At 60.3% G+C, this 57,671-nt stretch carries 52 protein-coding genes (2 of these 52 running past the window's edge); 30 read left to right on the top strand and 22 right to left on the bottom strand.

The features are described 5' to 3' along the window. A protein-coding gene (locus tag NZ585_07405; GenBank protein ID MCS7079863.1) for a molybdopterin oxidoreductase family protein crosses the window boundary here: on the bottom strand, positions 1 to 2,019 show its 5' portion. 99 nt of this gene lie to the left of the window's left edge; only the first 2,019 of its 2,118 coding nucleotides appear in the window; its start codon is at positions 2,017 to 2,019; its stop codon lies beyond the left edge, outside the window. 125 nt (positions 2,020 to 2,144) lie between these two features. Here NZ585_07405 and NZ585_07400 point away from each other — a divergent pair, with 125 nt between their 5' ends. Beyond that, on the top strand, positions 2,145 to 2,828 hold the full coding sequence (locus NZ585_07400; protein ID MCS7079862.1) for a TRAP transporter TatT component family protein: 684 nt from the start codon (positions 2,145 to 2,147) through the stop codon (positions 2,826 to 2,828). 474 nt (positions 2,829 to 3,302) lie between these two features. Here NZ585_07400 and NZ585_07395 read toward each other — a convergent pair whose 3' ends face one another. The 5 genes from NZ585_07395 to NZ585_07375 all read right to left on the bottom strand — a co-directional run bounded on the left by NZ585_07395 (position 3,303) and on the right by NZ585_07375 (position 11,161). After that, on the bottom strand, positions 3,303 to 4,826 hold the full coding sequence (locus tag NZ585_07395) for a response regulator (protein MCS7079861.1): 1,524 nt from the start codon (positions 4,824 to 4,826) through the stop codon (positions 3,303 to 3,305). Between the two features lie 161 nt (positions 4,827 to 4,987). Further along, complete coding sequence (locus tag NZ585_07390) at positions 4,988 to 6,508, bottom strand: DUF4388 domain-containing protein (protein MCS7079860.1); 1,521 nt, start codon at positions 6,506 to 6,508, stop codon at positions 4,988 to 4,990. Between the two features lie 72 nt (positions 6,509 to 6,580). Then, entirely contained in the window at positions 6,581 to 8,254 is a 1,674-nt protein-coding gene (locus tag NZ585_07385) for an SUMF1/EgtB/PvdO family nonheme iron enzyme (protein MCS7079859.1), read from the bottom strand. A 201-nt stretch (positions 8,255 to 8,455) separates the two neighbouring features. Then, on the bottom strand, positions 8,456 to 9,550 hold the full coding sequence (locus tag NZ585_07380; GenBank protein ID MCS7079858.1) for a peptidyl-prolyl cis-trans isomerase: 1,095 nt from the start codon (positions 9,548 to 9,550) through the stop codon (positions 8,456 to 8,458). Positions 9,551 to 9,622: 72 nt separating this feature from the next. Beyond that, the gene (locus NZ585_07375; protein ID MCS7079857.1) at positions 9,623 to 11,161 is read right to left on the bottom strand and encodes an O-antigen ligase family protein; all 1,539 of its coding nucleotides are present in this window, start codon (positions 11,159 to 11,161) and stop codon (positions 9,623 to 9,625) included. A 171-nt stretch (positions 11,162 to 11,332) separates the two neighbouring features. Here NZ585_07375 and NZ585_07370 point away from each other — a divergent pair, with 171 nt between their 5' ends. Next, positions 11,333 to 12,643, top strand: a complete 1,311-nt coding sequence (locus NZ585_07370) for a DUF58 domain-containing protein (protein ID MCS7079856.1) — start codon at positions 11,333 to 11,335, stop codon at positions 12,641 to 12,643. A gap of 5 nt (positions 12,644 to 12,648) precedes the next feature. Here the strand turns inward: NZ585_07370 and NZ585_07365 are convergent, their stop codons facing one another. The 10 genes from NZ585_07365 to rseP all read right to left on the bottom strand — a co-directional run bounded on the left by NZ585_07365 (position 12,649) and on the right by rseP (position 20,433). Continuing rightward, positions 12,649 to 13,377 carry an outer-membrane lipoprotein carrier protein LolA gene (locus NZ585_07365; protein MCS7079855.1) on the bottom strand — a complete coding sequence of 243 codons (729 nt, stop codon included), beginning with the start codon at positions 13,375 to 13,377 and terminating at the stop codon, positions 12,649 to 12,651. Positions 13,378 to 13,427: 50 nt separating this feature from the next. Further along, a complete protein-coding gene (locus tag NZ585_07360) occupies positions 13,428 to 13,808 on the bottom strand; it encodes a hypothetical protein (protein MCS7079854.1) in 381 nt (126 codons plus the stop codon). Continuing rightward, the gene (locus tag NZ585_07355) at positions 13,805 to 14,464 is read right to left on the bottom strand and encodes an ABC transporter ATP-binding protein (protein MCS7079853.1); all 660 of its coding nucleotides are present in this window, start codon (positions 14,462 to 14,464) and stop codon (positions 13,805 to 13,807) included. The genes NZ585_07360 and NZ585_07355 overlap by 4 nt, the downstream gene beginning before the upstream one ends. A gap of 73 nt (positions 14,465 to 14,537) precedes the next feature. Next, the gene (locus tag NZ585_07350; protein MCS7079852.1) at positions 14,538 to 15,494 is read right to left on the bottom strand and encodes a hypothetical protein; all 957 of its coding nucleotides are present in this window, start codon (positions 15,492 to 15,494) and stop codon (positions 14,538 to 14,540) included. A 12-nt stretch (positions 15,495 to 15,506) separates the two neighbouring features. Beyond that, complete coding sequence (locus NZ585_07345) at positions 15,507 to 16,010, bottom strand: hypothetical protein (protein MCS7079851.1); 504 nt, start codon at positions 16,008 to 16,010, stop codon at positions 15,507 to 15,509. Positions 16,011 to 16,070: 60 nt separating this feature from the next. Beyond that, a complete protein-coding gene (gene yidC / locus NZ585_07340; protein MCS7079850.1) occupies positions 16,071 to 17,936 on the bottom strand; it encodes a membrane protein insertase YidC in 1,866 nt (621 codons plus the stop codon). A 12-nt stretch (positions 17,937 to 17,948) separates the two neighbouring features. Then, the gene (gene yidD, locus NZ585_07335; protein MCS7079849.1) at positions 17,949 to 18,209 is read right to left on the bottom strand and encodes a membrane protein insertion efficiency factor YidD; all 261 of its coding nucleotides are present in this window, start codon (positions 18,207 to 18,209) and stop codon (positions 17,949 to 17,951) included. A 33-nt stretch (positions 18,210 to 18,242) separates the two neighbouring features. After that, entirely contained in the window at positions 18,243 to 18,650 is a 408-nt protein-coding gene (gene rnpA, locus NZ585_07330; GenBank protein ID MCS7079848.1) for a ribonuclease P protein component, read from the bottom strand. Positions 18,651 to 18,668: 18 nt separating this feature from the next. Next, entirely contained in the window at positions 18,669 to 18,818 is a 150-nt protein-coding gene (rpmH, locus tag NZ585_07325) for a 50S ribosomal protein L34 (protein MCS7079847.1), read from the bottom strand. 145 nt (positions 18,819 to 18,963) lie between these two features. Further along, positions 18,964 to 20,433 (bottom strand): RIP metalloprotease RseP, encoded by a 1,470-nt coding sequence (gene rseP / locus NZ585_07320; GenBank protein MCS7079846.1) that lies wholly within the window; start codon positions 20,431 to 20,433, stop codon positions 18,964 to 18,966. Between the two features lie 208 nt (positions 20,434 to 20,641). On the opposite strand from rseP, the gene NZ585_07315 reads away from it, so the two are divergent. The 14 genes from NZ585_07315 to NZ585_07250 all read left to right on the top strand — a co-directional run bounded on the left by NZ585_07315 (position 20,642) and on the right by NZ585_07250 (position 37,103). Next, on the top strand, positions 20,642 to 21,229 hold the full coding sequence (locus tag NZ585_07315) for a redoxin domain-containing protein (protein ID MCS7079845.1): 588 nt from the start codon (positions 20,642 to 20,644) through the stop codon (positions 21,227 to 21,229). A gap of 84 nt (positions 21,230 to 21,313) precedes the next feature. After that, the gene (locus NZ585_07310; GenBank protein ID MCS7079844.1) at positions 21,314 to 22,915 is read left to right on the top strand and encodes an AarF/ABC1/UbiB kinase family protein; all 1,602 of its coding nucleotides are present in this window, start codon (positions 21,314 to 21,316) and stop codon (positions 22,913 to 22,915) included. Positions 22,916 to 23,235: 320 nt separating this feature from the next. After that, positions 23,236 to 25,323, top strand: a complete 2,088-nt coding sequence (locus NZ585_07305) for a thioredoxin domain-containing protein (GenBank protein MCS7079843.1) — start codon at positions 23,236 to 23,238, stop codon at positions 25,321 to 25,323. Between the two features lie 15 nt (positions 25,324 to 25,338). Next, the gene (locus tag NZ585_07300; protein MCS7079842.1) at positions 25,339 to 26,031 is read left to right on the top strand and encodes a class I SAM-dependent methyltransferase; all 693 of its coding nucleotides are present in this window, start codon (positions 25,339 to 25,341) and stop codon (positions 26,029 to 26,031) included. Between the two features lie 202 nt (positions 26,032 to 26,233). Continuing rightward, entirely contained in the window at positions 26,234 to 26,560 is a 327-nt protein-coding gene (locus NZ585_07295; protein MCS7079841.1) for a lycopene cyclase domain-containing protein, read from the top strand. Then, positions 26,557 to 26,868 (top strand): lycopene cyclase domain-containing protein, encoded by a 312-nt coding sequence (locus NZ585_07290; protein ID MCS7079840.1) that lies wholly within the window; start codon positions 26,557 to 26,559, stop codon positions 26,866 to 26,868. Before NZ585_07295 ends, NZ585_07290 begins: the two co-directional genes overlap by 4 nt. Continuing rightward, the gene (locus NZ585_07285; protein MCS7079839.1) at positions 26,865 to 27,887 is read left to right on the top strand and encodes a ketopantoate reductase family protein; all 1,023 of its coding nucleotides are present in this window, start codon (positions 26,865 to 26,867) and stop codon (positions 27,885 to 27,887) included. Before NZ585_07290 ends, NZ585_07285 begins: the two co-directional genes overlap by 4 nt. A gap of 202 nt (positions 27,888 to 28,089) precedes the next feature. After that, entirely contained in the window at positions 28,090 to 28,764 is a 675-nt protein-coding gene (locus NZ585_07280; GenBank protein ID MCS7079838.1) for a TetR family transcriptional regulator, read from the top strand. Positions 28,765 to 28,775: 11 nt separating this feature from the next. Next, positions 28,776 to 30,626 (top strand): long-chain fatty acid--CoA ligase, encoded by a 1,851-nt coding sequence (locus NZ585_07275; protein MCS7079837.1) that lies wholly within the window; start codon positions 28,776 to 28,778, stop codon positions 30,624 to 30,626. 54 nt (positions 30,627 to 30,680) lie between these two features. After that, positions 30,681 to 33,062 (top strand): 3-hydroxyacyl-CoA dehydrogenase/enoyl-CoA hydratase family protein, encoded by a 2,382-nt coding sequence (locus NZ585_07270; GenBank protein ID MCS7079836.1) that lies wholly within the window; start codon positions 30,681 to 30,683, stop codon positions 33,060 to 33,062. 38 nt (positions 33,063 to 33,100) lie between these two features. Next, positions 33,101 to 33,310 carry a hypothetical protein gene (locus NZ585_07265; GenBank protein MCS7079835.1) on the top strand — a complete coding sequence of 70 codons (210 nt, stop codon included), beginning with the start codon at positions 33,101 to 33,103 and terminating at the stop codon, positions 33,308 to 33,310. Positions 33,311 to 33,336: 26 nt separating this feature from the next. Further along, positions 33,337 to 34,527 carry an acetyl-CoA C-acyltransferase gene (locus NZ585_07260; GenBank protein ID MCS7079834.1) on the top strand — a complete coding sequence of 397 codons (1,191 nt, stop codon included), beginning with the start codon at positions 33,337 to 33,339 and terminating at the stop codon, positions 34,525 to 34,527. A gap of 48 nt (positions 34,528 to 34,575) precedes the next feature. Continuing rightward, entirely contained in the window at positions 34,576 to 35,196 is a 621-nt protein-coding gene (locus tag NZ585_07255) for a hypothetical protein (GenBank protein MCS7079833.1), read from the top strand. A gap of 86 nt (positions 35,197 to 35,282) precedes the next feature. Then, a complete protein-coding gene (locus NZ585_07250) occupies positions 35,283 to 37,103 on the top strand; it encodes an acyl-CoA dehydrogenase family protein (GenBank protein ID MCS7079832.1) in 1,821 nt (606 codons plus the stop codon). 413 nt (positions 37,104 to 37,516) lie between these two features. Here NZ585_07250 and NZ585_07245 read toward each other — a convergent pair whose 3' ends face one another. Together NZ585_07245 and NZ585_07240 are read right to left on the bottom strand one after the other, a co-directional pair. Then, the gene (locus tag NZ585_07245; protein ID MCS7079831.1) at positions 37,517 to 39,010 is read right to left on the bottom strand and encodes a TonB family protein; all 1,494 of its coding nucleotides are present in this window, start codon (positions 39,008 to 39,010) and stop codon (positions 37,517 to 37,519) included. A gap of 26 nt (positions 39,011 to 39,036) precedes the next feature. After that, positions 39,037 to 39,663, bottom strand: a complete 627-nt coding sequence (locus tag NZ585_07240; GenBank protein MCS7079830.1) for a sigma-70 family RNA polymerase sigma factor — start codon at positions 39,661 to 39,663, stop codon at positions 39,037 to 39,039. Between the two features lie 294 nt (positions 39,664 to 39,957). Between NZ585_07240 and rpsU the strand changes: the two genes are divergently transcribed. Further along, a complete protein-coding gene (gene rpsU, locus NZ585_07235) occupies positions 39,958 to 40,158 on the top strand; it encodes a 30S ribosomal protein S21 (protein ID MCS7079829.1) in 201 nt (66 codons plus the stop codon). Positions 40,159 to 40,379: 221 nt separating this feature from the next. Here the strand turns inward: rpsU and NZ585_07230 are convergent, their stop codons facing one another. Next, on the bottom strand, positions 40,380 to 40,646 hold the full coding sequence (locus tag NZ585_07230; protein MCS7079828.1) for a hypothetical protein: 267 nt from the start codon (positions 40,644 to 40,646) through the stop codon (positions 40,380 to 40,382). A 19-nt stretch (positions 40,647 to 40,665) separates the two neighbouring features. Between NZ585_07230 and NZ585_07225 the strand changes: the two genes are divergently transcribed. From NZ585_07225 to NZ585_07210, 4 genes are all read left to right on the top strand, one after another. Beyond that, positions 40,666 to 41,808 carry a penicillin-binding transpeptidase domain-containing protein gene (locus tag NZ585_07225; GenBank protein MCS7079827.1) on the top strand — a complete coding sequence of 381 codons (1,143 nt, stop codon included), beginning with the start codon at positions 40,666 to 40,668 and terminating at the stop codon, positions 41,806 to 41,808. A gap of 284 nt (positions 41,809 to 42,092) precedes the next feature. Further along, on the top strand, positions 42,093 to 42,254 hold the full coding sequence (locus tag NZ585_07220; protein MCS7079826.1) for a hypothetical protein: 162 nt from the start codon (positions 42,093 to 42,095) through the stop codon (positions 42,252 to 42,254). Positions 42,255 to 42,361: 107 nt separating this feature from the next. Beyond that, entirely contained in the window at positions 42,362 to 44,428 is a 2,067-nt protein-coding gene (locus NZ585_07215; GenBank protein MCS7079825.1) for a hypothetical protein, read from the top strand. 200 nt (positions 44,429 to 44,628) lie between these two features. Further along, on the top strand, positions 44,629 to 45,075 hold the full coding sequence (locus NZ585_07210) for a hypothetical protein (GenBank protein ID MCS7079824.1): 447 nt from the start codon (positions 44,629 to 44,631) through the stop codon (positions 45,073 to 45,075). Here NZ585_07210 and NZ585_07205 read toward each other — a convergent pair. Both NZ585_07205 and NZ585_07200 read right to left on the bottom strand, forming a co-directional pair. Beyond that, positions 44,999 to 46,033, bottom strand: a complete 1,035-nt coding sequence (locus tag NZ585_07205) for a M28 family peptidase (GenBank protein ID MCS7079823.1) — start codon at positions 46,031 to 46,033, stop codon at positions 44,999 to 45,001. The genes NZ585_07210 and NZ585_07205 overlap by 77 nt on opposite strands. A gap of 31 nt (positions 46,034 to 46,064) precedes the next feature. Next, positions 46,065 to 47,342, bottom strand: coding sequence for an insulinase family protein (locus tag NZ585_07200; GenBank protein ID MCS7079822.1), 1,278 nt, complete (start codon positions 47,340 to 47,342; stop codon positions 46,065 to 46,067). Between the two features lie 51 nt (positions 47,343 to 47,393). On the opposite strand from NZ585_07200, the gene NZ585_07195 reads away from it, so the two are divergent. Further along, entirely contained in the window at positions 47,394 to 48,491 is a 1,098-nt protein-coding gene (locus NZ585_07195; protein MCS7079821.1) for a GGDEF domain-containing protein, read from the top strand. Here NZ585_07195 and NZ585_07190 read toward each other — a convergent pair. Further along, positions 48,483 to 48,770: a hypothetical protein gene (locus NZ585_07190; GenBank protein ID MCS7079820.1), complete on the bottom strand. Its 288-nt coding sequence runs from the start codon at positions 48,768 to 48,770 to the stop codon at positions 48,483 to 48,485. The two genes, NZ585_07195 and NZ585_07190, sit on opposite strands and share 9 nt — an antisense overlap. Before the next feature lie 215 nt (positions 48,771 to 48,985). Here NZ585_07190 and NZ585_07185 point away from each other — a divergent pair, with 215 nt between their 5' ends. The 8 genes from NZ585_07185 to NZ585_07150 form a co-directional block, all read left to right on the top strand. Continuing rightward, complete coding sequence (locus NZ585_07185) at positions 48,986 to 49,708, top strand: hypothetical protein (protein MCS7079819.1); 723 nt, start codon at positions 48,986 to 48,988, stop codon at positions 49,706 to 49,708. Then, positions 49,705 to 50,463: a hypothetical protein gene (locus NZ585_07180; protein MCS7079818.1), complete on the top strand. Its 759-nt coding sequence runs from the start codon at positions 49,705 to 49,707 to the stop codon at positions 50,461 to 50,463. The genes NZ585_07185 and NZ585_07180 overlap by 4 nt, the downstream gene beginning before the upstream one ends. Continuing rightward, positions 50,460 to 51,599 carry a hypothetical protein gene (locus NZ585_07175; protein ID MCS7079817.1) on the top strand — a complete coding sequence of 380 codons (1,140 nt, stop codon included), beginning with the start codon at positions 50,460 to 50,462 and terminating at the stop codon, positions 51,597 to 51,599. Before NZ585_07180 ends, NZ585_07175 begins: the two co-directional genes overlap by 4 nt. A 77-nt stretch (positions 51,600 to 51,676) precedes the next feature. After that, on the top strand, positions 51,677 to 52,363 hold the full coding sequence (locus tag NZ585_07170) for a hypothetical protein (GenBank protein ID MCS7079816.1): 687 nt from the start codon (positions 51,677 to 51,679) through the stop codon (positions 52,361 to 52,363). A 123-nt stretch (positions 52,364 to 52,486) separates the two neighbouring features. Then, the gene (locus NZ585_07165; protein ID MCS7079815.1) at positions 52,487 to 54,361 is read left to right on the top strand and encodes a protein kinase; all 1,875 of its coding nucleotides are present in this window, start codon (positions 52,487 to 52,489) and stop codon (positions 54,359 to 54,361) included. Positions 54,362 to 54,624: 263 nt separating this feature from the next. Next, positions 54,625 to 55,392: a prepilin-type N-terminal cleavage/methylation domain-containing protein gene (locus NZ585_07160; protein MCS7079814.1), complete on the top strand. Its 768-nt coding sequence runs from the start codon at positions 54,625 to 54,627 to the stop codon at positions 55,390 to 55,392. A gap of 40 nt (positions 55,393 to 55,432) precedes the next feature. Beyond that, positions 55,433 to 57,052, top strand: a complete 1,620-nt coding sequence (locus tag NZ585_07155) for a type II secretion system GspH family protein (protein MCS7079813.1) — start codon at positions 55,433 to 55,435, stop codon at positions 57,050 to 57,052. A 76-nt stretch (positions 57,053 to 57,128) separates the two neighbouring features. Beyond that, on the top strand, positions 57,129 to 57,671 hold the start of the coding sequence (locus NZ585_07150; GenBank protein ID MCS7079812.1) for a hypothetical protein. 5,427 nt of this gene lie beyond the right edge of the window; only the first 543 of its 5,970 coding nucleotides appear in the window; it begins with the start codon at positions 57,129 to 57,131; its stop codon lies beyond the right edge, outside the window.

Here is a 57,671-nt window from a genome sequence, read left to right as displayed (position 1 = left end):
AGCGTTGACGTTCCGCCCGTCGGGACTGAATTTTGCCCACCAGATACCGGGCGCGTAGGCGACGCTTGGCCGAATCCGCTTGGAAACCCGCGCCCGGACGCAAAATGCCCCGCGGTCGTTGAATACCCGCACCATTTGTCCATCGGCGATCCCGCGTGGCGCGGCGTCTGAGGGATGCAGCTCCACAATCGGCTCTTTCTCGACGCGCCGCAGGGAGTCTTGATTGACAAATGTTGAGTTGAGGAAGTTGTGGGCGGGCGGTGAAATCAACGCTAGCGGATACCGTGCGGCCAACGCCCGGTTACTTAGTGCATTCTCACGCGGCGGAATGTAGGTCGGGAGCGGATCTATCCCCTGCCGCGCTAGGCTCTCCGAATAAAACTCGCACTTACCAGAGGGTGTGAAAAAACCGCCTTCAGCGAAGGGCGCAAATGGCGTCGGAACATTGAGCCGCACATAGCCTTCCGCGCGCAAGCGCTCAAAGGTGACGCCTTCCATCCACGGATGGCGCACATCCAGCACAGCACGAATCAACTGCTCATCGCTTTCTTGAAGTTCCGGCTCATCGTAGCCCATCGCTTGCGCCAGCCGGCGAAACACATCCGAGTTGGATTTCGCTTCGCCCAACGGGGCAATCGCCGGCTCGTTGAACATCAGCGAAAGATGGCCGTAGGGTTTGACGACATCCATGTGCTCAAGCTGCGTCGTCGCAGGCAACACAATGTCGGCGTAATCGGTCGTGTCGGTGAAAAACTGCTCGTGAACGACCGTAAACAGGTCTTCGCGCCGCAAACCGGCAAGCACCTGATTCTGGTCGGGCGCAATCGCCGCCGGGTTTGAGTTATAGACGTAAAGCGCCATCACCGGCGGATCAAAACCGGCCGGACGGCCTTGTTCATCTCGATTCGTCAGCGCCTCGCCAAGGCGTGTCATGTTGATGACGCGCGTACCGGGCGGAATCCAGTCCGGGCGCTCCAGCGCTGCGTAGTTGAGGGGAAACGTTCCTGAAGTCGAAAGCAGAATGCCGCCTGCCGGGCGCCGCCAAGCCCCCACCAAAGCAGGCAAACAGGCAATCGTGCGCACCGCCATGCCACCGCCGGCGTGCCGTTGCAGACCGTAGTTAATGCGAATCGCAGCCGGCTGCGTCCGGGCGTACTCACGCGCCAGCCGAATAATGGTTTCCGCTTCCAAGCCGACTATCGGCGCAACTTCAGCCGGAGCGTAGGCTTGCAGTCGTTCCCTAAGCGCGTCAAAACCGACCGTGTAGCGGGCGACGTAATCAGCGTCGTACAGGTTTTCGTCCACAATGACGCGCATCATGGCGAGCGCCAACGCCCCGTCCGTGCCCGGCAGCACCGCCAGGTGTTCGTCCGAAGCCGCCGCCGTACGGGTTCGGTACGGGTCAATTGTGACGACGCGCGCGCCGCGCTTTTTCGCCTCCAACACGTAACGCCACAGGTGCACATTCGAGGTAACGGGATTGCTGCCCCAGATGAGAATGAACTTCGCTTCGGCAAAGTGACAGGCCTCCATGCCGATGCTCGCGCCGATAGTCGCCTTGTAGCCGGCCGCGCCCGCCGTCGCACAGATGGTTCGCGCCAGCAGCGACGCCCCCATCCGGTGGAAAAAGCGCCGATCCATGCCTTGTCCCTGTACCAGCCCCATCGTCCCGGCGTAGCTGTAAGGCAGAATGCACTGGGGGCCATACTTGGCAATGAGTGATTTCCAGCGGTCGGCGATTTCGGCGATGGCTTCGTCCCACGTGATGCGTACGAACTTCGCTTCGCCCTTGCGTCCGGCGCGGCGCAGCGGGTGAAGAACACGACGTGGGTCGTACACTCGCTCAAGATACTTGGACACCTTCGCGCATAAAAAACCCGCCGTGTCAGCATGACCGGCGTCGCCTTCGACCTTGACGGCACGACGGTCAGGACCGTCGCCCTCAACCGTCACCGCAATGGCGCAGGTATCTGGGCAATCATGGGGACATGCGGCATGAATCACCTTCAGAGACCTCATAACAACCTCAGCCGGTGTTGTCGGCGCACTTGCAAGACAAACCCTACGCTCAAAATGACGCGCCTTTTGCTATAGTTTGACTATACTCTCGAAAACCTGTCATCTCGTACAGCGCCGGAGCCGCCATGAAGCACAAAGCCGTCTTTGCCAAAGTCCGCAAGCTCATCAATGAACGTGAACTGGCCGACGACCATCTGGACCAGGCGGAGGACGCCTTGACCGCCCTGCTGGAAAAGGATCGTCAGTGCGATTGGGCCTACGGGTTGCTAGCGGAGATTCAATACTGGCGGGGTGAGCTGGCCGCGCCAAAAGACAAGCTGGCGCTGTTTGAGCAGGGCGTCGAATACGGCGAAGCCGCTATCGCCATCAATGAAAACTCCCTCGAAGGCAACTTCTGGCTGGCGGTCAACTACGGGATGTATGGCAACGAAAAGGGCATTTTGAAAAGTCTGTCGCTCATTAAACCCATTCAGCGGTGCGCCGAGCGCGTTATCGAGATTGATGAGTCGTATTTTTATGGCGGCCCGTGGCGGGTGCTGGGGCGTGTTTATGACAAGGTGCCCGGTTGGCCGGTCTCCATTGGCGACAAGCGCAAGGCATTGGAATGCTTCGAAGCGGCGCTGGAGTTCGGTCCGAAGTTTTACCTCAACCACCTCTACATGGCGGAGTGCTGCCTGTCACTGGGTGATAAGAAAAGGGCAAAGCATCATCTCCAGTGGGTGTTAGACGCGCCGCTTTCAAAGAACCACGAACGGGAAGACGAAGGCTACAAGCGTGAAGCCCGTGCGCTGCTCAAGAAAATCAGCTAGAGCAGTTCGTAGGCGGCGGCGACGCCTCCCCAAGCCTGCAGAGCGGCCGACACAAAGCCCTTCCTTGCCCGTGGCGGGCGAGGGCAAACCGGCGCACATTCCTTCCAAGCAAGGCAGCGGCGCGCTTTGTGAAACGTAAGGAGCGAGCGGGGCGGCGCTCCGCCCTAGCCGCAAGCCGCTCCGCGCGCAGCTCAAAAAACCTTGTGCGCGTGAGCGGTTCGCATTTTACGGCGGAACACAGCAGCCCGCGCAGCAGTGGGAAAGGCAGGCTTCTATGCGCCCTATCCGGTGGGAATGGCGGCGCATCGCCTGCTGTCCATACATGCTGGAAGGCTGGTGGCCGCCAACACTTGTCAACTGCTACGCCTAGGTTATGGCGTCAGACCTTTTTCGGAAACTGCCTAAGCCCATGCGCTAGCCCACCCGCTGGGACGCGGCGGGGAAGTAGGCGCGTCGGTCAGCATCTGTCACAGGCTACAGTTCAACGACCTGACCCGGCACAAGCAGCTTCTGCGCGATGAGCTCCTGCACTAACAGCAGCGTTTCCAGATCATCGCGCAGTTCCTGACAACACTCGTCAAGTGTGCGCGTACCATCAAAAAGTTGGCGGACACGCTCAAGGTTGGCGACAAACTCGCCCTCTTGGGCAATTTGTTCGGCAATTTCCGGCGCACGCTCAAAGCCATCGCCACAGATGAACGTTTGGTCGCGGTTGGGAAGTTCGGCGATGAGGTGTTCGACTTCATCAAAGCGCCGGAATGCCTCCATGAGCAACTGCTGCGGGCTGAGCTTGACGACCGCCTCGCGGTTCACAGGAATCGAACGGAACGTAAAGGTTCCGCTCGTCCAGCCGACGAGGCGGAAAAACGCCCGTTCCGCGCGCGCCGCCCCATACTCCACATCCACAATCCAGCCGTCCCGAAAATACAGTTTCGCTTCTTCGCTCTGCTGCATCAGCAGCAGCAGCCCTGTCCGCCGACCAGTCTCCAGCATCTGGACGACTTCAGCCAAACTGACCTGCGCCAACTTGCCCTGCAAATCCACCGGCGGACGAATCCGCTTCAACAGGCGCTTGACGCGGTGGCGCACTTCCATCGGACGGAATGGTTTTGACCAGTAATCTTCAACGCCCATTTCAAAGGCGGCCATCCGTTCGGCTTCGCTGTCCGCCGAGGATAAACACACAAACGGCACATGCGCCTGATCGGGCTGCGAACGAAGCCATTCAAACAACTGGCTGCCGTCCATTTCGGGCATGTTGAGATCGCTAATAATGAGGGCTGGCTGGTGGGTTTTGATCAATTCGCAGGCTACGCGGCCGTTGGGGGCGGACAGCACCGGCGTCCCCAGCGTCCGCAGACTGGTTTCAAGCACGTTTAGAATCCCCGGCTCATCGTCTACGATGAGCACGGTCAATTCCGGGAAGTACTCTTCGGGATCACGCACCGTCACCTGCTTGCGTTGCCATGTTCCTTGAACGCTCCCGACCGTTGTCACATTATCGGCTTCTAGTCCGGCCAGAAGTTTCAACTCTCGCCGATAGAGGATGTCCTTCTGCCCTAGTTCGGGCATCAGGTTGACGAAATCGGCCGCGCGCGTTTGGTCGCCGATCTCCATCAAATACTCGACAATCTGCTTGGCGCGTCCGAAGGCTTCGTCAAACCGCCGCAACCGCAGGTTGGTTTCAAACAATCGGCGCCAGATGTCGAGCCGCATCTCACCGGAGGCGAGCCGTTCCGCCTTGCGGTAGTACAGCATGCCCTGCTCGAACTCCTGACGCTCAAGGTGGATGGCCGCCGCCCGAACCATGACCTCACAGGCTTTCTGTGGCTCGCCGCGTTCCTGATACAGTACGCTCAGTTCGTGCAACGCAGCCAAGTTGCGCGGCTCCTGCGCCAACTCACGTTCGTGTCGCTCAATAGCGCTGTTGAGCCGGGCATTGTCGAGCATGCCAGCAACCTGCGCGCGGGCGTTCAGAATGCGATCAAACAATCCCATGGCTACCTCTCTTCACTCTTGGTCGCAGTGAGGAAGCGGCGCAACCAGAAATAGCCTGTGTTTCCCACCGCGTCAGCCGTGACGCCTTGCAGCAGGTACAGGGCCTGTCATCGTGAACCAACACATATACATTGGTTGCTATCATGCCTGATTGAAGTTAGCTACGGCAACGTTGAGCGTGGAACAAGCAAACCCTGTTCAAGCAGTTCACGAACCAACAACAACGTTTCAAGGTCGTCTCGCAGCGCCTGACAGCAGGCTTCCAATGTCCGCGTCCCATCAAAGAGCCGGCGGATGGTCGCCAGCGCGGCGGCGAACTCCCCACCTCGCGTCATCTGCTCGGCGATTTCGGGATTCTCGTCAAAGCCCGGCTTGCAAACGAAAACCTCTTGTTGACGCGGTAGGCTCGTCAAAACCCGCTCGACCTCATCGAACCGACGAAACGCTTCCATCAACAACTGCTGCGGCGAAAGCTGAATCACCCGCTCACGCAGCATCGGCATGGCGCAGAAGGCGAAGTCCCCGTTCGTCCAACCGACTAGACGAAAGACCGCCCGCTCGGCGGATAAATCGCCGCACTCAGCATTGAGGATCACGCCGTCCCGGAAGTACAGGTAGGCCTGCTCACTGCCGGACTCAATCGTGAGTAAGCCCGTGCGACGGCCGGATTCCAAAATCTGAATGATTTCCGCTAGATTGACTTGTGACAGCCTGCCCTGAAAATCCACTGGCCGCCGAATCCGGCGCAAAAGATGTTTGACCCGGTAGCGGATTTCCGTCGGATGAAACGGCTTCGTCCAGTAGTCTTCGACGCCCAGCTCAAACGCCGCCACCCGTTCAACGTCAGAGCCGATGGCAGAGAGGCAGACAAACGGGACGCGGGCGTACTCCGGTTGCGACTTCACCCACTCGAAAAACTGGCTGCCGTCCATCCCCGGCATAGCAAGGTCGCTAATGATGAGCGAAGGCGCGTAGCGCTTAACCTTCTCGCAAGCGATGTGGCCGTTTGAAGCCGTGACAATGCGCGCGCCCAAGGTGCAGAGGGACGTTTCAAGCAACTCCAGCACCTGCGGGTCGTCATCCACAATCAGAATCGTTTGTCCCGGAAAATACTCATCAGCACTGCGTTGGGTGGTGGACGCCCGCCGCCATGTCCCGGCGGCGACGCCGCCGCCGGCGGCCTGACGCGGCGCAATACCAGCGATGCTTTCCAAAACCTGCCGGTATTCAGCGTCCCTTGCTCCCAAGTCCGGCAAAGCGGCCAAGAAGGCGCTAGCGCGCTTGAGGTTGCCGCGCTCAACCAACGCCTCCACAATTTGTTTGGCGCGCTCAAAAGCCTCGTCGTTGCGGCGCAGCTTGTAGCTTAGGTGGAACAGTTTGTGCCACAGGTCAAGACGGAGGTCGCCGGAGGCGAGGCGTTCCGCTTTGCGGTAGTTGATAAGCGCCTGTTCGGCGTCGCCGCGCTCCACAGCCGCCTCGCCAGCCCGACAGAAGGCGTCGCAGGCTTTCTGATTCTGCCCCTGTTCCTGATAGAGTCGCCCAACTTCCTGAAGCGTTGGCAGATGCTTGGGATCGGACTGCAGTATCCTTTCACACTGCTCAATCGCCGCCGCCAGCGCCACGGCATCTTGAACAGTCGCTACTTGGTCGCGTGTGCTTCGGATGTGATCAAACAGTCCCATGACGGTGCGGCCCCGGATGGCAAAATTTTGGTTAGCGCCGTCGTTCCCAACCGGCCGCAGCGCCACGCCGCCCTAATGTTTGGCGCGCACCACGCGGAAACCGCCGTTGAACCAGTAGTTCAGTGTGGGGTCGAACCGAAAACGCGCGGTCGGCCGGCACGGTACCGTACTAAAGTACCATGAACAACCGCGCAAGACCTTGTGCGTGCCACGGGGTGCGCCTTTTGGATTGGTTTGCGGCTCAGATGGATAGGGGCCGTACCAATCCGCGCACCACTCCCAGACGTTGCCCATCAGATCATAGATTCCCAACGCATTCGGCGGGCTTGTGCCGACTTCGTGCGGCGCGCCGCCGCTGTTGTAGCTATCCCACCCAATCGGACTGTTGCGGGCGACGTACTCCCATTCGGCCTCGGTCGGCAGGCGGTAAAGATCGCCAGTACGTTCGCTGAGCCAGATGCAGTAGGCATTAGCGTCGTCCCAACTGACACGCACCACTGGGTGGTTCGGGTAGTCAAGGAAATAGTTGCGCAACTTGGGAAAGTTCGGCTCTTCGGGGTACGGCCGGCGCGTTGCGTCGCAGAAAGCTTTGTACTGGGCGTTGGTGACTTCGTACTTGCCAATCTCAAAGTCGGAAAGCGTCACGCGGTGTACTGGCTGTTCGTCGGGTTGGCCGTTTGGGTCTCCCATGGTGAACGTCCCACCCTTGACGGCTACAAGAGGCGGCAAGGGAGCGGCGACGTCTTCCGGCGGAGCAGTCGGTGTCAGCTTAGGACGGTTCACCGTCGTCGCGCCCTGACGCAGCGCCTCGATGTTGGGGCGCGTCGCCGCGCTTTGCCCGCCGCCGAGCCGGAACTTGGCGACGATGCGGTACGTCGCCAGACCAATGACCAGCAACAGTAAGCAACTCATCCCGGCCAAAAAGAACCTGAAGCCCTTGCCGGTGGGTTTTTCGCCCGTTCCGCTGAGATCGGCGAACGCTTGCGCCAAACCGTCCACAAAGCCAGTGGGAGCGGTGGGGGCGGCTGGCGGCGAGGTGCGCCGCATGGCGGCTTCGTTGACGACAAAGCCAGTGCGCTCCGAGACGACTGGTAGGCTGCGTCGCGCCAATGTCGCCCGCGTCTCACGCCGTACTGGGGCCGTCTCGGCCGGCGGCGCTGGCTCGCCGGCGGTTTGGCGCGGCAACGCTGACGGAGCAGAAGCAAGCGACGGGGTAGGCGGAGGCATCGGTTCGGACGACGGCTCTAGCAGCGCCAGTAGGTCTCGAATGCGTTTCGCCCGACTTTGTTCATCGCGAGCCGTAGCTAGAGCAACCAACCGCGCAATCTCCACTGACACGGACAGATGGACGCTGCGCGGATCGGGGACGGGCGGCAGTTCTGAAGCCTCGTCGAAATCCGTACGGAAGTTATAAGTGGAACGGCGTTCCGGCGTCGGTTGTCCAGTGGCAAGCTGGTATAGAATCACGCCCAGTTGGTAAATGTCTTGGCGGATACCCTGCGCGACTTCCTCCGGCGTTGGCGACTTCGCCACCAACCGTGACTGCGGGATGCCACAATCAAGCACGCGCGGCGGTTGGTCGGCGCTGAGAATGATGTTTTCAATACGCAGTTCACGGCCATAAAAGGCACATTGCTCGTGCATGCCGTCCACAATCCGGGCGATGCCGAGAAACAATGCCAAGACTTCCTGATTGGGCAGCGGCCCGCCGTAGGCTTTGAGATAGTCGCTTAGGTTTCGGTTCATAGCCGCAGTCTCAGGCGCAGCTGGCGGAGGATCAAGCGCAGTCGGCATAAGTTTCTCACTGTCAGGGAAGGCTCTGGAGAGGACGTACTTCCAATCTACGTCTCCGAGAAAGCGTACTCAAGCATACACTTTAAGCGCACGTACACCCTTAGGAACACAGGAGTGAACCTTGCAGTCGCGCCAGCGTCGGCTTGAAGGCGGCTAGCCCTTTTTCTGTTCCCCGGCCGCAGCTTCAGCGTCCTCGGCTTTTTCCGCCTCAATCAGTACGTTGCGGTACGGCTCGGCCAGCCGAATGAGCGCCTTTGCCCGCAAACCCCGTAGGTATTCCTTGACTTTGGCGTCTGCGCGTCGCTGAGCAATGAGACGCTTGACCAGTTCACGCACTTCCACAAACGGCTTGACCGACGGCGGCCGCCGTGCGTCCAACCGCAGAATCTGGTATGCCTTTTCCAGCTTCAAAATGGGCGTGATTTCGCCCGGCTTAAGCTTATCAAGTTCGGCTTTGAACTCTGCAGCCAGTTGATCTTCCTTGTAGGGCGGGAGCTTGCCGCCCGCAGCGCGCGAGGCGCGTTTTTCGTCAGAAAACTTCTGCGCCACTTCGGCGAACGGCTTGCCAGCTTTGATTTCAGCGTACGCCTGCCGCGCTCGCGCTTCGGCGGCCAGCTGGGTTTCGGGTGTAAAGGCGATATAGATTTCGCTGATCTCCAGTTCGCCAGGTTCCGTGAAATCGGCCGTATGGGTGCGATAGTATTCCTCCGCCTCCCGGTTCGTCACCTGTTCAAGCAATACGCTATAGACATCCTGCCCATAAACGGCCTGACGCAGGAACTGGCCACGGTAACTGGCGCGAATGTCCTCCATCGAAAGCCCCTGCCGCTCCATAGCGGCGCGACAAGCGTCCAGATTTTCGAGGTTGTTTTGCTTGCACAGTTCAAGGATTGTCGCGTTAGTTTGCGCCTCGATTTCCGGCATGATGCCCATTTCTTCCGCCCGTTGGGCGATCAAACGCTCGTCAATCAGACTAACAAGTAGGCGCGGCTGCAAACGGGTGAAAACCTCCTCCTGTTTGGCTGGGTCGTTTGGGAACTGCTCCTGAAGATCGCGCCGCAAAGCCCGCTCCGCTCGCTGCAGCATCGAACGGGTGATAAGGTCTTTGTTGACGCTGGCCAGCGTTTCATCAATCACGATGGCTTCCTGGGCGGAAGCCGTCATTCGGCTGACCAGCGGCAAAGCGCCAACGCCAATCAGTAGACCGCAGCCTACCACCCACCACCCGGCATGAGTTTTGTCCCTCACGTGAGAACTCCCGTACCAGAAGGTTTTCCGTCAGCGATGGTCGCACGGAGCGGCCGTCGCCAACCGGGCATCCTACGTAAAACACTGGCTGGATGAAACCGTCCGCGCCACCGGCGGACGCTCCTCGGTGGTCGCCGGCGACGCAATCTCGCGCGGTCCCAACGCTAGGCCTAGAACGAACCATAGGGCCATCGCTACCTCGCCGTCGCCAAGGTTGAAATGCGCGACGCCCCCGACGGCGAAGCCGGCCAGCGCGCCAAGTGCACCCAACGCCACGCCGTCGCGGATGCGCTCCAGCAACCGTTCAAAATAGGTCAATAGCAGCCAGAGGTAGGCGGCCAGCGCTGGCAGGCCATACCACACGGCAATTTGTAGGTAGGTGTTATGGAAGTGACCCGGCGGCAGATCTCCGGCGGCGTACAGTCCCCATTCGGCGGCGTGCAGCTTGTCGCTCAGCCGCCCAACGCCGAACCACGGATGTTCGGCCGCTAGTTGCACCCCCTCCTGCCACACCACCAGTCGCCAAAACAGACTGCCCTCACGCACATCCGCCACCGCCATGCGCCGCAGCGCGTAGGCGTAAGCCAACACGCCGGCCAGCAAAATGCCCGCAATGACAAAGCCGACGACGACCCGCTGCGTACGCAGCGTTCCCTCGCGCCATAGCAGGTACAGCATGACACCCACGCTGACGATAAGGCCGCCGACCGGCCCGCGCGAGAGCGTCAACCACAGCGCCAACAACAGCAATCCGGCGGCCGCCCACAACCACCGTCGCACCGGTCGCGGCGCACGCCAGGCCATACCGACGGCGAGCGAAATCAAAATCTGGAGCACTTCGGCATAGGTGACATAGTGCGAGAAAAAACCGCTGGCGCGAAAATCACGCGCCGGTTCACTGACTTGAATGCCCAACCCCGCCGCGCCGAATCGCTCCAGCCGTTCGTTGAGCGCGCGCCGGTCAAGCTGTGCCGTGAGCGGCAATTCAACACGACGACCGGTGAGATGAACGGGCTGGTCGGATGACGGCGCACGCCGATGAAGCGCCCGTACAATGTCATCTGGCCTGTGAACCAATCGCCCATCCACCTGCAGCAACACATCCCCCGGCTGAAAATACGGCCGCAGCGGCGAATCCGGCGCCAGTTCAACGAGCCGAATGCCGACGCCAACAACCAACTGATAGCCGGTGTACAGGAGTCCGACCTGTGACGACGCCAACAGCACACAAGCCAGTCGCCAGGCCTGCGCGCGTGTCGTCACCCAGTGGGCCACCACGCCGCTGGCGGCCATAAACGCCACACTGCGGAGGCCGTCCAGACTCACCAGCGGTTCGTAGGAACGCAACGCGGACACCGTACACAGCGCGAAAAAGACGCCCAATGGCGGCCACCAATCGGACGCCCATCTTGCCGCCGGTTGGGGTAGGGCGTTACGCGGCGCGCCGGCAGAGCGCAAAAGCCATTCCAGCAACCAGAGCAACGCCAGCGCCAGCGCGCATCCCTGCGCGCCCGCGATAGAATGCGGTGCCGCCGCCGCAAACAGGAACAACAAACCGATGGATAACGGCTGAATGATTCGCTGGAGTCGTTTGTGCGCCTTATACAACATCGTCTATCCAAATCGTCTATCCGACGCCTTCCCCACACCGCCCGCGCGGTAACCACCAACGCCGTCGGTTCCGGGTTGGATTTGGCGGCGAGGCGGCGGTTGTGTCGGCGGCGGACGGATACTATGTTGCCGGGCAGGTAAAAAACAGCCTCTGCTGTTTCGTACGCCGCCATGAACTTCGTTTTTACAGACCGTTTTTTTGTTTTGTTCGCCGGCGGCTTCGGCGTGTTGTCGCTCGGCTGGATCAACCCGGCGTTTCTCTGGGTAGGCCTGTTGCTCGATCTGGCACTGCTTGGCGCGGCGCTGTTGGACGCCGCCCGTACGCCGCTACACGACAGCTTTTCCGCGCGTCGCCTGTGCGCCGACCGTTTCGCCATCGGCGACGGCAATCAGGTCACCATCGAGGTGCGGAATCACCGCCCACATCCGCTGACGTTGTGGGTGAAGGACGAACACCCGCCGGAGATGCAGGTTCGGGGGCGTGAACGCTCGTTTATGTTGCCGGCGCGGGGCTGCGCCACTATGCAGTACGAACTCACTGCGCCGGCGCGAGGGCGTTTTCATTTCGGCGATATCGCCGTCCGGGTGCTGAGTCCGTGGGGGTTGGTGTGGCGGCAAACATCCGTGCCGGCACAGGAATCCGTCAAGGTGTACCCTGATTTCCGCGCCGCCCGGCGACAGGTCATTGAGACCTATCGCATGGGTCGGATGGGTGAACGACGGCAACGTCTTCGTGGTCAGGGCCGAGAGTTTGAATCGCTGCGGGAGTTCGTCGTCGGCGATGAACTTCGCCATGTCGCCTGGGCGGCTTCAGCGCGGCGCGGCAAACTGGTGACGCGCCAGTACCAGATCGAGCGCGGCCAAAGCATTATGCTTATGCTGGACTGCGGTCGCCTGATGACGGGCCGCATCGGCGAGCGCACCAAACTTGATTATGCGGTCAATGCGGCGTTGGCGCTGGCGTACGTCGCCGCCGCCGGCGGCGATCACGTTGGAATGCTGACGTTTACGCGCCGCGTGGACGGCTTCCTGCCGCCTAGAGCCGGGGCTGGGCAGTTGCGTGAAATTCTGGAGCTTTTACACGACGTGCAACCACAGATGATTGAACCGTCATACGCACGCGCCTTCTCGCACTTGAACCGCTACTGCCGGCGACGGTCATTGGTGATCCTCCTGACGGATGTGGTGGATGCCGACGCTTCAGCCGACCTGCTGGCGCCTACGGCGACATTAGTACCGCGTCATCTGCCCTTGATTGTCGCCATTGGAGACCGAGACCTGCGGGCGTTCGCTCGGGCGATACCGGCTTCGCTTGACGAGGTGTACGCCCAGTCCGTCGCCGAAGAACTGCTGACTCAACGCGAACAGGCCCTCAACCGGGTGATCGAGCTGGGCGGCCTAGCGCTAGATGTTCCCACCGGACAGCTTTCCGTGGCGCTCGTCAACCGCTATCTCGATGTCAAAACCCGCGGCCTGCTGTGATTTCCCTAGCCGCGCACGATTTTGTATTTCTTGTAGTCCACTTTGAAGCTCGCGTCCGGGACAGCCTGAAGGCGAATGTTTGTTAAGACAATCGTGGTGTAGTCGCTGCGCGTGTGTAGGATTTGCTTAACTGGCAGCCAGTTCCGGTGGGAAACCCACACTTCGAGCCGTGTGTACTGGCTTTTCCCTTTCGGCCGCAGCACCAGTTTTGTCGTCGCCTGACCATCCAGTGTTTCTTCCCCGTCCAAGGCCGCCTCAAAGTTCTCGGAGAACCGCTGAGCATCCGTGAGCACGGTCAGTAGACCGGTCGAAGCGGTCTTTTTGGCGATTTCGCTTGTCGTGCTCACAAAGGCCTGATTAAGCGCTGGTTCGATCAAAACGGCTTCGTCGCCGTTGACGACAACGGTCTTCGACTGCGGTTCGGTGTAGTCAATCCGTAAACGACGAACATTGCCGCGCGTACTGAAGCGCAGCGTACCAACTTGGCGCGGCTCCTGTACGCCAAGCTGTGTGTTAACGCGCTGGTGCGTCACCGTCGCCTGAAGGCCACTCAACCGTTGGCTGGCCGCCTGAAGATTCTTGACGACAGTTTGGAGATCAACCCGTCCGGCGCGAACATCACCCGCCGCCAAGCCGATTACGACGGCGCAAACCGCCGCCAAGCACCCCACCCTCATCTGTCGCCGGACACACCGCTTCGTCGCCACAGCCGCGTCCAAAACCCTAAGTTTCATAGGCGTCCCTAACCCCTTGTTGTGCCGGCGCGCCCTACGGCGTGAACGACTCATGGTTTCACCGGCTCCAACGCTTCAAACCACACATGATAGCCGGCGATGCGTTCGCCGGATACGTCGTTGACGTGCTCAAAATGACGGACGCGCACAGGGCGCTTCCAACGCGCCTCGCCGACCCTTTCCAGCGCCGCCTGCAAGGTTTCGGACGGCGGCGCTTGCCCTAGTTCAGCTGTGCTGATGAACTCCGGCGGCCCGCTGTTGCCTAGATACGCAGCCGCCCGGCGGCGCGCGGCAGGTCGTTCATCAAACCAGCTCGATGGAATAAGAAAGATAAAGGCAAGGATGAGGCAGCACAGGACATCGTACTGCCACGTGCCACGTTCGTATTTCCACAGCACAGCCGCTTTGATGGCGCGAAAAAGCCGGTTCATCGAGCGTTGTTGGGCCGATCGGCGATGATTTTCCCGTCGCGCAGGGCGATGATCCGCGAGCCGACCGCCGCCGCCTCCGGGTTATGGGTAATCAGAATCACGGTTTGTTGCAGCTCCTGATTCAGTCGCTTCAGCATATCGAGCACAATCTGCGAGTTTTCGCTGTCGAGATTGCCGGTCGGTTCATCAGCCAGCAGGAGCTTCGGACGATTGATGAGCGCCCGCGCCACGGCGACTCGCTGTTGTTCTCCCCCGGATAGTTCCAACGGCTTGTGATGCAGTCGGTGCTCTAAGTTGAGCAGGCGAAGCAGTTCCCGCCGATGCGCCGGATCGCTTCCGTTGACGCCCCGAATGCGTTCCGCCAGACGCAGGTTGCCTTCCGCCGACAGCGTTGGAAACAGGTTGAAACGCTGGAAAACAATTCCGATTTTTTGGCGGCGAATCGCCGTTCGTTCTCGGTCGCTGACTGTCGCCAAATCCTGACCGTCAATCAGCACAGAACCGCTCGTTGGGCGGAGCAACCCTCCGAGAACATGAAGCAAGGTGGATTTTCCCGAACCGGACTGGCCGACGACGGCGACGAACTCACCTTGCCGGACAGAAAAAGTGACATTGTCCAGCGCCCGGACGGCGACCCGTCCGACCGTGTACACCATCGTCAGCGATTGGACGGCGACCACCACCGGCGCGGAAGCGTCTGCTTGGGCAACCGTTGCGTCCGGCGGGCTTTCAGGATTGGGCATCAAGGTCTATTACTTTCAGATTCTGGTCATTTGTCAACGTAAAAACATCCTCCGGCAGCGACGCCGGGTTGATTTCCGGCGACTGAAACACCACGCGCAGCGCATACCCTTCCGCTGGACGTACGATACGCACCCAGTCCGGCAACAACTTATGTGAACCGTCGGCGGCGGCGTAGCCGCCGAATTCCGACATCGTGCTCAGCGCGCCGCCCTCATCAAACACTTCCATCCGCATCAACGGCGTCCCCGGCCGAGTTCGGTCAAACCAGTACGCAAAGCAGGGTCGCCACTGCCCAGCTTGGTTTCGCTGCGCAACATAAAGCAAATAGTAGGTGCGTGTCACCCACACGGAACGCGACCCAATGGTTTCTAGTTCGTCGCGGCGCGTTTCAAACACTGACCAACTGGCGTCCGGCCCAGACGGCGGAATAGGGGGTGGCAGCAGCGGCACAGACAGGTGCTGAGGACGCAAGCCGGCGAAGACACTAACATCCCGCCGTCCGGCGGCGGCAGACGACAGGTTGTTGTACGTCTTGTGGTTGGAGCCGCGAATAAACGCCCGGCGGTCGGCCGGATAAAAGACGGCGACCGTGAAGCGTTCGCCGTCCGAAGTCATGTCCGCCAGCGAACCGAGCAACGACGCTTGCACTTGTAAACGGATAAACTGCGGACGCCGCAGCACCAGCGCCCCACCGGCCGACGGGTAGGCTCGCCCGACGCCGCGCTCGGCCTCACGGTAGTCGGTGAACTGGAGCTGTACGGCCGTCCGTACGGCCTGCAACTGCTGAAGATAGGCGATGCGTCCCGCCAACTGGGAAGCCGTCACCGGCGGTTCCAGCGGGAGCAGACGCGGCAATGTCACCCGTGAAGTCACACATCCGCCGGTGGACGCCCACACCAGCCACAGCATCAACCACCGCCGCCATACGCCGCCCATCTTCACAAAACGGTCACCTCAACTACGGCGGTCAATCGGATAGACGACGACTTTGCGCTCATCGCCCTGCCCGACGCTTTCCGTCCGTACACCCGGCTCAGTGGCGAGCGTTAGGTGAATAATGCGGCGTTCGGCCGCATTCAAGGCGCTGAAGGTGAACGGCTGGCGATACTTTCTAACCTGTTCGGCCGCTGTCCGCGCCATCAGTACCAACTCCCGCTCGCGGCCGGCACGGTAGCCGTTGGCGTCCAAGCGAATTGACCAGCGACCGGAGGCCTGATGGGCGACCAGCCGTTCCAGTAGGTGTTCTAGGGCGTTGAGCACTTCGGCGCCGCGCGCCAGCAATACTCCGGCGTCCGCGCCGGCGAAGTTGACATGCCAGACGCCAGCCTGTTCGTTGATGGTGAACACCAGCTGCCACCCACTGTACCGAATAAGGCCGACCAAAAAATCATTCAACAGCGGCGCAAGGCCGTCGTCGTCACGAACCGGCGTCAGTTCAGATAAAAGGCTCCCCGACATGATGCAGTTGGCGATGACATGCGCCCGGCCGCCGTCCAACCGCTGGCGGCGGCGGAACCGTCAAGCCGGACGTGGATTGAATTTCTTTTTGCCTTTGCCGTCCGCCGCCCCGCCGGTCGGCGCCGCTCCGGCCGGCGTCTCCGCCGTCGGCAGCGGCGGCAGCATGCGGTTGATGATAAGCTGCTGGGTAATCCCGACGATGTTGCCCGCCATCCAATAGACCACCAAACCGCTCGGCGCGCTCCAGAAAAACAGCGCCGCAAAGACAATTGGCATCACCCACACGATGATTTTGCGCTGCATTGCCACGGCAGGGTCTTCCGGCCCGGGTGGTTGCGGCATCAGGTAACTTTGTCCGATCTGCGTCACACACAAGACGACCGGCAAAATATGCCACGGGTCCGGCGCGGATAAGTCCGTCAGCCAGCCGATGAAAGGGGCTTGCCGCAAATCAATCGAAAGCTGAAGGTACACATAGATGGCGACAAAAATCGGTAGTTGCAGCAGAAGCGGAAGGCAACCCATAATCGGAAGACTGTCCTTCATGAGCTGAAGTTGCTCCCGCTGGAGTTCCAGCATGCGCGGGTCGTCCATCCTGACCTTCTGTTCCTGCAAGCGCTTTAGTCGTTCGGCCAGTTCCTTGTGACGCGGGGCATGCACCGCCACTTTGCGGAAGGAAACCGCAGTCTTCCAGCGCAGCGGGAACAGCAGCATATTGACGACGAACGTTAGCAAAACAATCGCCCAGCCGTAGTTCTGCGTCTGCGCGTAGAAAAACCGCAGCAACCAATCCAGTGCCGGAATCAGCGGACGCACGAAAAAGGCCAGCCAGCCGTAGTCGTTCAGTTCGCGCAAATCAATGTCAAGACCACGCTCTGTTTTGAGCAGCCGGCTGACCGAGGCTAAGTACGTCCGATCCTTCGGGCCGATGTAAATGATGTTGTTAGCGCCGCTGCTGGTCGGGACATCCAAAAAGGCATACTCTCGCTTGATGTCACGCCCTTGAAAGCGTGTTGTCGCATCCCGCCGACTGAGCTGCACCACCCCCGGCGCAGGCGGAATGGCTGCAAAAGCGAAGTAATGATCGGTCAGGGCGCACCACGCCGTATTGGGCTTGGCGAGGTACACCGGCTTCTCCGCATCGGGCGGGGTCGCTGTGATGGAACTAAACGACGTAAAGACGGCATTTCCGCCGACCACCGTCACCGCCTGCGGCGGCGTATGCGTGTAGCCGTCATACTCGGCGAACGCTTGATCGCCAAAGTTCGGCCCGACGCGAAACGCCAGTGGCTGGGGCGCGCCATCTTTGGTCAACTCGGCGACGAAATCAAAGTCATAGCGTCCGCCGCGAATGACATACCGCTTGGCGACCCGGTACCCACGTTCACCGGTCAGGGTAAACGCCAACGTCGCCGTCTGTCCGTCTGTCACGGTCAGCGTATCTTCAGCCACGCCTTCAACTTGATAGCGGCTGCGGTTGAGGTAGTCCGTCAGTTCGGCGTTGTCCGGCAAACGCAGTTCAAAAGCCGCGCCAAGCTCGGTGGTTGTTGCGCCGGGGTCGCCCCGCCGGGAAGTCGTCGTCAGCACCTCCAGCTCGGACTTGCCGTCGCCGGCGCGAAGCGTCCGTCCGTTCGGCAGGGCTTTGAGGATGAAGCGTGTCAGCACGCCGCCCCGATTGGAGAACGTCGCGCGCCACAGAGGCGTTTCAACCGTGATATCGCGGGCCGGGGCGTCGGTTGGGGCCATGCCGGCTTGACTGGACAGCGATGCCGTGCCAGCCGGTAGATCAGCGACAGGAGTCGCCCCACCGCCCGGTGTAGACGCCGGGTTGCCCGGCGGAGGCGGCGGCGCGAAGTAATACTGCCAAACCAGCATAACCGCCAGCGACAGGGCAAACGCAAGGGCGACGCGGGATCTCTCGTTCATGAAGCTACAGAGCTACCTTTCACGCGCGACGGGGTATGGATGCACGGCGTTCCGATTCGGAAGGTCGGGAACCGGATCGTAGCCGCCCCGACAAAAAGGATGACAGCGCGCCAACCGCCGAACGCCGAGCCAACCACCGCGGATGACGCCGTATCGCGCAATCGCTTCAGCGGTGTAGTGTGAACAGGTTGGCTGAAACCGACAAACCGGCGGCATCAGTGGCGCAAGCAAGAACTGGTACGCGCGAATCAACAGCAAAGCGACTGACTTCACCATGGCAGCTTCAGCCGGATGGGAACAGCGCCGTCAATCGGTCTGCGCCGACGGATCGCCGCCGGACAATTTGGTGAGCTTGGCCATTAGACGCACAAACTCCTGCTCAACCAGTGCATACTTGGCCGTCGTCAGTTGAAACTTGGCGTTGATGACCACATCCCACCCCGCCGGCAACGCGGCGCGATGTCGCCGAAAAACCTCGCGCAGCAACCGCCGACATCGATTGCGCACCACCGAGGATTTAGACAGTTTGCGGCTCGTCGTGACGCCAAGGCGCGTCCGGCCAAGCCGGTTCGGCGCAACGAATATCGTAAACAGTGGTGAATGCAACTGTTTTCCGTGGCGATACACCCGCTGAAAGTCACGGGTCTTGAGTAGCCGATCCTGCTTGGTAAACCGACAGGAAACACGAGGCGCAGGACGCTCGACATCGGTCACACGAGTCCAACCGCTGTCTCAGAAGCCGTAGTGTTTCACCGTCAAACGCTTACGGCCCTTGGCGCGGCGGCGCTTGAGCACGTTGCGGCCGCTCTTCGTCTTCATGCGCTCGCGAAAGCCATGCGTTTTCGCCCGCTTACGGTTGTTCGGCTGATACGTACGCTTCATCCCCGATGACTTCCTTTCCTCCAAAAATAACGCAGAACGCCAGCGCCGACAGCAGCCCGCCATGACGACGAAAGTCGCCAAGGGTAGCGACTTGTAACCCCCAACGTCAAGCGACAGGGCTTCTCCTGCACAGCCTACCGGGGGGTCAACGTGACGGCGCGGGCGGCGCCGAAGCCGGTTTCTCCGGCGGCGGCGGTGGTTCAACCGGCGATGGCTTCCACCAGAACCGTGTGACGTCATTGAACATGACGAACACCATCAGCAGCATCAACACAGCGAACCCTGCCTGATTGAAGCGTTGCTTGACCTCATCCGTTAGCCGCCAGCCGATCCACCCGGCGATGGCCTCAAGCGCCAGCAAAAAGATGTGTCCGCCGTCCAGCACCGGAATCGGCAACAAATTGAAGATGCCTAGGTTGAGACTGAGCAACCCCATGATAAAAAACAAGCCTTCCAGCCCGCCGAACTTCACGGCGTCGCCCGAAGCCTTGGCGATGCCGATGGGGCCGGAAAGCGTCTCGGACACCTTTCGTTCCCCGCGAAAAATCTGCCGAAACGCCTCGCCTGTCAGCACGATGAAGCGAATATTCTCCTGAACGGCGTACTGCGCTGCGCCAAGCAGCGACTTGCGTTCCTTGACCAGCGGCAGGGGTGGCGGCGGGACGGGGACAAAGCCGATGCGAATTTCACCGTCAATCCGCTTCGGCGTCAGCCACAGCTCAATGATTTGACCTTGACGCTCCACCGTCAGCGCCACGCGCCGGTTTTCATACGCTTGGAGCGACTGCTTGAACCAGTCAAAGTTGGGGATCGGACGACCGTCAAACGTCAGGAGCCTGTCCTGCGGCTGCAGGCCAGCCTGCGCCGCTGGCGTTCCGGGCTGAACGGACGCCACCACAGGCTGCGCGGCGGGAATGTCCTGCGGCAGCAGGCCGGCCTCGCCGATGATGTTGCCTGCTTGTTGACGCGCTTTGGGCACAAGTGTCAGGTCAATCCGCCGTCCAGCGCGTTCAACCGTCACGGCGACCGGTTTGCCGTCGTTGATGGCGGTGTAATCGCGCACCTTGCTCCATGTTGGCGACTCAACGCCGGCGAACTTGACGATCCGATCGCCGGGCTGAATGCCGGCCTCCTCCGCCGACGATCCAATTGGCACGGCCCCGACCACAGCTGGTTGGTTCAGGTAGGCCGGCGCTTTGAAGAAAAACAACCCAATGACAAAGGGAATCGCCAGCGCTAGAAGAATGTTCATGGCTGGGCCGGCGACGAGAACAAGCAACTGATGCCGTTTGGGGCGCATTAGGTAAGCGTCGGGATGCCGCTGCTGCGCCGCTTCTTCCTCCGGATCCATTCCCGTAATCTTGACGTACCCGCCAAGCGGCAACAGCGACAACCGATAATCGGTTTCCTTCCACTTGAAACCAATCAAACGCTTCCCAAAGCCGACGGAAAACACTTCCACCTTCATGCCAAGCCATTTGGCGGCGGCGAAGTGACCGAATTCGTGAACGACCACGGTTGTACCCAGAACAACCAAAAACGCCGCCAGCATGACCAGTGTTTCCCCGGTCAGAAAGCCAGCGCCAAACCAAAGCGCCGCCAGCATGGTGATCATAGGTAAAGCTTGTGAACCTCCATGTCGCTTTACAGGACAGTCTCCCACTGTAACATAGCCGCTTGGCGACTCCCCAAGCCTCAAACCCGCTTAGGCGCATACGATGGACGACTTGACCGAAAGCGCCACCGCGACGCAACCCCGGTCGCTAGGCGCTCATCTTCACAGCCGTAGCAAGCTATTTCTTGAGGAGATGCGCTGAACCGCCATGCCGCTGCCGACAAAGCGTATCCTGACCGGCTTCGTGTCGGCGTCGCTTCTGGCGCTCGGCCCGCTTCAAGCCGGCTTCGCTGAAATGGATGACCAAGAAAAAATTCCCGTCGTCATTCAGAAAGCCCAGAAGCAGGGTGATCCGGTCGAGTTTCTTCTCCCGACGCCGGATGGGACAACGCTCGACGCCGAAAAGTTGCGCGGCAAGGTGGTGCTCTTATGTTTCGCCGCGCATGGCAGTTCGCTGATGCGCCCGCTGCTTCGGCAGATCAACAACCTCGCCGACGCCTACTCGCAAGTGACCATATGCTTGATTCTCACCAACGGACGACAACCGCGCGACCGTGATTTTTTGAGCGACGCCGACCTGAAGGCTTGGCGCGACCAACAGCAAATTGCCTATCCGCTCGCCCGTGATCCGCACGGAACGATTCTGTTCCAACGTCTGAACCTGTCGGTGCTGCCCAGTTTCGTTCTTCTGCGCAAGGACGGCACGGTGGCGCTCAAACGCGAGGGAATTGACCCGACGACTTCGCTGGTTGACAGCCTGCGCGCCGACCTCCGGGATGCGATACAATCCGAGTAGAACTACGCCGGAGAACCTTGCGCGCCGCCGCGTTGAATAGAACGTCTTTTCCCACCTATGTCGTCCGCTGGTGACGCTCCGTCCTTGAAACAACCAGCTGCGCAGAACACCCTGCGCTTCCTGTGGTCGGCGCTGAGACGGCTCGATTGGCGCGCGCGTGTGCGTCTGCTCTACATGCTGTGGCTCGGCCTGTGGTTTGTCGCGCCTTATGTCCTCCGGCGGCTTGACGCCAAGCAGTCGGCAAGTCGGCTGGGTGGCGCACGGTGGCTGCGCCGCCTCTTACGCCGTTTCGGGCCGTTGGGGACGGACGCCGCCTTTCATGCCGGACAGGCCGAACGATTGTGCGCTGTCTTTATCAAACTCGGCCCAACATTCATCAAAATTGGGCAAATGCTCTCAACGCGAACTGATCTCCTGCCGCTGCCATACGTGCAGGCACTGACCGCTCTACAGGACGAAGTGCCGCCGTTCCCAACTGAAGTCGCATGGCGGCGCATCACGGAGGAACTCGGCCAACCCCCACAGGCGCTCTTCCGGCGTATCGAGCCGCGCCCGCTGGCGGCCGCCAGTCTCGGACAGGTTCACCGCGCCCAGTTGCCGGACGGCACAGAAGTGGTCGTCAAAATCCAACGACCGCATTTGGCAGACATCATTCGACTTGACTTTCAAATTTTGCGTGTGCTGGCCGCGTATCTCGAACGGCGGCCGAAGTGGCTGTCTGGTGTCAAAGGCGCGGATTGGAGCGGCATCGTCGCAGAGTTTGAGGCAATGTTGCAGGAGGAAATGGACTACGAGCGGGAGATGGAAAACGCCGCGCAGTTTCGCCGCAACTTCGCCGGATGGCAAAAGGAAGTCTATCTGCCGCGCGTTTACCCTGAACTCTCCAGCCGGCACGTCATCACGATGGAGTACATCGCCGGCGTTAAACCAACGGACGCCGAACAACTGCGCGCTGCCGGGTTCGATCCCATGCAGAAGATGACGCTGCTGGTGCGAACCTACCTCAAGCAGTTGCTGGAGGACGGCTTCTTCCACGCCGATCCGCATCCGGGCAACCTGCGCATCATGGCGGACGGCCGGCTGGCGTTCTTCGACTTCGGGATGGTTGGGCGCATCACGGACGAGATGCGCTTGGGATTGCTCAGTGCATTCTTTCACATCATAGACCGTGACTTGATGGGGTTGGTCGGCGACGCCGTCGCACTCGGCTTTTTGCAGCCGGGTTACGATCCGACGGTTTTTCAAGAGGCGGCCGCCGGCGTTCTGGCGCAGTACAAGGGGAAAAAGCTCTCACAACTGACCTTTTCCGAACTCAACGCAACCGTCTCCGGCTTGCTGTATGAGTACCCCTTTCGCATTCCAGGAAGCTTTACCTTCGTTGCTCGCGCCCTAATAACGCTCGAAGGCATAGGGCAAAGCCTTGATCCTACCTTCCGTCTGTTCGAGGTCGCGCGCCCTCACGCCAAGGAATTTCTGCTCAAGCGGGCGACAGCCCACGTCCGCGACCAAGTCATCGGCAAGTTGCTGCGCGGCGAAGACGTCAACATCGGGTGGGAAAAAATCTGGAATGTGGCGCGGTTGGCCTACCGGACATACTTCAAGCGCCAACCGGCGTCCCTCCCCGCCGTTACCGGCGGCTCGCCCAGCGCAGCGGCTTCCAACCAACAAGCCGGCGACGGTGTTTGACACGCCTGGCGTGCGCGTCTCCAGCGGCTGACGTTGGCGCACCAACTCTGTGCAGAGTCGCAGCGATGTTTTGACCTGCAACACGCGACGGCGTCGCCCGCTGGTGGGTCAACCCGCCGCCTTGAAAAGGCGGAGGCGACGCTCGTACGTAAACTTGTTGTCAACATTTGGTGTTAGCGGAACGCCGAACGGCGGGCTGGAAACCCGCTGACGCTGGCGGAACATCCAGCGTCCGTTCCGGCACAGCCGGTGGACGGAGGCGTTAGCTAAAGCTTAGCTTGGCTTATTAGTCTGATTTTGTGTAAGGAATTGTTGCCTAAATGTCTGCCCAACCCAGCCCGCAATTTGTTAATCGGCTCATCAGCGAAACCAGCCCCTACCTGCTGCAGCATGCGCACAACCCCGTGGATTGGTATCCCTGGGGCGAAGAAGCGCTGGCGCGCGCCAAGGCGGAAGACAAGCCGATCCTGCTCAGCATCGGCTACTCAGCCTGCCACTGGTGTCACGTCATGGAGCATGAGTGCTTTGAAAACCCTGAGATTGCAGCGCTCATGAACGAGCTGTTCATCAACATCAAGGTTGACCGTGAAGAACGCCCTGACCTTGATACGATTTACATGAACGCCGTCCAGTTGATGACTGGCCGCGGCGGCTGGCCGCTCACGATATTTCTGACGCCGGACGGCGAGCCATTTTACGGCGGGACATACTTTCCGCCGGAGGATCGCGGCCGGATGCCGGGTTTCCCACGCATTCTGCGCTCCGTGGCGGACGCCTACCGCCAACGCCGCGCCGAACTGCGGGAGAGCATCGCCGAAATCACCGCCGAACTGCGCCGCCTGCATGAGCCACTGGACGGCGCGGGCGTGCTGTCGCCGCAGATTCTCCATGACGCCTACCGGCGCGTGGCGACGCGCTTTGATCACGTTCACGGCGGCTTCGGCGGTGCGCCGAAGTTTCCCAACTCGATGCTGTTGTCGTTCCTTCTGCGGTACTGGCGCCGAACAGGCGAGTTGCACGCCATTGAAATGGTCGAACTCTCGCTCGACAAGATGGCGGACGGCGGCATCTACGATCATCTGGGCGGCGGCTTTCACCGGTACTCGACGGACGACCACTGGCTTGTGCCGCACTTCGAGAAAATGCTCTACGACAACGCACTGCTGGCGCGCACCTACCTTGAAGCCTGGCAGGCGACCGGCAAACCGCGTTACCGGCAGGTGGTCGAAGAAACGCTGGATTACGTCGTCCGCGAGATGACCGCGCCGGATGGCGGTTTCTACGCCACGCAGGACGCCGACAGCGACGGTGAAGAAGGCAAGTTCTTCGTCTGGACGCCGGACGAGATTCACGCCCTGCTTGACGGGCCGCTGGGCAGGGCCGAAGCCGAGATGGTGTGTCGGTACTTTGATGTCACGGAGGCGGGTAACTTCGAGGGCACAGGCAAGTCGGTTCTCAGTACGCCGCTTTCGATTGAAACCGTCGCCCGGCTCAAGGATGTGACGCCGGAAACGCTTGAAGACGTCCTGAAGCGCGCCAAGCGAATCTTGTTTGAGGCGCGTGAGCGGCGCGTCAAACCGGGCCGCGACGAGAAACGCCTCGCTGCTTGGAACGGCCTGATGCTCTATGCCTTTGCCCGCGCCGCCGCTGCCCTGGGACGCGACGACTATCGCGCCGTCGCTGAGCGCAACGCCGAATTCGTTCTGGGGACGATGTACTGTGACGGCGTCCTCTATCGCTCACACAAGGATGGACAGAATAAGTTCCCCGGCTACCAAGAGGACTACGCTTGCTACGCTGAGGGTCTGCTGGCGCTCTACGAACTGACGGGACGACCAAAGTATTTCGTCGCCGCGCGTGAACTGACCGATGCCATGCTGGTGCAGTTTGACGACCCGGAAGGTGGGGCGTTCTTTTTCACCGGCGACCGGCATGAACGGCTGATTACGCGCGTCAAGGATGTGTTCGACAATGCAACGCCGTCGGGCAACTCAGTCGCCGTGGACGTACTGTTGCGTCTAGCGGTCTTGACTGGTGAGACGCGCTACCGCACACGCGCGGAGAATATCCTGCAAACGCTTTCCGGTTCGCTTGCCAAGATGCCGTCGGGGTTTGGGCAACTGCTGTGTGCGCTCGACTTCTACCTAGCCGATGTCAGGGAGGTGGTCATCGTCGGGCCGCCGACTGCGTCGGAAACACAGGCGCTGCGGCGGGTGGTAGAGGAAACATTTCGCCCGCACCGCGTCGTGGCGTTGGTAGACCCGGACGACGCTGACCACGGGCGGCAGGTTGCCTTAGCGGCGCGGCGCACTATGCAGGGCGGCAAACCCACGGCTTACGTTTGCCGGAATTTCACTTGCCAATCGCCGACGACTTCCCCGGATGAACTTCGCAACCAACTGGCGTAAGCCAACCGTACGGCGATGATGGAACGCATCCTTGAACCGGAAGTCATGGACACGGCGGAGGAAGCCGCCGACTACGACGCCATGGACTTCACGGAAGTCAACACCGCCTTTGCGGAGGCGTTCGTGGCGCTGGGCTTCCGGTCAGGACGGGTGCTGGATGTGGGGACGGGGACGGCGCGCATTCCCATTCTCATCGCCGAACGGTTGCCGGATGTGACGATTGTCGCCGTAGATTTGTCGGCTGAAATGCTCAAGCTCGCCGCGCGTCATGTTGCGGCGGCCGGACTTGCCACGCGGATTGAACTCCACCTAGCGGACGCCAAGCGGTTGCCCTTCCCAGAGGCGTGTTTTGACGCCGTAGTGTCGAACAGCATCGTGCATCACATCCCCGATCCGGTCGTAGTCTTGCAGGAGATGGGGCGCGTCGCCAAGCCTGGCGCGGCGCTGTTGGTTCGGGACCTGCTGCGACCGGAGACGCCGGAAGCGGCTGACGCGCTCGTGAATCGCTACGCCGCCAATGACTCGCCGCGCCAGCGAAAGCTGTTTCGAGATTCCCTTGGCGCGGCGCTGACATTGGAAGAAGTCGTCGCCGCCGCGCAGAAAGCGGGCTTAGCGGACGTGACCATTGCTCAAACAAGCGACCGGCACTGGACGCTTATGCGAAAGCCGACACAAGACCGAACCAGCGCAAGAGCGCAAGGGAAATAACAAACCAATCTAGCGGCGATTACTTAGCGCCTAGAACGCTTGCGTAGGCGGACGCTTCGGCTTGCCGGACGGCGCTATCCGCGTATATGGGAGAGCGCCAGTGGCGGCTTCGCTTTCACGTAAGAAAAGGCATAGACTTTCATGACTTAGGTCGTTTCGATACGCTGCGCCCCCGATTCGCCGTGTAACAATTTGTTTCCGCATGACCTATTTGCAGTTTCATCTCTACTTCAGCTTGCCGCTGCTTTTGGCGACGGCGTGGCTGGCGCGCGGCAAGTTCTCGCGCGCTCATGCGCGCTGGCTGGGTTTGGTGTGCCTGATTGTCTTCGTTTTCACCACGCCATGGGACAACCATGCCGTCAAGCTGGGGATTTGGGACTTCCCCGAAGACAAGATTCTATTCCGCGTCTGGCGACTGCCCATTGAGGAATACGGCTTCTTCCTCCTGCAAACCCTAAGCGTTGGACTCTTGACCATCGCTCTGTTACAACCGCGCCGAACGCCGCCCTCAGAGGAGAAGCAAGCATGAAAACCAACTACCTCTTCCACTTGCTGGGCTGGATGCTACCCATCGTCATTCTCCAGTGGGCGATTGGCTGGCGCATTCTGGCGCGCAATGCGCGGGCCGTTTTCCTGCCGGTCATTGTCATCGGCGCGTACTTCGTCATCGCCGACTCGTTGGCGATCGCCGAAGGCATCTGGCTGTTCGACGCCAATCAGATTCTGGGCGTCCATTTCGGTGTTGTACCGCTCGAGGAGGTCATTTTCTTCTTCCTGACAAGTCTGCTGGTGTCCCAGAGCCTTGTGTTGTTTTTACCGAAAGAGCTGCGCGCATGAGGATTCATCGCTATCTTGTCTATGGCGCGGGGGCAGTCGGGAGCGTCGTTGGCGGCCGCCTGCACCACGCCGGACGCCGAACCTGCTTGATAGCGCGGCCGGCGCACGTAGCGGCCATCGCCGCCCATGGACTCCGCCTTGAAACAGCGACTGAAACCCTGACGCTCAACGTACCGGCTGTGACCGGACTGACCGAAATTGAGCCGGAGGAAGGCGACGCCATCTTGCTGTGCGTCAAGGCAACGCAGACAGCGGCCGCCGTCGCGGACATCACCCGCCATTTCCCACCACCGACGCCGGTTTTCTGCCTGCAAAATGGCGTCGCCAACGAGGCTGTTGTCGCGGAGCGGTTCACCAACGTCTATCCCGTCCTTGTTCTGTTCAACGCTGTGCTGCCCGAACCCGGCCGTGTCGTTTTGACCATTGTTGATTTTCTCGCCGTCGGGCGCTTTCCCACGGGCGTAGATGCGCTGACGGCGCAGGCGGCGGCTGACTTCACGGCGGCTGGGCTGCCGACGCGCGAACACCCCGACGCCATGGCTGTGAAATGGGGCAAGCTCATTGGCAACCTCAACAACGCGCTGCTGGCGGTGACGGACTACTACTGGCAAAAGGCGTTTGCCGACCCAGACATGCTCGCCATGATGCGCGCCGTGATGGACGAAGGACTGCGCGTACTGGCGGCGGCCGGCGTCTCTCCGGCGGATGTGACGGGCCGCTTCGACATCCGCGCGCAAGTTGAAGCCTTTGCGGCGCGGCAGGCTGAGTTCTCTGATGTCCCCCCGGCGCAACGGGGCTATCCGTCCATGTGGCAAGACCTGCACCTCCGCCGACCGGAAACGGAAGTCGAGTACCTCAACGGCGAGATTGTCCGTTTGGGCGAGCGGTATGGCGTTCCGACGCCGATTAACCGGGCGCTTGTCGAAGCTGTGCAAGAATCGGTGCGGACGGGGCGGGGCGTTGGGCAGTTTCCACTGGAACGCCTCCGCGAGCGCATCGCCCGAAACGCCGCCGCATAGAGCGTTTTGAGCTGTGCGTCCGTGCGGAGACTGCAGTGCCTTTGCCGGTGCGGCGCTGATTTTCATGGCGCTGATTTTTCCGTTGCATCGCGGCTTGGTTTCGGCCTAGAGTGTGAGTGAATGATGCTTCATTCAGCGCGCGGCTCCGGCGCGCGTATTCTGTCCCTGTACAAGTCGGTTCTCCTTCCAAGGCTGCAACGTTATGGCGCGACCGGCGACGCCCCGCACGACCGAAAAACCAGCCGCCCTGCCGCTTAGGGGCGACAGTGGCAAAGACAGTGGCAAATACGACACCATTCTGCGGGCGGCGGTGACAGTTTTCGCCCGCAACGGCTACTTCAACTCGAAGGTCTCTGATGTCGCACGGGAGGCCGGCGTCGCCGACGGGACGGTGTACCTGTACTTCAAAAGCAAGGATGACCTGCTGTTTTCCATTATTACGGCGACGCTCGATTCGTTCATCGCGCAAGTGCGGGCGGCGATCGCTCCCCTGACGAGTCCGCTGGCCCAACTGCGCGAAATCGCTCGGTTGCACCTCGAAATGCTGGGCCGCAACCGCGACCTTGCAGTCGTGTTTGAAGTCGAGATCCGGCATTCGATCAAGTTCATGGAGGAGTTTTCAACCAAGAAGCTCAGTGAGTACCTTGACCTCATCCAGCAGGTCATTGAAGCCGGACAGCGCGCCGGTGAGTTTCGCCCGGAAATCAACGCGCGCGTCGCCACCAAGGTCTTTTTCGGAGCGCTGGATGAGATGGCGACCAACTGGATTCTTAGCCGCCGAGGCAAGCCGCTGGCCGCCGCCGTCGAGCCGGTGCTCGACCTACTGCTGTACGGTTTGGCACCGCGTCACACCGTCGCCTTGGCCGCCGCTCAGTGAGGAAATCAGCAATGGCTCACGGAACGTCCCCAGCCGCCGCCAAACTCCCGACAACCCTGTGTGAAGTCTACGCGACGGCCATTCGCACCTATGCCAAAGACGACGCCTTCGCCTACAAGCACGCCGGGCAGTGGATCAAGGTGTCGCACGCCGCCTTCGCCGAACGGGTTCGCAAGATTCGTTCCGGCTTCCTCGCTCTTGGCGTCCAGCGTGGTGACCGCGTAGGACTGCTTTCTGAAAACCGTCTGGAATGGACGATTACCGATGTCGCCCTGCTCAGTTGCGGCGCGGTGGATGTCCCCATCTACGCCACTTCGACCAGCGCGCAGATCGCCTACATCATCAACGATTCAGGCGCGACCATGCTGGTGTTGTCTAACCAGAAACAGTTCGACAAGGTCGCAGCCGCCATCGGCGAGATGCCTGAACTCAAATTCATCATCACCTTTGACCCGGTGACGGTCGCCGCACCGCTTCCGCCGCGGGTCAAAGTACTGACCTTTGAAGAACTAGAGCAACTGGGCGACCGCAGCACGGCGGGCGACTTCCTCGACGAAATGGCCCGCGCCGCCGCGCCTGACGACTTGGCGACGCTTATTTACACCTCTGGCACGACCGGCGACCCCAAAGGCGTCATGCTGACGCACGACAACCTGACGTTCAATCTTGTCGCCAATGTCGAGCGTCTGACCGACGTGGGACCGGACGATGTGGCGCTCTCGTACCTACCGCTGTCGCACGTCTATGAGCGAACGGTTATGAACGTCTTCATCTACTGCGGCGTCTCGGTGTACTTCGCCGAAAGCATAGACGCCGTGGCGCAGAACCTCATCGAGGTTCAACCGACAGTGATGACGAGTGTGCCGCGCATTTTCGAGAAAATTCTGGCGAAAATTGAAGATGAAGGCCGCAAGGCCGGCGGTCTCAAAGCCAAGCTGCTTACGTGGGCGCTGAAAACCGGACGCGAATACTCTCGTGCGAAATATCAAGGCAGCGTTCCGCCGATGTTATTACTTCAGTATGACATCGCCTTCGCGCTGGTGCTTTCCAAAATCAAAAACAAGATTGCGCCGCGCGTGAAGTTTTTTTGCTCTGGCGGCGCGGCGCTGGCGGAAGATGTCCTGCATACCTTCTCCGGGATGGGACTGACCATCTTGCAGGGCTACGGGCTGACGGAGACTTCACCAGTCATCACCGCCAACACCAGGCAGGAAAACCGGCCCGGCACGGTCGGCAAGCCGCTGCGGGGCGTCGAAATCAAAATCGCACCGGACGGCGAAATTCTCACCCGCGGCCGACACGTCATGCGTGGCTACTACAACAAGCCTGACAAGACCGCCGAGGTCCTCACGCCGGACGGCTGGTTTCACACCGGCGACATCGGTGAAATTGACGCCGACGGCTTCCTGCGCATCACCGACCGCAAGAAAGACCTGTTCAAGACCTCTGGCGGCAAGTACATCGCGCCGCAGCCAATTGAAAACGCTCTGACGGCGTCGCCGTACATCGTGCAGGCTGTCGTGGTCGGCAACGGGCGCAAATTCCCCGGCGCACTCATCGTTCCGCTGGCCTCCAAGGTGCAGGAGCTGGCGCGCGAGGCCGGACTGACTTCCACCGACTACCGCGAGTTGCTCAAACATCCTCACATCCTCGACTTTTACCGCAAGGAAGTCGAGCGGCTAACGTCGCATTTGGCGCAGTGGGAAAAAATCAAAAACATTGCCCTACTTGAAAATGAGTTGACGATTGAAGGCGGCGAGTTGACGCCGACGCTCAAGGTCAAACGCCGCGTCGTGGACGAAAAATACAAAGCCGAGATTGACGCAATTTACAGCGAGAAGGCGCTGGCGGCGGCGAAGTGAGACTACCGCCGGTTCGGCGCAACCAAACATTCGACTTGGAAGGGTTTGTGGCTTATGGCTCGTAAGTTGGAAAAGGCGGCGGTGCTTGGCGCGGGCGTCATGGGCTCGCAGATCGCCGCCCATCTGGCCAACGCCGGCGTTCCGGTGGTCTTGCTGGATATTGTTCCACCCGATGCGCCGCCGGAGGCGGACGCAACGGTGCGCAACCGCCTGGCCTTGGCGGCGCTAGAGCGGATGCAGAAACAAAAACCGGCGCCGTTTTTTCTCAACGAATACGCCTCCCGCATCCGCGTTGGCAACCTTGAAGACCATCTTGAATGGCTTCGGGACGCCGACTGGATCATTGAGGCCGTCACTGAAAATCTCGCCATCAAACGGGCGCTCTACGAAAAGATTGAGCCGTTCCGCAAACCCGGCAGTCTCATCACCTCGAACACATCAGGCATCCCGATTGCCTCATTGGCGGAAGGCCGGTCAGAGGACTTCCGGCGGAATTTTTTGGGAACGCACTTCTTCAACCCGCCGCGCTACATGTACCTTGTCGAGCTGATTCGGACGCCGGACACCGACCCGGAAGCATCCTGCTTCGCCTCCAAGCTCTGCGACGAGCTGCTCGGCAAGGGTATCGTTTACGCCAATGACCGTCCCAACTTCATCGCCAACCGCATCGGCATCTACGGCTTTATGCGGACGATTCAGGTCATGATGGAGATGGGACTTTCGATTACCGAAGTGGACAAAATGACCGGCCCCGCCATTGGCCGTCCCAATAGCGCGACGTTCCGCACAGGCGATCTTTCGGGACTAGACACGACGGTGGCGGTAGCGCAAACCGTTTACGAAACCATTCCCGAAGACGAGTGCCGGGCGTTGTTTGTCCCGCCGGATTTCATCCGGCGGATGGTTGAACGGCGGTGGGTCGGCGATAAAGCCGGGCAGGGCTTTTACAAGCGTGTTCAGACCGAAGCTGGGCGCGAAATCCTTGAACTGGATTACCAAACGCTGGAGTACCGTCCTCAACCCAAGGTGCACTTCCCCTCCCTCGAAGAGGCTAAACGCATTAGTGACGTACGGGAACGGCTGCGCTTTCTGGTCAACGGCACAGACAAGGTCGGGCAGTTTCTGTGGGCAGTCATCGGCGACGCGCTGGTGTACACCGCCAACCGCATCCCCGAAATCACGGACGATCTCGTGCAAGTGGATCGCGCTATGAAGTGGGGCTACAACTGGGAGTTAGGCCCCTTTGAGACGTGGGATGCGCTGGGCGTTGTCGAGACGGTCAAGCGCCTTGAAGCTGACGGTAAGCCGATTCCCCAGCTCGTTGCTGACTTGCTGGCCTCCGGCAAAACGAGCTTTTACGACGCCGCCGAAGGTCGAACGACCGTTTTCGTTCCGGCGCGGAAAACGCATGAGCCGGTCGGCGAACGGGTGGGCGTGATTTTGCTCAAGTCGGTCAAGGAACGCACCGGCGTCATCAAGAAGAACGCTGGCGCGTCGCTGATTGACATCGGTGACGGTGTGGCCTGCTTAGAGTTCCACACCAAGATGAACGCCCTCGGCGCGGACACCATCAGCATGCTCCAGTTCGCCGTCAAGGAAGTCGCCCAAAACTTCGTCGGGCTGGTCGTCGGCAATCAGGGTGAAAACTTCAGCGCTGGCGCGAATCTGATGATGATGCTGATGAGCGCGCAGGAGGGCGAGTGGGACGAACTCGACCATGCTGTACGGACGTTCCAAAACGCGGTCATGTCGCTGCGTTACTCGCCAAAACCGACCGTCGTGGCCCCGTTTGGCTTGACGTTGGGCGGCGGCTGCGAAATGACGCTTCATGCCGACCGCGTACGGGCTTCAGCCGAGAGCTACATCGGGCTGGTTGAAGTTAGCGTGGGGCTGCTTCCGGCCGGCGGTGGCACAAAGGAAATGCTCGTGCGCTGCGCCGACCGGGCGCGTGGGACGGAAGCTGATTTGATGGCGTTCATCAAGGAAGCCTTCCAGAACATCATGCTGGCTAAAACTTCGACCAGCGCGGAGGAAGCGCGGGCGTTGGGCTATCTGCGTCCGACCGACGGCGTGACGATGAACCGCGACCGGCTCATTGCCGACGCCAAGCAGACCGTCTTGGCGCTGGCGCTGGAAGGCTACCGCCAACCGATGATGCGAACAGATATTCCAGCACTGGGCGAAGCGGGCTTGGCGGTGCTCAAACTCGGACTGCACCAGATGCTCCGCGCGGGTTACGCCACCGAACACGATGTGCTCATTGGAAGCAAAGTTGCTAAGGTGCTGACGGGCGGCGATCTGAATCACCCAAGTACGGTTTCCGAACAGGACTTGCTCGACTTGGAGCGGGAAGGCTTTTTGAGCTTGCTGGGCGAGCGCAAAACGCAGGAGCGCATCCAGCATACACTTAAGACCGGCAAGCCGCTGCGCAACTAAGCGGCTTGTGTGCAGATTCCCTAGCTTGTGGAGGGCTTATGGCTCGCACCCCGGAAGAAATCGTCAAACGCTACAAAGAGGCCAATATCTGGCTTCGTCACTGGAAACAACAAATCGGCCTCGCTAAGGACGACGAACAGCGCGAGATGTTCACGCAGTACTACGAGGAGCGCGTCCGTGAAATTGCGGCCCTCGAAGAACCGTACCGCGCCGCGCTGAAAATCCTCAGTGAGAGTCAAAAGGCTTGAACGTCGTTTCTTGAGGTATTTGCACCATGCCCGAAGCCGTCATTGTTTCCGCCGCCCGAACGCCGGTCGGCAAAGCCAAAAAGGGCGCGTTGGCGCACGTCCGCCCGGACGACCTTGGCGCAATCGCCATCCGTGCGGCGGTTGAACGCGCTGCCCCGCTCGATCCAGCCGCCATTGACGATGTGATTTTCGGCTGCGCCATGCCGGAAGCCGAACAGGGGATGAACGTCGCCCGGATCGCCGCGCTGCGGGCGGGGTTGCCGGTCTCGGTCAGCGCCGTCACCGTCAATCGCTTCTGCGCTTCCGGGCTGCAAACCATTGCTTTCGCCGCTGACCGCATTCGGGCCGGCGGAGCGGAGGTCATTGTCGCCGGCGGGACGGAAAGCATGTCGCTTGTGCCGATGACCGGCAACAAACTGTCGCCGAACCCGACGCTCGTTGAGACGTACCCGGACGTGTATCTGAGCATGGGGCTGACGGCGGAAATGGTGGCGCGCAAGTATGAGATTTCGCGTGAAGACGCGGATGCGTTCGCCTACCGAAGCCACCAGCGCGCCGTCGCCGCGCAGCAGGCCGGCAAGTTTCAGGACGAAATTGCGCCGGTGACAGTCGTTTACAAGGAACGCGGCGCGCGCGGCAAAACGGTGACGACCGAACGGGTTTTCGCGGTGGACGAGGGTCCGCGTCCCGATACGACGCTCGAAGCCTTGGCCAAACTCAAACCGGCGTTCCATGTCGCGGGACAAGTCACAGCTGGCAACTCGTCGCAGACTAGCGACGGCGCGGCGGCGGTCGTCGTCATGGCGGAAACCAAAGCGCAGGAACTTGGTCTCAAACCGCTCGCTCGCTTCGTCGCGTTTGCAACGGCTGGTGTCGCGCCGGAAATCATGGGCATTGGTCCTGTGGAAGCGATTCCCAAGGCATTGAAGCGCGCTGGCCTGACGCTTGCCGACATAAAGCTCATCGAACTGAATGAAGCCTTCGCCGCCCAGTCGTTGGCCGTGATGAAGGCGCTGGCGTTAGACCCTGAAAGAGTCAATGTCAACGGCGGCGCGATTGCGCTGGGCCATCCGCTGGGCTGCACCGGCGCGAAGTTGACGGCTTCGCTGATTTATGAGCTGCGGCGGCGCGGCGGCGGCTATGGCATGGTGACGATGTGCGTTGGAGGCGGCATGGGCGCCGCTGGCATTTTTGAGGTTTTCGCCGACGAAGCTTGACAAGCACGGAGGACGATGAACGGAGCTATGGCGGGTTTACGGCGTTGGATGGTGAGTGCCGCGCTTGGCGCGGTCGCTGTAGCCGTCAACTTGCAGTCAACTGGAGCGCAGGGAAAACCACAGGAAAATGTGGAAGCGAACGCCCGCGCTGTTTCCACCCTGGAGGTCGTCAGCAACCTCATGGGGGTGCGCTTTGCCAAACCGGATCGGTTTTGGACGGTCATCAACGAAGAAGATTCGGGCTTGCCGAAGCTTTCCTGCATGGCGGAGGAATCCGATGCGTGGTCGCCGCGCTTTGCCGTGCTGGCCATCCCAAGCGTTGTGATGCCCAACGGCATGGAATCGCGTCTGCGACAAGTCAAGATCAGCTACGCCGACAATCGGCGGAATGCTCAGTCGCAGGACACTTCTGAGATTATCGCTTCGAAGCTGCGCATTCTCAAGTTTGAGAAGGCGACGCTTGCCGGTAAGGAAGCGATGCTGTTCGTTTACGAAATTGAAGGAGAAAAAACCTACCGCACTGTTGAGTATGGCCTCTTGCATCAGGATAACTTTTACATTGTTCAGGCGGCTGCCCCGACTTCCTTCTGGGAACAACCGGGGTCTGCGGCTATGTTCGAGCGCTCATTCAAGAGCTTTGCTTTCCTGAAGTCTTCATCGCGTAAGTAGGCGTTGTCCCCTCCCACAACGCCCTCACCAAACATACTTAGTACGCGGGATGATAATGTTCCATCCCGTAGAAAGGACTTTCACCCATGTCAGCCCCACGACCTGCTCCTCAAACCACGGCAACCTATCCCAAAGGCGGCAGCTTCCTGCTCGAAATGGTTTCTCCACAGGAGGTTTTCATACCTGAAGACCTTAACGATGAGCAGCGCATGATTGCCAAAACGACGGCCGATTTTGTCAACCATGAAGTGCTGCCGAACCTGGAGAAACTCGAACAACAATGTAAAACTGGCGACTTTAGCCTAACGGTCAGTTTACTTCGCAAAGCGGCGGACATTGGCCTGTTGGCTGGGGATATTCCGGCCAAATACGGGGGGCTTGAGTTGGACAAGGTGTGTCAAATGCTGGTGTCGGAGTTCATTTCACGCTCCGGCGGCTTCTCGGTTTCACTTGGGGGCCACACCGGCATTGGGACGTGGCCGATTACCTACTTCGGCACTCCTGAACAAAAGGCCTACTACCTACCCAAGCTTGGCAGCGGCGAATGGCTGGCGGCTTATGCGCTTTCCGAACCTGGCAGCGGCTCGGACGCCCTTGGCGCACGGGCGAAAGCCGTCCTCAATGAAGCAGGGACGCACTACATCCTCAACGGCACGAAGATGTGGATTTCCAATGCCGGCTTCGCCGACATTTTCATTGTCTTCTGCAAAGTGGACGGCGAGAAATTCTCGGCCTTTATTGTCCATCGAGACTACCCAGGCGTTTCGACGGGTAAGGAAGAAAACAAGATGGGCCTCCACAGCTCTTCCACCCGGCAGCTGATTCTCGAAAATGTTCCTGTTCCCAAAGAAAACCTTCTCGGCGAAATCGGTAAAGGGCATTTGATCGCCTTCAACTGTCTAAATCTAGGGCGTTACAAACTTGGCGGCGGCGTGGTCGGCGGCGCGAAGGCTATTCTTGAGCATACGGCCAAGTACGCCATGGAACGCAAACAGTTTGAGCGTCCAATCGGTTCCTTCGGCGCAATCAAGCATAAGATTGGTGAAATGGTGGCGCGGATTTACGCCACAGAAAGCATGTCCTACCGCACGGCCGGCCTCATCCAAAACATTCTGGCGGGTGTGGACGCCGATGACGCCGAACAGATTCTGAAGGGCATTGAAGAGTATGCGATCGAATGCTCGATTATGAAGGTTTACGGCAGCGAAATGCTCGGCTATGTCGCGGACGAGGCGGTGCAGACCTTCGGCGGTTATGGATATTCTGAGGAATATCCAGTGGCGCGAGCATACCGCGACGCGCGTATCAACCGCATCTTTGAAGGAACAAACGAAATCAACCGTTTGCTGATACCCGGCATGCTGCTTAAACGGAGCATGCGCGGCAAGCTGCCGCTGATGCAAGCAACGCAGCGCGTTCTAGACGAATTGTTGGCAGGGCCGTCCTTTGATGAAGTGGACGACGCTCCGCTGGCGAAGGAACGCAAGGCGATTGTGGACAGCAAGAAGATCGCCCTGCTCATCGCAGGCGTCGCCGTTCAAAAGTTCGGACAAAAGTTGAGTGAGGAGCAGGAAGTGCTGATAGCGTTCAGCGACATCGCCATGGACGTATTCGCCATGGAGAGCAGCTACCTTCGGGCGCTCAAGCTCCATCGGTCGCGGCCCAACGAAGTAACGACCCACGACGCCCTGGCCGCTACCCAGGTCTTCATCAACGACGCCGTTGGACGGATTGAGCTGACGGCGCGGCGGATTTTGCCCACTCTGTCAGAGGGCGACAACCTGCGCATTCAACTAGCGGCGGTCAAGCGTTTCAGCAAGTACGAGTTCATTGACACCGTCGCGTTGCGTCGCCGTCTGGCGGACCGGGCTTTTGAAGTGCAGGGCTACCCGATCTTTTCCATTTAGGGGATGCCGGTTGCATACCAAAATTTTCAGGCGCGGGAGCCGTGCGGCTTCCGCGCCTTTTTTGGTGGCGTGACACAACAGCGGACAAGTGGTAATCGTAGAAGGCTACGACAAGCTATTCTTCCCCCTGACACGCTGTAACCCCTGGCCCTAGCGTCAAGAAAGAACGCAGGCTGTCGTGTCACACTGCTTTGAACGTCATCCTCGGTGGTGAGCCGTCTCCCCCTCTGGCGTAGGGCCTGTGGTTCACCGGCAACGCAGAAAGTGTGTAGGACGCCAGGCCACACGCCAAACCATGACGCAGGTCGCGCGGAACCTTCCCCTCAACGGAAACCGCCTGAAGACCCGGAAAGCCTGATGCGCCGCAGACCAAGCATCGGGCGTAGAGGCGAGCGACTCGCTTCAACCACAGGCTACAGCAAACGGAACTCCATTGAGAACCTTACAGTCGCGGCAACAGGACGGCCGTCAACCATCGCCGGTTGGAAGCGGCACTGACGGGCGGCTTCGATGGCTTTCTCGTCAAGGCCGTAGCCGAGCGACTTCACGACGCGGATATTGCTCAGCGAGCCGTCGGGGCCGACCGTAGCCGTCAGCACCACCGTCCCCTGGATCTTGTTGACCCGCGCCTCCTCGGTGTACTTCGGCTTGACGGAATAAATCAACTTTGGACGCTGGGTAATGCCCGTACCGTCGCCGTCCCCACTGCCGCGTCCGGCAGGGCCGCCAGCGACGCCCCCGCCGACACCGCCGCCGCTACCGGGGCCGCCGCCGGGGCCGGTTCCGCTGCCGACGCTGCGCCCGTCACCACCGTTGCCAATGCCGGCGTTCTGCTTGCCCGTCCCGTCCGAGGGTTTCGTCGTGTTGGTGCTATTCGGGTCGCCAATTGGAACCTTCAAATCCGGCGGCGGTACAGCGCGCGGGTCGGCGATGATCTTTGGTGCGACCGGCAATGACGGCTCTTCAATACGCGGTTTGGTGGTCGGGTCAACAATCTGCTGTGTCGGATCGAGGGTCGGCTCCGGCAGGCGACCCTTCATTGCCGGTTCAGGGTCGGTCTTGCCGCCGCCGCCGCCGCCCTTGCCGGGTGTTTTCAACCCGAAGCCCGCACCACCACCACTGGGTCGGTTGTCCGGCGGCGGAGGCGGCGGCAACGGCGGCGACTCCAGCATTGAAATCAGTTGCATTTCTTCTTTTTCTTCTTCCTGCACAACTGGTGGGGGCGGCGTTGGCCAGATCAGCACGACGCCGACCAACCCCGACATCACGAAGAAGGCAAACAAGAAACACAACCCGAAGAGTTGCGCGCGGCGGCGCTCCATACGGGTCATGGCGAACTGCGCCGCTACATACCCGGCGGGGTTGGCCCGCACACTGCGGCTGATGTCGCTGATTTCGTGGGCGATACGGCTCCAGAGCGGCGGGAGGTCAACTTGCGTTAGGTTGGGCGCATCAGGAACCGGGGTCGAAGGCTTGCTGCGCAGGAAGGCGCTTGGCCGACGGACGAAATCGGCCAAGTTGTGGAACAAGCTGCGCATGGCCGGCTCGAAGTACAGGCCGGCGGAAAACATTCCCTGCTCGTCCGGCGTCGGCGTATGCCAGAAAAACACACGTGGATTGCGGATAAAATCCCGCGCTGTGTCCCGTAGGTTGGTGAACAAGCGAACGGGCAACGGTTCTGTACGAAAGCCGGCGAAATTGGGGACGCGCACCTCGCGCGGCGGCGTCTGCGGCGCGTCCGGTTCGGCGACGCCGACCGTGGCGGCGGTTTCAGAAATGCGATTGAAGTCGTTCACGGTCATCATCCTCCCGACACTGCGAAAGCTGTACCGGCCAAGCTGAGCTTCAAGTTCCACAACATCCGGCGTCGGCTCGCCGGACTTGTCCCAAAGATAATCGTTCCGCATGGGTTTAGCTCCCTTTCACGCCGGGTTTACGTATCACCTGCAACCTTCCGACTAATGTTTACGCCCAACCGCTCGCGGAGGAGCTTCAGGCCACGGTGAAGGTTGACGCGCACGGAGTCAGGCGTCATGCCCGTCGCCGCCGCGATTTCAGGGCCGGTCAGTCCCTCCACCAAACGCAACGTCAACGTTTCCGCGTAGGTTTCCGGCAACCGCCGAATCTGCTCCAACACCGTACGGGCGTCGAGGCTTGCCTCAAGTCGCCTGTCCGTTGCGGCCATAGCGGACGATGCCGCATCCAAGGATTCCGTTCGATGCATCTGACGAAAAAATTCCGCCGCCCGTTGACGAGCAATCGCCGCCAGCCAGCCCCCGAACGCCGCCGGTTCGCGCAGGGTTGGGAGTTGGCGAAAAGCGGTGGTGAAAACATCCTGCATCACGTCATCCACCTCGTAAAGCGGCAGGCGGGACAGAAGCAACCCGTGAACCATCGGCGCAAACGCTTGGTAAAGTCGCTCAAAAGCGCCGGCGTCTCCCTGTCGCGCCGCTTGAACCAGCGCCGCCACGTCGTGAGGCCACGGTCGCGCCTCCCACGACGGCGGCCGGGCAACCTCATCGTCGGCGTCGGTGCGGATTGAGATGTCGGGATTCGCCATGCACGTTCTGTCCCCAGAAGCATCACCGGTCTCACACCTTACGCAAAACCTTGCTCACGGGTAAAGACGGATTTGAGACGAAACCGTTAGCAAGGTCGTCGTCAAAATCACGCGAAATTACGCGCCGCTGGCTTGATGGACGCCGCGGGCGCGGAAAGGTTCCACCGAACAGGCAGTGATGGACATTTTGCGCCTTCGGTAAACATCGTCTTGACAACTGTTTTCGCCGTCAAGCACGATAACTTGCTTCAAAGAAAAAGCATCCTATGAAGCGGTAAGGTGGTGAACAGCACAATGGCCGTAGTTGAAGTCGCGCCTAACGAATCTATTGACAGCGCGCTGCGGCGCTTCAAGCGAATGGTGCAGCGCGAAGGCATTATTGCCGATGTCAAGCGGCATCGTTTCTACGTGCCGCCGGGCGAAAGACGGCGTCTTAAGTCTGAGCTAGCTCGCAAGCGGCAACGTTCCAGCATGCGCAAGCGTCGGATGGATTGACGCCGCACAGCGGCGGCGCGCGTAAGCGTCTCAATCACTAACGACATCCAACACCAACCAGCGGCGGTCAGGGGACATTTCGGGCGTCACGTTCCGAAGCGTCCCCGACCGCCGCTTCCCTTTTTGGCGAACTTGCGGAGGCGTTGAGCAATGTTTGGTCGCAGATGGTTTCGCCTCTCCCCTTCAAGGGCCAGTTTCGTCCGAACCGGATGGGTTGTTGTTTATCTGCTTTGCTTTGTCGGATACACCGCCCCGGCCAAGGAACGAAGTTTACCGTCGGTGTCCGCCAAACCGATGCCCCGCGCCAAAGCGTCGCCCCACAAACCGCGTACGCCCGGAACAAGGTCGAAACCGGTTGGACGCGCCGGGGCGGCCGGAAAAGCGCGGCCAATAAACGCTTCAAGCAGCAAAGCATTCGCCGGCCGCACAGCGTTGGCGAGGTCGTCGCCGGCGGCGCGCGACAGACGCTCCAAGGTTTCGGCGGACAAAACCGCACCAACCGGGCGCATGCGCGGTTCACGTCGTAGTTACGCAACGCGGGCGACGGCCGGACGCCGTGCGCGCGCACGGGAGGAAGCGGCGCTTGCCCAGCGTCGTCGCGCCGAGCAGGCGCGACTGGCCGCCCTAGCTCGCGTTCGCGCTCTAGATGAAGGCCTGCGCCGGGCGACACAAGCCAATATTGAGAAAGACGACCTGCGCGGCGAAGACCCCACCATCCGCCGCATTGCGCTTGACGCCCTCGGCGACCGCGCCGGTACGGTTGTTGTGATGGAACCGACGACTGGGCGCGTGCTTAGCATCGTCAATCAGCAGTGGGCTGTTCGGACGCCTTTCAAACCCTGTTCGACCATCAAGGTGCTCACCGCCTACGCCGCTTTACAGGAAGGACTAACCACCGCCGATGAGGAAATCACGGTCGGCGGACAAACGTGGACGCTGCGAACGGCGATGGCGCGCTCCAACAACGAATACTTTCAGGTCTTGGGACGGCGGCTTGGTTTCGAGCGGGTTGTCGCCTATGCCCGGCGGGCCGGCTTTGGCCGTCCAACCGGCGTCAACTTGCCGGGGGAGATAGGCGGTGTGACGCCGCGCTTTCCACCAGCGAATCTGGGGCGGACGTGCAGCCACGGCGACGGCTTTGGCGTCACGGCCGTCCAGTTGGCGACCTTTATCAGCGCCGTCGCCAACGGTGGGACGCTCTATCGCCCACAAATCCTGCGGACGCCGCGCGAACTGGCGACCTTCAAGCCGATTCCGGTACGCACACTGCCGCTCTCCGACGACTTACGCAACGACTTACTGGCCGGGCTGCTCAGCGCCGTCGAGCGCGGAACGGCGCGGCGTTCCGGGGCGGCTGCTTTCGGCGTCGCCGGTAAGACCGGGAGTTGCACTTGTGATTTTGGCGTACGCACGCGCGTCGGCCTGTTTGTGTCGTTTGTGGACGCCCCGGACAAGCCGGGGTTGCTCGTTACGGTCATCACCAAAGGCTCGACGGCGCGCGGTTCGAGCGCCTCAATCATCGCCGGTGATGTCTATCGCGGGGCTGTCGCCGCCAACCGCACTCGTCCGCGTCAACGCATCGTACCTGACGCCCCGGAACCGATTGCTGCGCCCGACATGGATGATGAGGGCGAAGAAACCAGCGACTAATCCGCTTTCCGAGCAAACGTAGCGCGAACGGTTTGGAGTGTGGCGGCGCGACGGCGGCAAGACCGATGATCAAGCGGTTCAAGCGCGCGATGTCTCAACACAAAATCGAAATCGAGAATCTTCCATACCTGCGTCTTTCCCAAAGTTTTACCGTCTTCCCTGTGAATTCTGATGAAATTCAGGTTGCATTCTTTCGTGTTATCGCTACAATCTTCGGCGTTTGCCATTACAACCTTCTCGCTTCGCTCACATCTGTTTTTCCTTCCAACACAAGGAGACACCCGATGAAGCCGTCACGCCGCGCTGTCCTCGTTGCCCTCGCTCTCTTGACCATCCCCGGACTCCAACTCGTCTTCCCCGCCTTCGCCCGCGCGCAAGCCGATAAGCCCGCCGTCCGACCCGCCCCCCCCAGCCTAACGCTGACTTCGGCGCCGGCTGCGGCGTAGCGCCTTTCGCCCTCCCCGACACGCTCCCCGACGCGCTCCGGGTTGAGCCGACCCACATCTTCACCGCCGCCTACTACCGCGTCGCCCCCGATCTCCACACGACGCTGATGCTCAACAACAAAGCCCCTCGTCCCCTGACCGTTCACCCAACTCTGCTCGCCCCTGACGGACAGCGCCGCGACGCCCCGCCGGTCATCGTCCCCGCCCAGGCGTTCCGCATCGTGCCGCTCGCCGAACTCGGCGCGCTCGTCGGCACGCCCTTTCAGGAAGGCAGCATCCAGCTGGTCTTTCAGGGACAGAACCTTGTTTTGGGCGCGCAGCTTGAGATGCTCGACGCGGCGCGCAGCGTCCTGTTGACCGAGCGGCTCTCCGACGCCCGCGTGGCACTGGACACGCCGCGTCTCGAAGGCGTCTATCGGCTGCCGACGGGCGGGCGCAGCACGACCCATTTCCAAGTCGCCGTCGCCAATCTGACCGACCGCGCCGTAAACGTCACGGTGGCGCTTGACGGACGCGACCGAGCCAACTTGCCCGGCGCGAAGCTGGCGCTGGGGCCGCGCGAGGCCCGCGTGCTGGATATGCGCGCCATCGAGGGCGAGAAGCTGACCCCGGAGGGCGGCGTCATCATCACGAGCGACGCGCGGGGCGCCGTGCGCGCCAACGGGCTGATCTGGAACGCCGACGGCTACGCCAACACGGTGTTGTTCACGAACCCCTTCACACCGCGCACGACACAGCTGCACGCCAACGGCATTCGCTTGCAGTTGGCGAACGGTCAGCCCTTGACGCCCTACTTTACGCTGCACAACTTCGGCGATGAGCCGAGTCGGGTCATGGGCAAGCTTTTTCTGACGCTGCCGCTGGACGGCGCGCAGACGGAAGCCCTGCCGACCGTGACGCTGCCGCCGGGGGCGACGGCGACCGTGCCGGTTGGGTTGCCGCCGGGGCTGCGGGGGCGGGTTGTGAGCGCGGGGGCGGAGTTTGAGTACTCGACGATGCCGGGGACGGTGGCAATCGCGGGGACTTCGGAAAGCGCCGACGGCAATCACGTGTTTCGCGTGCCGTTGCTGGACGCGGAGACGATACCGAGCGCGACGGGGAGTTATCCGTGGCGGGTGACGGCGACGGAGAATACGACGGTGTACCTGAAGAACGCGACCGACCGGGCGCTGAGTTACCACGCCTCGCTGAACTTTCCCGGCGGACAGTACGCCCTTGGGCGGAGGATGATTGGAGCGCATCAGACGGTGGCGATAGACGTTCGGGCGCTGCGGGACGCGCAGACGCCGGACGCGACGGGGAACGTCATTCCGCGCGAGGCGACGAGCGGGCAGTTTTTGTGGTCGGTTCACGGGGTGGAACTCAAGAGCATCGTGGGGCGGGCGGAGTACGCTGACGACGCGCTTGGGGTGAGCAGCCACTATGCATGCTACAACTGCTGCGGGGATTCCTTCGGGACTGGATGGATAACGGGATTCGGAATCTTGGGCGCCGGTCTCACCGGGTGGTATTTGGCGTATGAGCGATACGTCACGTGCTATGGCGCTTGGCAGCGTCCACAGTTGGCGTGGGTGGACAACTGGTGGTCTTCCACGAACGACGTAGGCGCAGTGACGACAACAACGCAGTCGGGGGCGGAGGCGCTGGGGCTGCTGGCTGGAGCGACAGACATTTTCGCCGAGTGGTCGGTTTATAGCTGTGACACCGGCGCGTCTTTGTTTCAGGCGAGTCGTCCGGTATTTGTCAAGCCGACGGTCAGGATTCAAAGCTTTCGCTTTGACCCTTTGACGATAACAGCGGTGATAGCAGGGGGAGGCAACTCGTCAAGGCTGAAAGTCTTTCTCACGGCACAAGGGTTGAGGCAGAATCATCAGCTTACAGTTCCACTGAACGCCGATCTTTTTGAACAGAGTGGACCGGCGAATATCCAGATTGTCAACCCAAACGAGGAGGCAGTTTTTCTCGGCAGGGGGAACAATATCACTTCAACCGAGGTATCGTTTGACTTTACGGCTCTTCCTGACGAGAGACAAACCGGTCAAGTCACAGTAGGCGCGGAAGTGAGAATGGCTGACCCTCAGAATGAGGAGTACATCATTCGACAACCTAATCCGAGATTCTCTGCTCGTCCTCCGGCACAGAATCAGCAGGAATGGCTTACTGTCAATAAATGAAAGGAAAGCTTTATGAAAAGAAGTTGGCTGATTTTGGCTACGGTTGCTTTTCTAACTGGCTTTTTTATCGGTGATCGTACGAGTCCAACTGCAGCTAATACGTCTGCTCAACAAAAATGGGAATATAAGTTTTTCGTTGATCCGACTCCAGGGATACCTCCCCCATCTGAACTTGTCAACAAAGTCTGTGCGGAGGAAGGGTGGGAAGTCGTAGCGGTTCCATCACTGTCCGGCTCGACCACGATCTTCCTTCTACGTCGCCCGCGTCGCTGAAGCCTTGCTGGAAAACTGGCAGAACACGCTCAGTAGGGGTGGCGCATCAGACGGTGGCGCTGGACATTCGGGCGCTGCGGGACGCGCAGACGCCGGACGCGACGGGGAACGTCATTCCGCGCGAGGCGATGAGCGGGCAGTTTTTGTGGTCGGTTCACGGGGTGGAACTCAAGAGCATTGTGGGGCGGGCGGAGTATGCCGACGACGCGCTTGGGGTGAGCAGTCACTATGCGTGCTACAACTGCTGCGGGGATTCCTTCGTCTCCGGATGGATAACGAAGTTCGCAATTCGGAGCGTCACCGCGCCGCCTTCGCAATCTTCGGAAGCGCGCGCAGAACCGTATCCCCAACAATTTTCAGACTACGCGGACTGAGCTTGTCCACCGTATCCCGCGCCGTATGCCAGTAGGCGTTGTCGGGGCCGCCGGGTCCAAAGTTGACCTCGTCCTTGCCGTAGGTGAAGTCAATCAAGTCCACGGCCGGAATCCCGGCCTTGAGAAATGGTAGGTGATCGTCGGCAATGGCGTGCGTCGTCTTGGGAAAATGCGCGCCGTAGCCCAGTTCATGCGCCGTCTCATGCAGGATGTTCGCCAGCCATGCCGACGACTGATACTCCTTCGGAATCGCCAGATCGGCGTCGCCGACCATATCAAGCAAAATCATCGCCTTGATGCGTTTGGTTTGCCCGGTCGCCTGAAGCTGCTCAACGAAATGTCGTGAGCCGTAGGTGTTATCATCGCCAATCCACTCGACGACCGCCTCCTCGCCGTCGAAAAACACAAACTGCACCGTATGGGCGAAGCCGCGTTCCTCCGGCGACATCGCCGCCAGGACGCGGGCAAGTTCCAGCACCACCGCCGTACTTGATCCGGCGTCGTTGGCCCCGACAAACGTTTCGTGCTCCATGTACTTCGTGTCGTAGTGGCTGGCGATGAGCAAAATGTCCTGACTCTTGCCCGGCAACTCGGCAATGACGTTTTCCATGCGAATGGTCGGGAATTGCTTCGACGGCGTCGTGGCCGTAAACGGCTGGGTCGTCACCTTTAGCCCGTAGCTTTTCAATTCCTCAACCAGCCATGCCCGCAGCTTGCCCAAGGCGGCGGAGCCGGCCGGGCGCGGGCCGTACGACACCTGCTTTTCGACATGCTTGAAGGCGCGGTCGGCGTCAAACGGCGTCGTCGTCTCGCGCGGCGCGGCGGTCGCGGACGGCTGGACGGGAGCGGTCGCCGGACTCACGGCCGGATTCGGCGCCGGCTTGCACGCCGTCAGCAGCGCGAGAGCGACCAGTGCGCCGCCAAGTCGCCCATCTTGGCGGATAAGCCGTAATCGCATAGATGATGAAAACCCTCCCCGCCGTCCCGACTCACGCGGTGGTCGCGGCGACCGGTCCCGAAACAACCGTCGTCAGCGCCTGCGGATTCAAATGCGTCCGACTGACCCGGAGTACGTCCTCAACCGTTACCGATTCAATCAAGTCCGGGTAACGCCGCGCATAATCCGCCCCCAGTTGGTGAACTTCAGTCTCAATCAAAAACAATGCGCGCTGGGCGTTGGTTTCAAAATTGAAGACAAAACTGCCGGTCAGATACGCCTTGGCGGCGGCCAGTTCCTCCGGCGACACCGGCTCCTGCTGAATGCGCTCAAGCTCGTCCCGAATCGCCGCGACGGCTTTGGACTGGTTTTCCGGCGACGTGCCGATGTACGCGACAAAACGCCCCGGATCAATCCCGGCCGTGGACGTGATGTTGGCGTAGGTCGTGTAGGCCAACCCCAAATCGTCGCGCAGTATGCGCGGAATGCGCGCCGTCATGCCGGGACTGTCCCCCAGAATGACATCCATAACACGCAGCGCGTAGTAGTCGGGATGCGTCCGCGTAATCCCCAGATGCCCCAGCAGAATGTGAATTTGTTCCTTGTCCGGGCGCGGGATGACCCGTTCCTGCGGCTCGGTTTGACGCGCAACGGCGGGAACCGGCGGCAGGGCGAAATCGGCGGCCGGCGACCAATCCTCAAAAACTTCCCGAATGCACCGCTCCATGGTTGGAATCGGTAGATCGCCGACTACGGCGACCATTAGATTGTTCGGCACAAAGTAACGGGCGTAGGCCGCACGCGCGTCATCCACCGTGAGAGCGGCGACCGTGGCTTCATAACCGACAATCGGCCGCCGCGCCGGATGGCCCGGGTAAACCAACTCATCAAAAGCGTCTGAGGCTACGGTTTGCGCGTCGTCGGCGCGCGACCGAAGTTGCGCCAGTCGCCGCGCCTGACATTGCGTAAAACGCTCTTCAGGAAATTGGCTGTGGCGGAGAAGGTCGGCGGCGACGGTGAGCAACTGTGGAAAGTCATCCCGCAGGGCGGTGAGGCTCAACCCGCTGCGCGCATAGCCGCCAAAGGTGTTCAGACGCGCGCCCGTCGCTTCGATGGCAAGAGCGATGTCTTGCGCCGTCCGGGTCGCGGTGCCTTCATCTAGCAAGTCGCCGATAAGAGAAGCTAGTCCAGCCTGCGCATCCGGCTCATAGCGCGAGCCATAGCCGACGACGGCGTACATGGCGACAACCGGCAGACTGGTTTGTTCGGCAAGAAGCGCTACGCATCCGTTCGGGAGGACGATCCGGTGAAAATCTTGCTCAATCGGCATGTCACAGTTTGGTTTCGGGGTGTCTCAAAGCAAAAAGAGCTGTTACTTTTTATGACACAGCTTGAAGGACATCGAGCTTGGGACTATGCTGACGCCGTGAACAGTCTCAACCAGACGCAGAAATTGCAAGCCAACCCGCTTGCGCGGCCGCGGCAGGCGCGCCCGGCGCTTGTTCACATGCGCGGCGACCAGCTTGGCAGCTCCTTTCGTCTTGAACGTCCCGTGACGCGCATCGGCCGCGGCTCGGATGCCGAACTGCGCCTTGAAAACGACGATGAAGCGTCACGATTGCACGCCAAAATTGAGCGCCATGAAACCCCGACCGGCCACTGCCAATACTGGCTGACCGACCTGCGCAGCACCAACGGAACCCAACTCAACGGCATTCCGCTGACGCCGGGTGAACCCGTTCTCCTGCAGGACGGCGACAAATTTTCCATCGGCCGCCACATCCTCAAGTTTACGTTTCTGGATGACATTGACGAAGAGTTCCACCGCCGAATTACGGAACTGATCACTCACGACGATCTGACAGGCCTGCTCAACCGCAAAAGCTTCATTCTGGAAATGGAGCGTGAGATGGCGCGTTCCAACCGGTATGGGCATCCCTTCGGCCTGCTCATGATGGACATTGACTACTTCAAGCGAGTCAACGACACCTACGGTCACCTGATCGGCAGTCAAGTGCTGCGCGAAGTGGCGATGGTTATTCGCCAAACGCTACGCGACTCTGACATCGCCGGGCGGTACGGTGGAGAAGAGTACATTGCGCTTCTACCGGAAACCGACCGTGTGCGCGCTCATGAAGCCGCCGAACGCATCCGGGCGGCGATTGAAAGGATGCCCTTCACGGCCTCCCTGCACAACCCACAGCTTAAGCTACACCTTACCATCAGCATCGGCATCGCCAGCTACCCCGCCGACGGCGCGCGCGCCACCGATCTAATTGAGCGCGCCGATGAAGCAATGTATGAGGCCAAGCGGCGCGGCCGTAACATGGTTCAAGTCACCGGGCAATCGGCGGCTAACCGCAGCACGCCTCCCTCCATTCGACCCGCAGAGCCGCCGTCAGTGGGCTGTGCCGAGCCAATACCGGAGCATCTCACCGTAGAGCAACCGAAGCCGATCGAACCAGAAATCTCAAGCTGAGCCTTCCGATGTCTTCGGCGCGCCTTCCGGCTTGTCCCCGGTCTCGCCAAGCGCCAACTCCGCTGCAAGGCGATTGGGGTCGAAGGGATTGAGAGAGAAGATTCGGTCACCAATTTCAATCACCGGCACTTTCGCCGACCGCCCCAGCCGCTCGACGATATAAGCCTTGGCGCTAGCGTTCGTCTCAAGCAATACATCCTCAAACGCCACGCCGCGCTGCTTGAGAAACTGCTTGGCGAGCATGCAGTCCGTACACCACTTAGTGGAATAAACTTTCAATGGCGTCTCCCCACCCAGGCAAGGTTTGTTTGGCAAGGCGGTCGCCCAATGTTAGTCAATTCGGCGGTCAGCGTCCAACCGAGCGCCGCGCCTCAACGAAACGGACGACAAAATTCAACGGAACTGGTAAAACTCGCCTACGTTCGACGCACTGACGCCCAACGCATGAAACGCCGCCGGCGCGATGACGCGACGGTCGCCAACACGGGCTGATTATGGTCATGACCACGGCTTATCTCCATCATCTCAATCTTTCCGCGACGCCATTTCGTAATCGGCGGCTGTTCTGGTTGGGTTTGGCTTTCGCCTTCGGCTTGCTCCTACTTGCTGCGGCGCTCACCGGACAGTACGCCGCCCGGCTGGCGGCTGATGAGCAGCGGTATGTGGCGCTGCGCAACGCCTCGCGTACGATGCTGGAGCGTGAGCAAGCTCATCTAGCGAAGGTTCAGGCGCAAGCAGCCGCCGCCGGACGGCAACCAACGCCGGAGCAAGCGCGCGCCATGCGTGAAGCGTTGTATCTGCTTGAGAAGCGCCGGCTCTCTTGGTCCCGCTTCCTGCTTCAGTTGGAACAACACCTACCCGCCGATATTCGCATCACACAAATTGCCTTCACCAATGACGCCGGCGCGAATCTCGCTTCCAGTGAGGGCGTCCCAGCCGAAAAAGGCTCCAGCTCCAATTCCCCCTTGCCAGCGTTGTCCGACGTACCCTTCACCATCACCGTTCGCGCACCCCGGCCGGAAGCGGTTACGGCGTTTCTGCGCACTTGCGACGAACGCGGCGTGTTTTACTTCGACCCCAGTACTCAGGTGAACCCATCGGACGCCCGAACGCCCGATGGGAAGAAGGAAGTGGAGTTTACGCTGCGTGGGCGTTACCGACTGGGCGGACGCAGCGCCGCGCCGGAGATCCCAACTCCGTTGGAGGTTAAGCGATGAACCAACTGCGCCACCTCATCCGCGCATGGCTGGGCTGGCATCGGACTGTTGTGCGCAGCAGTTATCTCCGTCTGCCCGAATGGCTGGGGCTTTCCGCCTTTGTGCTTGGCTTGGGCGGCCTGCTTATTACTTATCAGGTCCTCGTGACGCCGCTCAGCAGCCGGATCAGCGCGCTTTCACGCGAAACGAGCGAACTACGCCGTCAAACGGAAGCAACACGGGTGCAGCGCCAACAAGTGGAGCGGGAAGCTGCCGCCTTTGCCGAAGCGATGGAAAACTGGCGTCGCTTCGAGCGCGAGCGGTTGCGTGATCTGCGACGCGGACAACTCGACCTCATTGACGAAATCAACGCGCTGGCGCGCAAGCATGACATCAAACTCACGGATACCATTACCTTCGACCTCTCAAAGCCGAATGAAGCTGTAGAACCGGCGTCCAGCGGCGGTCGCAGCCAAGACAATCGGCGTTACCCGGCCTTTGATGTCAAGTTTGGCGTCACTGGGCCGTACCGCAACATTCGGCGGTTTGTTCAGGCACTTGAACAAAGCCGCCAGTTTCTTATCCTCCACCTCTTGAGCCTAGCTCCCGGTGGCACTGACGCTGCATCCGCCCCGACGAAGCCGGCGACGGGGACGATGGGGACTGGTTCGGAGGAACTCACGGTGACATTGGCGTTGACGGCCTATTTCCGAAACGACTCGGAAGCGGACGATCACGCCACGCTGCATGTCGCGCAAAGGGTGGGGGCGCAATGACATATCAAGCTCGGAAAAGTGTGGTGGTGGGTGTCCTCTTCATCGGTTCCCTAGCCGCTCTATTGTACGTTTGGTTCGGAACGGATGGGAAGCCTTCGACTGGAACGGCACCGCTGCGGCCGGGCTTAGTGCGGGCAATTGATCTAGAGCAAAAGGGTAAAGCTGCGCCAGCGGCGACCACGCCGCCGCCGGCCGTCGTGGACGGCGTTTTGGTTCGGATGGCGCAGGCGAATCTCGATCCGCTACCGCCGCCGGCCGTCCCAGATGCCCTCCGCAACGTCTTTGCGTATCCGCCACCCCCACCACCGAAACCAACGCCGCCGCCACCGCCGCCGCCGATCGTGCTTCAGGCGGTTTCGCCCCAGCGGGTATTTGCGCGTTCGACGCTCAACTATGAAGTTTTGGTACAGGGTCAGCCCTTACCGGAAGGCGCGCGCGTCATGCTTGACGGGCAACTCCTCCCTTCCGAACGCGCCGGCGCCAACCAACTGCGGATTCGCTTGACGCCGGATTTGACGGCCCAAGTTCGGAATGCGACGGTGCGGGTTGTCGTACCGGGTCAGGAAGCAAAGTGGTACTCCAACGATCTGACCCTAACGATTGAAGCGCCGCCCAACCCGAACGAGCAGTACCGTTACATCGGCCTGGTGACGGATGCAGGGGGACAAAATCCCCGCGCCGTTCTCGCAACCGACACCGAATATCAGGCTGTTCAGCTCAACGAGCCGATTGGACGCTTTCGAGTCAAAAGCATTACACGCGAGCAGGTGGTTGTGGAAGACACGCAACTACCCGGCGTGAGTCACACATTGCTACTGTCAAGCGGGCCGCCGATGGCTGGCGGCGGGACGCCAGCCGTCACCGGCTACCCACAGAGCTATCCGCCGCCCGTCTATCAAGCGCCGCCGAGTTATCAGCCGCCGACGTACGACGCGCAGGGGCAGCCCATCAGCCCACCAACTCCCCAGCCGCCGGTAAAACCGCTTCCGGGAATAAGGCCTCAGCCCGGTAGTGGGGCGCCGCTGATGATTGACCCTGGCAACGCGCTCCCTATGGACGGAACTCAACCCAACCATATGCAGCAGCAGATACCGCCGCGACCTTTCAATCGCATTCGTTCGCCGCGTCAGTCGTGATGGGCCGTCAGGGACATTGGATCAAACTCAACTGCCGACCCGGATATGCGCCACAACGCCGGCGACAGGGCGGTTACATGTTGTTGTTTTTGATCTTCGCCCTGGCGGCGATGGCGGTGTTCCTAACGATGGCCGCCGACACCCGCGAGGCGGAGCGCCAACGAGAACGGGAAGCTGAATTCATCGCACGCGGCTGCGCCGTCGCCCGTGCGATTGCACGCTACAACAATGCCGGGCGCATCGCTCCGCTCAATCCCGGCGCGCCATTTCCACTCAAGCTCAGTGACTTGACCAAAGAGGTCAACATCAACGGTGTCCGCATGCGTCTGCTCCGCCCATCCGCTGTCAACGACCCATTTACTGGCCGCGAATGGCGCGTCGTACGCATCGGCGATCCGTTGATCAAACGCTACCTTGAACGCTGGTCGGCTTTCACAAGGCAGCCGGTTCCAGCCAACTATGTCGCGCTCACGGCCAGTGTCCTGCCGCAGGGAAGCTTCGGAGGCGACTTCAACCCGCTGGGCGGCAAGCCGTCCGGCGAAGCCTCCGAGCCACTGGATGACGACGATGACGATAGTTTTGTCGCCGGGCGCCCGATTGTCGGTGTCGTCGGGCGGTCGCCGAAACCGGCCTTCACAACTCTGCTGGGAGAAGACGTAACCTACGATGAGTGGCTTTTCATCTACGGCCCGGTCATCGTCCAACCCAACGGCATCGTTCTGAGTGTTACACCGTGTGAGCGCGCCGTCTTACCCCCGCCGTAAGTCGTCGGCGGCGACTGGACGTTTTGCCGCCGGCGTGGAATAAATAGCCAGCCTGCAAATTGCGCCATAAGTTCCACATGCATCCCGACTCGGGCGGACGCTGCGCGCGTCGCCAGCTATGCTATGAAAGAATGTCCCAAGTGCAAATTCTGCTTTGAGGATGAGGTTTCGGTTTGTCCTCATGACGGCGCTACGCTGGCCCAATCGCTGCGCGGCAGTGTTTTGATTGATAACAAGTACCGACTTGAAAAATGTCTTGGGCGGGGCGGCATGGGAGCCGTTTATCGCGCCAAACACATTCACCTAGGGCGGACGGTGGCGGTCAAGACTTTGCTTCATGAGTACGCTACGTCTGACGCCACGGCGGTGAGTCGTTTCCAACGCGAAGCGCGTGCAGCGAGCGCCATTGAACATCCCAACGTTGTTCGGGCGCTGGACTTTGGGATCACGTCGGACGGCACGCGCTACATTGTGATGGAATATGTCGAAGGGCGGCCACTGAACGAGATCATCTTTCGGGAAGCCCCAATGGCCCCGACGCGCGTACTCAAAATTTTCAAACAGGCGCTGGCCGGCATTGCCGCCGCGCATGATTTGAAACTCGTTCACCGTGATCTCAAACCGGCGAACATCATGGTGTCCGAGCGGAGCGCAGGCGCAAACTTGGAGGATTTGGGCCTCATACTGACTGACGACATAGCCAACCCGACCGATGAGCCGGAGATGACGGTCAAGGTGCTCGACTTCGGGTTGGCGAAAATCCTCAACGATGAGATTTTGGGCGACGACAACACCGACCTGAAAACGGGCATCATGGGAACGCCCTTCTACATGTCGCCCGAACAGTGCTCCGCCAAGCCGGTGGATGCGCGCTCGGACATCTACAGCTTGGGCGTCATTCTCTACCAGATGCTTACCAAGGACGTACCGTTTCGCGGCGATTCTTTCGCGGCGATTGTCTCCGGACATCTAACACAGCCGCCGCCGAGCATTCGGGCGCGCAATCCTGACGTGTCGCCGGAGCTAGAAGCGGTCGTCATGCGCGCGCTGGCGAAGAATCCGGCCCACCGGCAATCCAGCGTCCGCGAGCTTCTGGCCGAGTTAGAAGCCGCCATTCTGAAAAAGCCGTCGGGGGACGCCGCCGCCCTGCTGCAGACGACGCCGACGTTGTTTATTACGAGCACGCCGGGCAACTGCAACGTTGAGGTGGATGGGGAGTTTCGCGGCAAAACCAATGCGCAGGGGAAGCTTGAGCTGCGCCTCCCGCCCGGCGAGTACCGCCTGCGCTTTACGGCTCCTGGCTGGAACGATCAAGCCCGCACGGTGGTTATGGGTCAGGAGGACCAGAGTTTGGATGTCAGACTGACGCACAAAACGGCTGTGCCGGTAGCGGCTGGGGTTTCAACACCGCTGCGTCCAGCGACGGGCAGTTTCTCGCCGGCAACCACCGCGCTTCCAGCCACCGGCGGCTTGCGTCCGGCGACAGGGCGTTTTCCGACGCCGCCGCCAGCGCCGCCGCCGGAAGTAGGACCGCGCGTCGCCGCCAATACTGGTTTCAACATCACGCTTGACATCCTACTAACAACAGTGGGCGTTCTAGCGGGTGTTGCCGCCCTGACGCTTTTACCAGCCGCCCCCCTCGCTCCCAAACAGGACCAGGCTCTGTGGACAATTGCGGCGAGTCTCCTCTTTGACAGTCCTTGGTGGTTCGTAGCCACAGGGATTCTTTCGACACTAGTCCTGCCCACCTGTCTGCTCTTGGCCGACTATGTCTATCCCTACCGGCCGGTACCGGTGCTGGTCACGATCTTCAATATTACCCGCATCGGATTTTTGGTTGTGATGGTCGGCGGGACCGTCGTCGCCGCGCTTGGCGCTTTGCTGAACCACTGGGAATGGCCTTCGACAGGTTGGCTCAGCCTCCGCTTTGTTTCGATTTTTGCTCTTGGAGCGCTTTACAGCCGCATTGCGGCGCGGCGGCGGGCGGTGGTGGTCTAGCTTAGCTCCAAACGTGTCGGCCTTCCAGCCTCTTGTCTCGTTTCCTAACAGCGCTCTCAGATCGGAAGCGCGTCACGATGCCTTGTTACCTTTTGTAACAGCCTATCCTGCCGACCGCCTTTGGCTTTCGGCGCGCAGTCCGGCGCTGAATGCCTAAACGATTGACGGCTCGGTTGTTGCCGAGTTGGTATGGCGCAGGACGGGCTGTGGCACAGGATTTGTTTCCAAGTAAAGTGGAAACGACGCCACCATGTGAGGTCAGTATGCCACAGCGTTTTCGCCGATTCGGTCACCCCGAACGAGGCTACTCCCTGATCGAGATCATTGTTGTTGCGGCGATCATCGGGATTCTCGCAGCGATTTCGGGCATCTTTGTCATCTCCTACCGCAGGATAATTGCAGCGGACACTGCCGCGAGTGACTTGGCGGCAGCGATTCGTGAAACCCGCGCCCGCGCGATGGCGCAACGCAACACCTACCAGATGATTCTTTTTCGTCGGGAGGGCGCGAACTCAGACGGCTACGTCGTCATACGCTATGTCAACACGGCCCGCAATGTAATGGCGAACGAGACGCCTTATGAAACGACGGCGACGGTGGTAAGCCGCACCGAGTTGCCACCGGACTATCGTTTTCGGCGCTTCGAAGAGACCGGTACCGGCGTCTTCACCCCGCCTGCCACGATTTTGGGTCTGCCGGAGCTGTCGTTTACTACCAACAACTTCTCTTTCTTGGAGGAACGTGGCGTTGACCTTGGCATGAGCGGTCAGAGTGCCATTTTGACCTTCAAAAGCGATGGCATGATCACCTCTACGCCGCCTAATGCCGACCCGACCTCAAATTTCAAGAATGTACCCTTCAACGGCGTCATCTTTCTTAGCAACACGTTGGGCGATGCGCGAGCCCGTAGCCTGCGCGCGCGTGCGCTGACGCTGTTTGGCCTGACCGGACGGGTCACGATGTGGAAAAACGCAGCGCGCGGCGCAAGCCAAGGCGTCTGGGTCAGCGGCAGTCGTGAAGCCACGTCGTAGCCAAGCCGCCCGCACACGTTTCTCAGGAGGCTTGTCAGCCATGCTCTCTCCCAAACGTTTCTTTGCCCTTGGACGTTTACGTCGTCGGGCAGCCGGTTTCTCATTGGTTGAACTCTTGGTCGTCGCCGGCATTCTTGCCATCGTCATGGCGGCCGTAATGGGGACGTTGACCTTGGCGCTACGCACCACTCGCGACAACTCTGCGCTGGTTGAAGCCAACAACAATGTGCGGGCTGTCGTGAACTTTATCAAGAATGACCTCGACAATGTGGGTGAGCTACCGCTGACGAGCGTCTTTTTCGCCACTCCAAACCCCAATCCGTTTCTTGGCGCCCCGGCCGTCTATGTCCGGGGCGGCTTTCTAGCCAGTCGCGGTTTTCCGATTGGTAACATTTCTGCTTTACTTCCTCCGGACCGCATCGGGAATATTAATCCACGACTCGATGTTGTGACCTCGCTTCCAGTACAGTGCGATGTTCTGTCGCCGATTCAAGCTTGGACGGCAGCGACCAACGGCGCTGCAGCAGTTGGCACATTTGCAGCCCCGAACATTATTGCCAACCAGGGTTACGTCCCAAACGACGATACACCAAATGACCCGAACGATGTGATCCCGGCCGCCACGCGCTATCCCAACCTGCGCATCTATCCCGGCGCGTGCGACCGAACCGAAGTTGGTACGGCTTACGGCAATGGCAGCCACCAGCTCATTACCCTGCAAGTTAATCCCGTCCCAGTGGCGCTGCGCGTCTCTGTGCCTGATCCCGCCAATCCCGGCGGCACAATCATCCAAAAACAAATTTTTCCCGTTGAAGCCACGTTTTCGGCAAAGACGAGATTTTCCGGCTCAGACCTCATTCTTGAGCCGGAAGAGTTTGGCGGTAACCTTAGGCCAGACCGTGTTGCGCCTAATGTCGTCACTACCAACCCCTTTGTTAACCCAGATGACCGGCTGCTGGCGCCACGCCTGCGTCCCTTTGTGGATACGTTGTTGCTGACCTATCAGTACAGCTACCAGTCGTTGGGCGGCGGAACAAACGCAGCCGTACTTTGCGTCTTAGGGCTGGTCACAGGAATTAGCGGTAACAACATTATACTAGCGGCCAACGACTTGGCGGGCATCAATCCCCAAAACTGGAGGTCAATCATTCAAGAGGGCGTGTCAGTGACGATTACACGCATGCGGCTGTCGCACTACTTCATTGGGTGGAACGGTGAAAACACGCCGCCAATTCTGTTTTGTCGGCAGGGTGGGCTGCTGGCGCCGCTTGCTTTTGACATCGAAAATTTCCGACTGCGCTTCATGGTGAGTGATGAGGAGCGGCTGCGGCGGCTAACCGGTCAAGATACCCCTACCCCTGTACGAGGCGTTATGTACTACACCAATGATATTGGCGGTCGCCTCCCAGTTAATCCTCCAAGTCCTCCAGCTCCGCCGAACTTACCTCCTGCGGATGATAATCCTTCAATCATTCCCCGGTCACCACTCACCACTAAAATGCAGGTTCGAATGGTAGAGATCACCGTGTACGGACGCACCAGTGAGCGCAATCCGGCACTGATTAGGGCAGATGCCGCCATTCCCGACGCCTTCAATCGCGGTTATTTCCACGTCAGCGAAAGAACCTCTATCGGACTGCGCAACCTTGTACCCCGGTAACCACAGAAGCTACCTAACCCTTGACTGGACTCTTGTTATGAGACCGAGATTGGCCATGAAGACACGATTTGCCAGTATGTTACGTTGGAAAGAACGCCGCCGGGAGCAGGGCGTGGCACTTGCCATCGCCATAGTGCTGCTGGGCGTGCTGCTTGTCTTTACGTCGGTTTCGGCGACGTTGATGACGACGGAAGCGCGCCAAACGGCGGCGGAGTATCAGAAAACCCGCACCTTCAACGCCGCCCTCGCCTACCTAGAAACGATCACGGCGAACATTAACCGGATTCTCTCACGATCGCCGAACATCACGGCGGCCGACTTAGGACCGACGGGGATTACAAGTAATCTCCCACCATTCGTCACTGAAGCGGGGCGGCCGCTCTACACCTTTACGGCGGACACGCCGTTCGTCCCACCGGGCGCTGCCTCACAAACGACCGTGACGGTCAACGACCCACCCTTCAACGGGATGACCGCGCTGCGCCGGCAGTTTGTGTTAGGAGCGTCGGCGAGGGCGAACGACACCAACGAAGAAGCGCGTCTCATCCGGCAGGTCAACTTCTACCAAATTCCGGCCTTCCAGTTTGCAGCCTTCGGCTTTGATTGTTTGCAGATTTCA

The organism is Chloracidobacterium sp., assembly GCA_025057975.1.
Taxonomy (GTDB): Bacteria; Acidobacteriota; Blastocatellia; order Chloracidobacteriales; family Chloracidobacteriaceae; genus Chloracidobacterium.
The sequence above is the reverse complement of the archived record's forward strand: the minus strand, read 5'-3'. Positions and strand labels throughout refer to the sequence as shown.

Excerpts from the sequence above, each read along its gene's own strand:
- NZ585_07390 (MCS7079860.1), bottom strand. The coding sequence starts at position 6,508 with ATGGGACTGTTTGATCACATCCGAAGCACACGCGACCAAGTAGCGACT.
- NZ585_07260 (MCS7079834.1), top strand. The coding sequence starts at position 33,337 with ATGCCCGAAGCCGTCATTGTTTCCGCCGCCCGAACGCCGGTCGGCAAA.
- NZ585_07220 (MCS7079826.1), top strand. The coding sequence starts at position 42,093 with ATGAAGCCGTCACGCCGCGCTGTCCTCGTTGCCCTCGCTCTCTTGACC.
- NZ585_07355 (MCS7079853.1), bottom strand. The coding sequence starts at position 14,464 with ATGGTGTACACGGTCGGACGGGTCGCCGTCCGGGCGCTGGACAATGTC.
- NZ585_07275 (MCS7079837.1), top strand. The coding sequence starts at position 28,776 with ATGGCTCACGGAACGTCCCCAGCCGCCGCCAAACTCCCGACAACCCTG.
- NZ585_07360 (MCS7079854.1), bottom strand. The coding sequence starts at position 13,808 with ATGAACCGGCTTTTTCGCGCCATCAAAGCGGCTGTGCTGTGGAAATAC.
- NZ585_07155 (MCS7079813.1), top strand. The coding sequence starts at position 55,433 with ATGCTCTCTCCCAAACGTTTCTTTGCCCTTGGACGTTTACGTCGTCGG.
- NZ585_07265 (MCS7079835.1), top strand. The coding sequence starts at position 33,101 with ATGGCTCGCACCCCGGAAGAAATCGTCAAACGCTACAAAGAGGCCAAT.
- NZ585_07250 (MCS7079832.1), top strand. The coding sequence starts at position 35,283 with ATGTCAGCCCCACGACCTGCTCCTCAAACCACGGCAACCTATCCCAAA.
- NZ585_07395 (MCS7079861.1), bottom strand. The coding sequence starts at position 4,826 with ATGGGATTGTTTGATCGCATTCTGAACGCCCGCGCGCAGGTTGCTGGC.
- NZ585_07280 (MCS7079838.1), top strand. The coding sequence starts at position 28,090 with ATGGCGCGACCGGCGACGCCCCGCACGACCGAAAAACCAGCCGCCCTG.
- NZ585_07385 (MCS7079859.1), bottom strand. The coding sequence starts at position 8,254 with ATGAACCGAAACCTAAGCGACTATCTCAAAGCCTACGGCGGGCCGCTG.
- NZ585_07245 (MCS7079831.1), bottom strand. The coding sequence starts at position 39,010 with ATGCGGAACGATTATCTTTGGGACAAGTCCGGCGAGCCGACGCCGGAT.
- NZ585_07345 (MCS7079851.1), bottom strand. The coding sequence starts at position 16,010 with ATGTCGGGGAGCCTTTTATCTGAACTGACGCCGGTTCGTGACGACGAC.
- NZ585_07195 (MCS7079821.1), top strand. The coding sequence starts at position 47,394 with ATGACACAGCTTGAAGGACATCGAGCTTGGGACTATGCTGACGCCGTG.
- NZ585_07240 (MCS7079830.1), bottom strand. The coding sequence starts at position 39,663 with ATGGCGAATCCCGACATCTCAATCCGCACCGACGCCGACGATGAGGTT.
- NZ585_07290 (MCS7079840.1), top strand. The coding sequence starts at position 26,557 with ATGAAAACCAACTACCTCTTCCACTTGCTGGGCTGGATGCTACCCATC.
- NZ585_07215 (MCS7079825.1), top strand. The coding sequence starts at position 42,362 with ATGCTCAACAACAAAGCCCCTCGTCCCCTGACCGTTCACCCAACTCTG.
- NZ585_07315 (MCS7079845.1), top strand. The coding sequence starts at position 20,642 with ATGCCGCTGCCGACAAAGCGTATCCTGACCGGCTTCGTGTCGGCGTCG.
- NZ585_07305 (MCS7079843.1), top strand. The coding sequence starts at position 23,236 with ATGTCTGCCCAACCCAGCCCGCAATTTGTTAATCGGCTCATCAGCGAA.
- NZ585_07175 (MCS7079817.1), top strand. The coding sequence starts at position 50,460 with ATGACATATCAAGCTCGGAAAAGTGTGGTGGTGGGTGTCCTCTTCATC.
- NZ585_07205 (MCS7079823.1), bottom strand. The coding sequence starts at position 46,033 with ATGCGATTACGGCTTATCCGCCAAGATGGGCGACTTGGCGGCGCACTG.
- NZ585_07160 (MCS7079814.1), top strand. The coding sequence starts at position 54,625 with ATGCCACAGCGTTTTCGCCGATTCGGTCACCCCGAACGAGGCTACTCC.
- NZ585_07170 (MCS7079816.1), top strand. The coding sequence starts at position 51,677 with ATGTTGTTGTTTTTGATCTTCGCCCTGGCGGCGATGGCGGTGTTCCTA.
- rpsU (MCS7079829.1), top strand. The coding sequence starts at position 39,958 with ATGGCCGTAGTTGAAGTCGCGCCTAACGAATCTATTGACAGCGCGCTG.
- NZ585_07300 (MCS7079842.1), top strand. The coding sequence starts at position 25,339 with ATGATGGAACGCATCCTTGAACCGGAAGTCATGGACACGGCGGAGGAA.
- NZ585_07370 (MCS7079856.1), top strand. The coding sequence starts at position 11,333 with ATGAACTTCGTTTTTACAGACCGTTTTTTTGTTTTGTTCGCCGGCGGC.
- NZ585_07400 (MCS7079862.1), top strand. The coding sequence starts at position 2,145 with ATGAAGCACAAAGCCGTCTTTGCCAAAGTCCGCAAGCTCATCAATGAA.
- rseP (MCS7079846.1), bottom strand. The coding sequence starts at position 20,433 with ATGATCACCATGCTGGCGGCGCTTTGGTTTGGCGCTGGCTTTCTGACC.
- NZ585_07225 (MCS7079827.1), top strand. The coding sequence starts at position 40,666 with ATGCGCGGTTCACGTCGTAGTTACGCAACGCGGGCGACGGCCGGACGC.
- NZ585_07200 (MCS7079822.1), bottom strand. The coding sequence starts at position 47,342 with ATGCCGATTGAGCAAGATTTTCACCGGATCGTCCTCCCGAACGGATGC.
- rpmH (MCS7079847.1), bottom strand. The coding sequence starts at position 18,818 with ATGAAGCGTACGTATCAGCCGAACAACCGTAAGCGGGCGAAAACGCAT.
- NZ585_07365 (MCS7079855.1), bottom strand. The coding sequence starts at position 13,377 with ATGAAACTTAGGGTTTTGGACGCGGCTGTGGCGACGAAGCGGTGTGTC.
- NZ585_07375 (MCS7079857.1), bottom strand. The coding sequence starts at position 11,161 with ATGTTGTATAAGGCGCACAAACGACTCCAGCGAATCATTCAGCCGTTA.
- NZ585_07255 (MCS7079833.1), top strand. The coding sequence starts at position 34,576 with ATGGTGAGTGCCGCGCTTGGCGCGGTCGCTGTAGCCGTCAACTTGCAG.
- NZ585_07270 (MCS7079836.1), top strand. The coding sequence starts at position 30,681 with ATGGCTCGTAAGTTGGAAAAGGCGGCGGTGCTTGGCGCGGGCGTCATG.
- yidC (MCS7079850.1), bottom strand. The coding sequence starts at position 17,936 with ATGAACGAGAGATCCCGCGTCGCCCTTGCGTTTGCCCTGTCGCTGGCG.
- NZ585_07295 (MCS7079841.1), top strand. The coding sequence starts at position 26,234 with ATGACCTATTTGCAGTTTCATCTCTACTTCAGCTTGCCGCTGCTTTTG.
- NZ585_07165 (MCS7079815.1), top strand. The coding sequence starts at position 52,487 with ATGAAAGAATGTCCCAAGTGCAAATTCTGCTTTGAGGATGAGGTTTCG.
- NZ585_07285 (MCS7079839.1), top strand. The coding sequence starts at position 26,865 with ATGAGGATTCATCGCTATCTTGTCTATGGCGCGGGGGCAGTCGGGAGC.
- NZ585_07180 (MCS7079818.1), top strand. The coding sequence starts at position 49,705 with ATGAACCAACTGCGCCACCTCATCCGCGCATGGCTGGGCTGGCATCGG.
- NZ585_07185 (MCS7079819.1), top strand. The coding sequence starts at position 48,986 with ATGGTCATGACCACGGCTTATCTCCATCATCTCAATCTTTCCGCGACG.